50 protein-coding genes are annotated in these 57,671 nt (G+C 65.2%); 24 read left to right on the top strand and 26 right to left on the bottom strand.

Annotated elements, in window-relative coordinates; genetic code table 11:
* The first annotated feature begins 122 nt into the window (after window positions 1–122).
* The 4 genes from R6U01_RS12660 to R6U01_RS12645 all read left to right on the top strand — a co-directional run bounded on the left by R6U01_RS12660 (window position 123) and on the right by R6U01_RS12645 (window position 4,451).
* Window positions 123–329 (top strand): cold-shock protein, encoded by a 207-nt coding sequence (locus R6U01_RS12660; protein ID WP_410286821.1) that lies wholly within the window; start codon window positions 123–125, stop codon window positions 327–329.
* Window positions 330–629: 300 nt separating this feature from the next.
* Entirely contained in the window at window positions 630–836 is a 207-nt protein-coding gene (locus R6U01_RS12655) for a ribbon-helix-helix domain-containing protein (protein WP_410286813.1), read from the top strand.
* A 199-nt stretch (window positions 837–1,035) separates the two neighbouring features.
* Window positions 1,036–2,541 (top strand): amidase, encoded by a 1,506-nt coding sequence (locus R6U01_RS12650; protein WP_410286812.1) that lies wholly within the window; start codon window positions 1,036–1,038, stop codon window positions 2,539–2,541.
* Window positions 2,542–2,822: 281 nt separating this feature from the next.
* Window positions 2,823–4,451 (top strand): thiamine pyrophosphate-binding protein, encoded by a 1,629-nt coding sequence (locus tag R6U01_RS12645; protein WP_410286811.1) that lies wholly within the window; start codon window positions 2,823–2,825, stop codon window positions 4,449–4,451.
* 4 nt (window positions 4,452–4,455) lie between these two features.
* Here R6U01_RS12645 and R6U01_RS12640 read toward each other — a convergent pair whose 3' ends face one another.
* From R6U01_RS12640 to R6U01_RS12630, 3 genes are read right to left on the bottom strand one after another with little or no spacing between them, the layout of a single operon-like run.
* Entirely contained in the window at window positions 4,456–6,483 is a 2,028-nt protein-coding gene (locus tag R6U01_RS12640; protein WP_410286810.1) for a hydantoinase/oxoprolinase family protein, read from the bottom strand.
* Window positions 6,480–8,225 (bottom strand): hydantoinase B/oxoprolinase family protein, encoded by a 1,746-nt coding sequence (locus tag R6U01_RS12635; protein WP_410286809.1) that lies wholly within the window; start codon window positions 8,223–8,225, stop codon window positions 6,480–6,482. Before R6U01_RS12635 ends, R6U01_RS12640 begins: the two co-directional genes overlap by 4 nt.
* 37 nt (window positions 8,226–8,262) lie before the next feature.
* Complete coding sequence (locus tag R6U01_RS12630; protein ID WP_410286808.1) at window positions 8,263–9,132, bottom strand: NAD-dependent epimerase/dehydratase family protein; 870 nt, start codon at window positions 9,130–9,132, stop codon at window positions 8,263–8,265.
* 234 nt (window positions 9,133–9,366) lie between these two features.
* Between R6U01_RS12630 and R6U01_RS12625 the strand changes: the two genes are divergently transcribed.
* A complete protein-coding gene (locus R6U01_RS12625; protein ID WP_410286807.1) occupies window positions 9,367–10,206 on the top strand; it encodes a VOC family protein in 840 nt (279 codons plus the stop codon).
* 34 nt (window positions 10,207–10,240) lie between these two features.
* Here R6U01_RS12625 and R6U01_RS12620 read toward each other — a convergent pair whose 3' ends face one another.
* The 5 genes from R6U01_RS12620 to R6U01_RS12600 are packed head-to-tail and all read right to left on the bottom strand — an operon-like array spanning window position 10,241 to window position 14,988.
* Window positions 10,241–10,945 carry an ABC transporter ATP-binding protein gene (locus R6U01_RS12620; RefSeq protein WP_410286806.1) on the bottom strand — a complete coding sequence of 235 codons (705 nt, stop codon included), beginning with the start codon at window positions 10,943–10,945 and terminating at the stop codon, window positions 10,241–10,243.
* Window positions 10,942–11,703: an ABC transporter ATP-binding protein gene (locus tag R6U01_RS12615; protein WP_410286805.1), complete on the bottom strand. Its 762-nt coding sequence runs from the start codon at window positions 11,701–11,703 to the stop codon at window positions 10,942–10,944. Before R6U01_RS12615 ends, R6U01_RS12620 begins: the two co-directional genes overlap by 4 nt.
* Window positions 11,700–12,743, bottom strand: coding sequence for a branched-chain amino acid ABC transporter permease (locus R6U01_RS12610; protein ID WP_410286804.1), 1,044 nt, complete (start codon window positions 12,741–12,743; stop codon window positions 11,700–11,702). The genes R6U01_RS12615 and R6U01_RS12610 overlap by 4 nt, the downstream gene beginning before the upstream one ends.
* On the bottom strand, window positions 12,740–13,654 hold the full coding sequence (locus R6U01_RS12605) for a branched-chain amino acid ABC transporter permease (protein ID WP_410286803.1): 915 nt from the start codon (window positions 13,652–13,654) through the stop codon (window positions 12,740–12,742). Before R6U01_RS12605 ends, R6U01_RS12610 begins: the two co-directional genes overlap by 4 nt.
* Window positions 13,655–13,659: 5 nt before the next feature.
* Complete coding sequence (locus tag R6U01_RS12600) at window positions 13,660–14,988, bottom strand: ABC transporter substrate-binding protein (RefSeq protein WP_410286802.1); 1,329 nt, start codon at window positions 14,986–14,988, stop codon at window positions 13,660–13,662.
* A 344-nt stretch (window positions 14,989–15,332) separates the two neighbouring features.
* Here R6U01_RS12600 and R6U01_RS12595 point away from each other — a divergent pair, with 344 nt between their 5' ends.
* Entirely contained in the window at window positions 15,333–16,718 is a 1,386-nt protein-coding gene (locus R6U01_RS12595) for a hypothetical protein (protein WP_410286801.1), read from the top strand.
* A gap of 209 nt (window positions 16,719–16,927) precedes the next feature.
* Here the strand turns inward: R6U01_RS12595 and R6U01_RS12590 are convergent, their stop codons facing one another.
* The gene (locus R6U01_RS12590; RefSeq protein ID WP_410286800.1) at window positions 16,928–17,116 is read right to left on the bottom strand and encodes a hypothetical protein; all 189 of its coding nucleotides are present in this window, start codon (window positions 17,114–17,116) and stop codon (window positions 16,928–16,930) included.
* A gap of 969 nt (window positions 17,117–18,085) precedes the next feature.
* Here R6U01_RS12590 and R6U01_RS12585 point away from each other — a divergent pair.
* The 4 genes from R6U01_RS12585 (at window position 18,086) to R6U01_RS12570 (ending at window position 23,348) form a co-directional block, all read left to right on the top strand.
* Complete coding sequence (locus R6U01_RS12585; RefSeq protein WP_410286799.1) at window positions 18,086–18,208, top strand: hypothetical protein; 123 nt, start codon at window positions 18,086–18,088, stop codon at window positions 18,206–18,208.
* A gap of 605 nt (window positions 18,209–18,813) precedes the next feature.
* The gene (locus R6U01_RS12580; protein ID WP_410286798.1) at window positions 18,814–20,286 is read left to right on the top strand and encodes an amidohydrolase; all 1,473 of its coding nucleotides are present in this window, start codon (window positions 18,814–18,816) and stop codon (window positions 20,284–20,286) included.
* 88 nt (window positions 20,287–20,374) lie between these two features.
* Window positions 20,375–21,559 (top strand): MFS transporter, encoded by a 1,185-nt coding sequence (locus R6U01_RS12575; RefSeq protein ID WP_410286797.1) that lies wholly within the window; start codon window positions 20,375–20,377, stop codon window positions 21,557–21,559.
* A gap of 1,372 nt (window positions 21,560–22,931) precedes the next feature.
* The gene (locus tag R6U01_RS12570) at window positions 22,932–23,348 is read left to right on the top strand and encodes a DUF3830 family protein (RefSeq protein ID WP_410286796.1); all 417 of its coding nucleotides are present in this window, start codon (window positions 22,932–22,934) and stop codon (window positions 23,346–23,348) included.
* Between the two features lie 35 nt (window positions 23,349–23,383).
* Here R6U01_RS12570 and R6U01_RS12565 read toward each other — a convergent pair whose 3' ends face one another.
* Entirely contained in the window at window positions 23,384–24,052 is a 669-nt protein-coding gene (locus R6U01_RS12565; RefSeq protein WP_410286795.1) for a hypothetical protein, read from the bottom strand.
* 265 nt (window positions 24,053–24,317) lie between these two features.
* On the opposite strand from R6U01_RS12565, the gene R6U01_RS12560 reads away from it, so the two are divergent.
* From R6U01_RS12560 to R6U01_RS12530, 7 genes are read left to right on the top strand one after another with little or no spacing between them, the layout of a single operon-like run.
* Window positions 24,318–24,731, top strand: a complete 414-nt coding sequence (locus R6U01_RS12560; RefSeq protein WP_410286794.1) for an urease subunit beta — start codon at window positions 24,318–24,320, stop codon at window positions 24,729–24,731.
* Window positions 24,728–26,434 carry an urease subunit alpha gene (gene ureC, locus R6U01_RS12555; protein ID WP_410286793.1) on the top strand — a complete coding sequence of 569 codons (1,707 nt, stop codon included), beginning with the start codon at window positions 24,728–24,730 and terminating at the stop codon, window positions 26,432–26,434. The genes R6U01_RS12560 and ureC overlap by 4 nt, the downstream gene beginning before the upstream one ends.
* A 3-nt stretch (window positions 26,435–26,437) precedes the next feature.
* Window positions 26,438–26,788 carry an urease subunit gamma gene (locus tag R6U01_RS12550; RefSeq protein WP_410286792.1) on the top strand — a complete coding sequence of 117 codons (351 nt, stop codon included), beginning with the start codon at window positions 26,438–26,440 and terminating at the stop codon, window positions 26,786–26,788.
* Window positions 26,785–27,408 carry an urease accessory protein UreG gene (gene ureG / locus R6U01_RS12545; RefSeq protein WP_410286791.1) on the top strand — a complete coding sequence of 208 codons (624 nt, stop codon included), beginning with the start codon at window positions 26,785–26,787 and terminating at the stop codon, window positions 27,406–27,408. The genes R6U01_RS12550 and ureG overlap by 4 nt, the downstream gene beginning before the upstream one ends.
* Window positions 27,408–28,307, top strand: a complete 900-nt coding sequence (locus R6U01_RS12540; protein WP_410286790.1) for an urease accessory protein UreD — start codon at window positions 27,408–27,410, stop codon at window positions 28,305–28,307. The genes ureG and R6U01_RS12540 overlap by 1 nt, the downstream gene beginning before the upstream one ends.
* On the top strand, window positions 28,307–28,867 hold the full coding sequence (locus R6U01_RS12535; protein ID WP_410286789.1) for an urease accessory protein UreE: 561 nt from the start codon (window positions 28,307–28,309) through the stop codon (window positions 28,865–28,867). The genes R6U01_RS12540 and R6U01_RS12535 overlap by 1 nt, the downstream gene beginning before the upstream one ends.
* Window positions 28,860–29,549 (top strand): urease accessory protein UreF, encoded by a 690-nt coding sequence (locus tag R6U01_RS12530; RefSeq protein WP_410286788.1) that lies wholly within the window; start codon window positions 28,860–28,862, stop codon window positions 29,547–29,549. The genes R6U01_RS12535 and R6U01_RS12530 overlap by 8 nt, the downstream gene beginning before the upstream one ends.
* A 70-nt stretch (window positions 29,550–29,619) precedes the next feature.
* On the opposite strand, the gene R6U01_RS12525 is transcribed toward R6U01_RS12530, so the two are convergent.
* From R6U01_RS12525 to R6U01_RS12490, 8 genes are all read right to left on the bottom strand, one after another.
* The gene (locus R6U01_RS12525) at window positions 29,620–30,852 is read right to left on the bottom strand and encodes an MFS transporter (protein ID WP_410286787.1); all 1,233 of its coding nucleotides are present in this window, start codon (window positions 30,850–30,852) and stop codon (window positions 29,620–29,622) included.
* Between the two features lie 118 nt (window positions 30,853–30,970).
* Window positions 30,971–31,627, bottom strand: a complete 657-nt coding sequence (locus R6U01_RS12520; RefSeq protein ID WP_410286786.1) for a hypothetical protein — start codon at window positions 31,625–31,627, stop codon at window positions 30,971–30,973.
* A 58-nt stretch (window positions 31,628–31,685) separates the two neighbouring features.
* Complete coding sequence (locus R6U01_RS12515) at window positions 31,686–33,479, bottom strand: ABC transporter substrate-binding protein (RefSeq protein ID WP_410286785.1); 1,794 nt, start codon at window positions 33,477–33,479, stop codon at window positions 31,686–31,688.
* A gap of 140 nt (window positions 33,480–33,619) precedes the next feature.
* Window positions 33,620–34,603, bottom strand: coding sequence for an ABC transporter permease (locus R6U01_RS12510; RefSeq protein WP_410286784.1), 984 nt, complete (start codon window positions 34,601–34,603; stop codon window positions 33,620–33,622).
* 86 nt (window positions 34,604–34,689) lie between these two features.
* Window positions 34,690–35,988 carry an oligopeptide/dipeptide ABC transporter ATP-binding protein gene (locus R6U01_RS12505; protein ID WP_410286783.1) on the bottom strand — a complete coding sequence of 433 codons (1,299 nt, stop codon included), beginning with the start codon at window positions 35,986–35,988 and terminating at the stop codon, window positions 34,690–34,692.
* A 2-nt stretch (window positions 35,989–35,990) separates the two neighbouring features.
* On the bottom strand, window positions 35,991–37,049 hold the full coding sequence (locus R6U01_RS12500; RefSeq protein ID WP_410286782.1) for an ABC transporter ATP-binding protein: 1,059 nt from the start codon (window positions 37,047–37,049) through the stop codon (window positions 35,991–35,993).
* A gap of 1 nt (window position 37,050) precedes the next feature.
* A complete protein-coding gene (locus tag R6U01_RS12495; protein WP_410286781.1) occupies window positions 37,051–38,013 on the bottom strand; it encodes an ABC transporter permease in 963 nt (320 codons plus the stop codon).
* 193 nt (window positions 38,014–38,206) lie between these two features.
* A complete protein-coding gene (locus R6U01_RS12490; protein WP_410286780.1) occupies window positions 38,207–39,313 on the bottom strand; it encodes a hypothetical protein in 1,107 nt (368 codons plus the stop codon).
* A 201-nt stretch (window positions 39,314–39,514) separates the two neighbouring features.
* Here R6U01_RS12490 and R6U01_RS12485 point away from each other — a divergent pair, with 201 nt between their 5' ends.
* Window positions 39,515–40,813, top strand: coding sequence for an amidase (locus R6U01_RS12485; RefSeq protein WP_410286779.1), 1,299 nt, complete (start codon window positions 39,515–39,517; stop codon window positions 40,811–40,813).
* A gap of 121 nt (window positions 40,814–40,934) precedes the next feature.
* Here R6U01_RS12485 and R6U01_RS12480 read toward each other — a convergent pair whose 3' ends face one another.
* On the bottom strand, window positions 40,935–42,173 hold the full coding sequence (locus R6U01_RS12480; protein WP_410286778.1) for a Zn-dependent hydrolase: 1,239 nt from the start codon (window positions 42,171–42,173) through the stop codon (window positions 40,935–40,937).
* Between the two features lie 394 nt (window positions 42,174–42,567).
* On the opposite strand from R6U01_RS12480, the gene R6U01_RS12475 reads away from it, so the two are divergent.
* Complete coding sequence (locus R6U01_RS12475; RefSeq protein WP_410286777.1) at window positions 42,568–43,383, top strand: IclR family transcriptional regulator; 816 nt, start codon at window positions 42,568–42,570, stop codon at window positions 43,381–43,383.
* An 865-nt stretch (window positions 43,384–44,248) separates the two neighbouring features.
* On the opposite strand, the gene R6U01_RS12470 is transcribed toward R6U01_RS12475, so the two are convergent.
* Window positions 44,249–45,532 carry a cytosine deaminase gene (locus R6U01_RS12470; RefSeq protein WP_410286776.1) on the bottom strand — a complete coding sequence of 428 codons (1,284 nt, stop codon included), beginning with the start codon at window positions 45,530–45,532 and terminating at the stop codon, window positions 44,249–44,251.
* A 103-nt stretch (window positions 45,533–45,635) separates the two neighbouring features.
* Between R6U01_RS12470 and codB the strand changes: the two genes are divergently transcribed.
* Complete coding sequence (gene codB, locus R6U01_RS12465; protein WP_410286775.1) at window positions 45,636–47,030, top strand: cytosine permease; 1,395 nt, start codon at window positions 45,636–45,638, stop codon at window positions 47,028–47,030.
* 231 nt (window positions 47,031–47,261) lie between these two features.
* Here codB and R6U01_RS12460 read toward each other — a convergent pair whose 3' ends face one another.
* Window positions 47,262–47,978 carry a hypothetical protein gene (locus R6U01_RS12460; protein WP_410286774.1) on the bottom strand — a complete coding sequence of 239 codons (717 nt, stop codon included), beginning with the start codon at window positions 47,976–47,978 and terminating at the stop codon, window positions 47,262–47,264.
* A gap of 219 nt (window positions 47,979–48,197) precedes the next feature.
* Between R6U01_RS12460 and R6U01_RS12455 the strand changes: the two genes are divergently transcribed.
* A complete protein-coding gene (locus R6U01_RS12455) occupies window positions 48,198–48,560 on the top strand; it encodes a hypothetical protein (RefSeq protein ID WP_410286773.1) in 363 nt (120 codons plus the stop codon).
* Between the two features lie 137 nt (window positions 48,561–48,697).
* Here R6U01_RS12455 and R6U01_RS12450 read toward each other — a convergent pair whose 3' ends face one another.
* The 3 genes from R6U01_RS12450 to R6U01_RS12440 form a co-directional block, all read right to left on the bottom strand.
* On the bottom strand, window positions 48,698–49,660 hold the full coding sequence (locus R6U01_RS12450; RefSeq protein WP_410286772.1) for a CPBP family intramembrane glutamic endopeptidase: 963 nt from the start codon (window positions 49,658–49,660) through the stop codon (window positions 48,698–48,700).
* A 463-nt stretch (window positions 49,661–50,123) separates the two neighbouring features.
* Window positions 50,124–50,981 (bottom strand): ABC transporter permease subunit, encoded by an 858-nt coding sequence (locus tag R6U01_RS12445; RefSeq protein WP_410286771.1) that lies wholly within the window; start codon window positions 50,979–50,981, stop codon window positions 50,124–50,126.
* Window positions 50,978–51,973 (bottom strand): ABC transporter ATP-binding protein, encoded by a 996-nt coding sequence (locus R6U01_RS12440; protein ID WP_410286770.1) that lies wholly within the window; start codon window positions 51,971–51,973, stop codon window positions 50,978–50,980. Before R6U01_RS12440 ends, R6U01_RS12445 begins: the two co-directional genes overlap by 4 nt.
* Before the next feature lie 87 nt (window positions 51,974–52,060).
* Between R6U01_RS12440 and R6U01_RS12435 the strand changes: the two genes are divergently transcribed.
* The 3 genes from R6U01_RS12435 (at window position 52,061) to R6U01_RS12425 (ending at window position 55,236) form a co-directional block, all read left to right on the top strand.
* The gene (locus tag R6U01_RS12435; RefSeq protein WP_410286769.1) at window positions 52,061–52,765 is read left to right on the top strand and encodes a CPBP family intramembrane glutamic endopeptidase; all 705 of its coding nucleotides are present in this window, start codon (window positions 52,061–52,063) and stop codon (window positions 52,763–52,765) included.
* A gap of 456 nt (window positions 52,766–53,221) precedes the next feature.
* Window positions 53,222–54,400 carry a serine hydrolase domain-containing protein gene (locus R6U01_RS12430; RefSeq protein WP_410286820.1) on the top strand — a complete coding sequence of 393 codons (1,179 nt, stop codon included), beginning with the start codon at window positions 53,222–53,224 and terminating at the stop codon, window positions 54,398–54,400.
* Window positions 54,401–54,555: 155 nt separating this feature from the next.
* Window positions 54,556–55,236 (top strand): LiaF transmembrane domain-containing protein, encoded by a 681-nt coding sequence (locus tag R6U01_RS12425; RefSeq protein WP_410286768.1) that lies wholly within the window; start codon window positions 54,556–54,558, stop codon window positions 55,234–55,236.
* Between the two features lie 275 nt (window positions 55,237–55,511).
* Here the strand turns inward: R6U01_RS12425 and R6U01_RS12420 are convergent, their stop codons facing one another.
* Window positions 55,512–56,651, bottom strand: coding sequence for a cell shape determination protein CcmA (locus R6U01_RS12420; RefSeq protein ID WP_410286767.1), 1,140 nt, complete (start codon window positions 56,649–56,651; stop codon window positions 55,512–55,514).
* Window positions 56,652–56,852: 201 nt separating this feature from the next.
* A partial coding sequence (locus R6U01_RS12415; protein WP_410286766.1) for a class II histone deacetylase occupies window positions 56,853–57,671 on the bottom strand: 819 nt, incomplete at its 5' end.

Here is a 57,671-nt window from a genome sequence, read left to right as displayed (position 1 = left end):
CCGTTCTCCAGAGAAAGTCCCGGCTGGACAGCCAGTCACTGAAGAGTGCAAGGTAAATCAGGAGTCGTGATACCGTGACGTACAGCTGTGTTATCCCGTCAAGAACTGTACTTTTGATTGCAATAACACACGGAAAAGTTGATTTCTTCAACTATTCTGGCGGTTACGGTTTTATTTCGACTGACGACGGCGATCTCGACGACGCCGAGGACGTGTTCTTCCACATGGAGGATGTTGGCGGCCCGGACCTCGAAGAAGGTCAGGAGATCGAGTTCGACATCGAATCATCCCCCAAGGGACCCCGCGCGACGAACCTCGTCCGCAACTAACGACTACTTCTGCCCTCGTTCGTAGCGATGGCCGGAAATCCGTTCTTCTAAGCTCTCAGCCGCCCAGCCAGTGGTTCTGTCTGTGTTGGACGCGCACAGCCGTTCACTGAGTTCGACTGACCGGTGTCTCCAGTGACTCCTCTCTGTATTGACCACCCCCGGATCGAACAATGTTCGTTGCTGTGAGTGTCTCCGGACCCCCGCTACCAACACCAGGGCTCTCCCGTGTCGTAGAGCGACGTGCCAGCGAGCTCGGTGTTGTGCGACACCCTGAAGATATTCCTCTGCGAACACGAGCGTATGCCGAAGGTCAGCGTCGAGATCCCACAGGAACTGCTTGACGACCTCGACGAGCACGTCGGTGACGAGGGGAAGTTCGTCAATCGAAGCGACGCGATCCGCGCCTCGATCCGGAAAACGCTCGATCTGCTCGATGAGATCGACGCACGACACGGGCGTGTTGAGACGGACGAAGCGGATTCGCACTCGTCATACTCAACGGAATAGAGAGAGTCAACGAACCGTCGGCCCTTCTACGACGATGGACGCGGTCGAGACGGGCCATCGACTCCTGCATCACGACCTGACGTGCCCGCGGTCACCGGCCACGAACGGTACGCTCAAGCCTGGCTCGCGAGGGATCAACACCGACCCCTCTGAACGATAGATTGAGGTGGCCTTGTGCGAGTTGTTCGCACGAATCAGTATGTGTCCGTCGCCCTTCGAATCGTTCGACCCGATCGAGGCAACCGTCTCGGACATACACGCCGCGTACGAAGCGGGTCACGTGACCGCCGAAGCAGTCACAGACGCGTATCTCGCCCGGATCGCAGAACACGACGACGAGTTAAACGCGATCCTCGCGGTGAACGACAACGCCACCGATCGGGCTCGTGAACTCGACGCGGCGTTCGAACGCGACGGGTTCGTCGGCGCTCTTCACGGCATCCCGATCGTTCTCAAAGACAACCAAGACACGCACGACATGCCGACGACCGTCGGATCGACCGCGCTTGCGACGTCGAGACCGTCGCGAGACGCGGTCGTCGTGTCGCGGCTCCGCGAGGCGGGTGCCGTCATCCTCGCCAAAGCGAACCTCCAGGAGTTCGCCTTCGGCGTCGACACCGTCAGCTCTCTCGGCGGAGCGACGCGGAACGCGTACGACCTCGGTCGGCGGCCGTCCGGGTCGAGCGGCGGCACGGCGGTCGCCGTCGCGGCGAATCTCGGGGTCATCGGCACCGGAAGCGACACGTGCTCGTCGGTGCGATCGCCGCCGGCGTTCAACGATGTGGTCGGGGTCCGACCGACGATGGGACTCGTCAGTCGGACCGGGCTCGCGCCGCTGAGCGACACGCAGGACACGGCCGGCCCGATCACGCGGACGGTCGAGGACGCGGCGCGAACGCTCGACGCGATCGCCGGATACGACCCGAAAGACCCCATTACGGCGCTCGGCGACCGGCGGATCCCGGACGGTGGATACACGGCCCACCTCGACGCCGACGGGCTCGATGGGGCGCGCATCGGCGTCGCACGGCAGTTCTTCGGACTTCGCGACACCGACAACGCGTCGGAACGCGCCGCAGATCAGGTCACCGAGATCGTCGAGAACGCGATCACGGAGCTACAGGCGGCGGGCGCGACGATAGTCGATCCCGTTGACGTCGTGGACCAGACCTTTCTCGAGAGCGCTCGCGTCTTGATGTACGAATTCGCTCGGGACTTCGACGCGTATCTCTCCACCCTGGGTGACGCAGCGCCGTACGACTCGCTGGCAGAGATCGTCGCGACGGGCGATGTCCACCCAACAGTCCAGACGCGGCTTGAGGGGACCTCAATCCTCGATATCGACGGTGACGCGCTGAACGAGAACACGGGGTACCTGCGGAGCCTTCGCAGACGAGAGGAGATCAAACAACTCACGCTCGCGCGGATGGCGGGACACGACCTCGACGCACTGTTGTATCCGCCGTCCCGCGTTCCGCCGGTCGCGATCCCCGAAAACCAGCCGTTCGAGGAGATGAACTGCGAGCTGGCCGCTCACACGGGCCTCCCGTCTATCGTGGTTCCGGCGGGGTTCACCGCCGACGGTCTCCCGGTCGGCGTCGAACTCCTCGGCCGCGAGTTCGGTGAACCCAGGCTCTTCGAGTTGGCGTACGCCTTCGAACGATCGACGGATCATCGACGTCCCCCGGACGGGTTCGACGACTAGCCGGCGACGGTGTCGAGTCCGGGTGACGACGGTGTCGAATCCGGGTGACGACGGTGTCGAGTCCGGGTGACGACGGTGTCGAATCCGGATGCCGTCGGGCGCACGCGACGTGGGTCCTCGGGTACCCCGGTCGCCGCCGAGGGTCGTCGACGCGTTTCAGAGCGTGATCGAGGTGAACTCCTGCGTCGGTGAGTTTCACCGGGCTCGTCCAACGGACAAACAGTTATGTAGACCCCCTCCATCGGTGCGAACGACGATCCTTCGTCGTCCCCCCGAGCACGATGACTCAGCACTCCGGGAGCGCCTACATACTCGACGCGTTGGGTGCGGAAGGAGTTTCGACGCTCTTCGGTCTGGTCGGCGAGGGGAACGCCGACCTCATCGATGCCACCAACGACCACGATATCGACTTCCGGTACGCCCGCCACGAGCAGTCCGCCGTGTCGATGGCCGACGGGTACGCGCGCAGCACCGGTCGCGTCGCCGCGTGTACGCTCACTCACGGACCGGGCGTCACGAACGGCGCCACCGGGCTCGCGGCGGCCGATCGCGATAACGTCCCGCTCGTCGTCCTGATCGGTGACACGAGCTTCGACGGCCGGGAGACGTCGCTCCAGTACCTCGACCACGCGACGTTCACCGAGCCGATCTCGGCGTATCAGACGCGGATCGAAACGACGGAAACGATCCCCGAGACCCTCCGCCGCGCGTTCGCGAAGGCCCGCGTCCGACGCGGACCCGCAATCGTCGAAATACCCGGAGACATCCAGGAGGGAGCGGCACCCGACGAGGCGTACGAGCCTCGCCCGTCGACGGCCCAGCGGATCCACCCCGACCCCGACCGGCTCGACGCGGCCGTTCGCGTCCTCGAGGAGGCAGACAACCCCGTCATTCTCGCCGGCGGGGGTGCCCGTGCCGCCGACGCGGCCGACGCGCTCACCGACCTCGCCGGCGCGCTCGGCGCACCGATCGCGACGACGTACTTCGCGCGCGGGCTGTTCGACGCCGACCACCCGTACCACTCCGGCATCGCGGGAACGTTCATGACGCCCGCGAACGACGCGTTGGTTCGGAACGCCGACGCCGTCCTCACGGTCGGCGCCCAGCTCTCCGGGAAATCGACGCGCTACGGGGCGTTGTACGCCGACGCAGACGTGGTCCAGATCGACGTGGACGCGGAGGCGATCGGCAGACACCGGGACCCGGACGTCGGGATCCTCGGCGACGCGACCGCGACGGTCGCGGCGCTCGCCGACCGCGTGGCCGCGAACCCGGACAGGGCTGCGAGCGTCGCTGAGACCGTCGCGGCGGAGGGACGGGCCATCCAGTTCGACGAACAGTCGGACGGCCCGTACGTGGACCCGCGCGCGCTGACCCTCGCGGTCTCCGACCGCACCGCCGGCACCGCGATCGTCGCGGTGGACTCCGGGAATAACACGGGGTTCCCAGCGGTGTTCCACGAGCTGGACGCCGGCGGACAGATGCTCGTCAACGGGAACTTCGGCACGATGGGGTACGCGCTCCCGGCCGCGCTGGGCGCTCAGTACGCCGACCCCGAGCGCGACGTGATCTGTTACACGGGAGACGGCGCGTTTCTCCAGATCGTCCAAGAGGTCGAGACGGCGGTCCGGCTCGGTCTGTCCCCGGTCGTCGTCGTGCTCAACGACGCCAGCTACGGTATCATCAGACACCGGCAGCAGCGCGAGTACGGCCGGGACACGGCGGCCGAGTACGACAGTCCCGACTTCGCGACGGTGGCGCGCGGTCTCGGTGCGCGCGCGGCGACGGTCCGCTCCACGGACGACCTCGCCGTGCTCGACGACTTCCTCGCCGAGAAACCCGGCCGGCCGCTCGTGTTGGACGCGCGAACGAATCCGGACGTCTCCCGTCCCGGCTTCCCCCCGTACTAAGCGTTCAGAGATCGACGCGGAGGTTCCCCTCGCGTGAGGTCTCGGCCGTCGTGTCCGGCGGCAGGAGCGTGGTACATCCCGACTCCTCGATAATCGCCGGCCCCTCGATCACGTCGCCGACCCCGACGGTCTGCCGATCGACGATCGGCGTCTCGACGAACCCCACCCCGTCGAAGTACACCGGCCGCTCACGGGTGACCGCGGGCTCCTCGGCGGCCGACACCTCGTCCGTGACGGGCGGCGTTTCGACCGTGCCGGCCGCGCGGAGCGTCACCAGCTCCAGCGGCTCGCCGCGCATGGCGTACCCGTAGAGCTGCTCGTGTTGCTCGTGGAACCGGTCTACCCCCTCCTCGAAACGCGCCGACGAGTACTCGTCGCCGGGCATCGTCACCGTCAGTTCGTACGCCTGCCCCTCGTATCGGAGGTCGAGCTGGCGAGCGACGGACACCTCGTCGGCGTCGAAGCCCTGGTCCTCGAACCGGCCGACGAGCCGGTCGACGAGCGCGGCGAACTCGCTGCCGACTCGGTCGGCGTCGAGGCTCCCGCCGGTGTACGCCCGGGACTCGTCCATCCTGATGTCCGCGAGCAGGAGCCCGCGGGCCGAGAACACGCCCGGGCTCCGCGGGACGACGAGCGTGTCCATGTCCATGTCTCGGGCGATCTCGGCGGCCTGCAGCGGCCCCGCACCGCCGAACGCGACGAGCGCGAACTCGCCCGGGTCGCGTCCGCGCTCGACCGTAACGCGCCGGAGCGCTCGCGCCATCTTCGCGTTCGCGACCTGCACGACGGTCATCGCCGCCTCCTCGACGCTCTTCCCGAGCGGCTCCGCGATGGTCTCCGCGAACAGGTCCTTCGCCTCCGTGATCGCTGCTTGCATGTCCCCGGTCAGGAACGCGTCCGGGTCGATCCGCCCCAAGACGAGGTTCGCGTCGGTCACGGTCGGCTGCGTCCCGCCCCGACCGTAGCAGATGGGGCCGGGGTCGGCGCCCGCCGACTGCGGGCCGACGCGGAGGCCGCCGGCGGCGTCGATCCACGCGACGCTCCCCCCGCCGGCGCCGACGGTGTTGATGTCGACGAGCGGCGTGTTGATCGGGAGGTCGTTGATCTCGCCTTCGGTGGACCGGACGAGGTCGCCGCCCTCGACGATGCTGACGTCCGCGCTGGTGCCCCCCATGTCGAGTCCGATGGCGTGGCCCACCCCCTCCGTTCGGGTCACCTCGCGGCAGGCCACCGCGCCGGCCGCCGGCCCGGAGAGCACCGTCCGGAGCGCGAAGTCGATCGCCTGTTCGGTCCCGAAGATGCCGCCGCCGGAGTGCATCACGTTCAGCTGGACGTCGACGCCGCGGTCGGCGATGCCGCCGTCCAGCCGGCCGAGGTAGTCCTGGATGGTCATCTTCACCGCCTCGTTCAGCACGGTCGTGACGCTCCGGTCGTACTCCCTCGGCTCCGGGTAGACGGCCGAGGAGAGCGCGTAGTCGAGGTCGGTCTCGGCCTCGATGAGCTCCCCGACACGCCGCTCGTGATCGTCGTTGAGATAGGCGAACAACAGCGAGACGACGATCGATTCGACGCCGGCGTCGGCGAGGTCGCGGACCGCCTCCCGCACCGCCGCCTCGTCCAGCTCATCGACGACCTCTCCGGCCGCGTCGATCCGCCCCGGCACGCCGAGGCGGTGCCGGCGAGCGACGAGCGCCGGCGGCTTGTCCGTCTGCAGGTTGTACAGCTCGGGGCGCGTCTGGTCGCCGATCTCGAGGACGTCGCGGAGCCCCTCGTTCGTGATCAGTCCGAGGTCGGGGATCTCGTTCTCGAGGACGGCGTTCGTTCCGACGGTCGTGCCGTGACTGAGAAACGAGACCCGCGACGGGTCCGCGCCGGTCTCGGCGAAGATCTTGTCGATCCCGTTCAGCACGCCGTCGTCGAACGCCGGCGGCGTCGACGGCGTCTTCGTCGTGTACACGTCGTTCGTCTCGGCGTCGTACAGGACGACGTCGGTGAACGTCCCGCCCGTGTCGACGCCGATCCGGACGGTCACCGTCGCTCACCTCCCCCTTCGGCGGCGGCGTCACCGAGCTCGCGCCTGAGCGCTGTCGTCGCGGCCGCGTCGACGCCGTCGTCGTCGACGACGACGCCGTACTCCGCCTCGGCCTTCGCCGCCGAGACCTTCCCGTCGCGGACGTCCGCGAGGACGGTCTGCGGGTCGCGTTCGAGCGGGTCGCCGTAGCCGCCGCCGCCGGGGGTCTGGACGCTCACCACGTCGTTCGGATCGAGTTTCGTCGTGGACTTCGACGCGAGCGCCTCCTCCTCGGACGTGCCGGGGTTCCGGTAGAACCGCGCGGGCCGCGCGGCGTGACCGCCGAACAGGCCCCACGGCCGCGAGCGGGTCCGATCGGTGAGCAGCGAGAACGACGCCTCGTGGTCGTAGAACTCCAGGTCGCGGCGGACGCCGAGGCCGCCCCGCTGTCGGCCCGCCCCCTCCGAGTCACTGATGAGTTCGTACCGACGCACGTAGACGGGGAGCTCGTCTTCAAGCTCCTCGATCGGGCTGTTCGCGGTGTTCTGGAAGTGCGTCTGGACCGCGTCCATGCCGTCTTTCTCCGCCCGGCCGCCGTACCCGCCGGCGACCGTCTCGTAGTAGACGTAGTCGCCGTCGTCTCGCGGGTCTTCGCCGCCGTAGGCGACGTTACACACGATCCCCTTCGTCGCGGCGATCGTCTCTTCCGGCACGGCGTCGGCGAACGCCTTGGTCACGAGGTCGCCGGCACGCATCGGGATCTCCCACCCGCCGGCGACCGGCCTGTTGTACGTGGGATTCACCATCGTCCCCTCCGGCGTGACGGTCTCGATGGAGCGATAGAACCCGTCGTTCTTCGGGAGGTCCTCGCCGATGAACGCCATGATAACTGCCATCGTGCCGGCGAAGGCCATCGCGGGCGTGCAGTTCAGCGGGCCCTCGTTCTCCGCGGCGGTGCCGGTGAAATCGATCGTCAGCTCGTCCCCGTCGACGGTGAGCGTGAGCACGAGCTCGACCGGCTCGTCGACGACCCCGTCGCCGTCCATCTCGTCTCGGGCCCGGTACTCCCCGTCCGGCAGCGCCTCGATCGCGGCTCGGACCCGGCGCTCCGTGTAGTCGAGCAGCTCGTCGAGATACGACTCGACGGACTCCCGCCCGTGCGACTCGTACAGTTCGGCGAACCGCCGCTCGCCGATCCGATTGGCACCCATCTGGGCCTGGTAGTCGCCGCGCCGCATCTTCGGCTCGCGGACGTTTCGGAGGACGAACCCGAGGACGTTCTCGTCGTACTCCCAGTCCTCGACCGCGTGGACGCCCGGGATGATCAGCCCCTCCGCGTACAGCTCCGTGCTGTCGTTCGGGATCCCGCCGGGCGTCCCGCCGCCGATGTCGACGTGGTGCGCGGAGTTGGCCGCGTACCCGATGATCTCGCCGTCGTGGAACAGCGGTGAGATGAGCATCACGTCCGGCAGGTGGACGGCGCCCTTGTACGGGTCGTTGATCAGGATCCCGTCGCCTGGTTCCAAGTCGTCCTCCCAGTCGGGCACGTTCCGCGGGACGACGGACACGAGCGAGCCGATGTGCTGGGGGGCGATGTCGTGCTGAGCGATGTGCCGCAGGTCGGCGTCGAACAGCGCGCAGGTGTGATCGCGTCTGATCTTGATGTTCGTCGAGTAGGCGGTCCGCTGGAGGGTGACTCCCATCTCCTCGACGATGCTCTTGAGCGAATGTCGAAAAATTTCGAGTTCGCCAGTGTCTACCATACGGCGTTCTGCCCGTCGGGACGACAAAAGCGTATCCCTACTCGGGCGGAGCGGTCCACTCGGCGCCGTTGTCCCCGGGGTCGTAGCCGAGCACCTCCTCCGTGTGCGAGAGGTCGACCCAGGTGCCGTCGTTGCCGCTGACTCCCCAGAAGACGTCGTAGTCGACGGTCTCGTCCCGCAGACACGCGTCGATCAGCTGGCCGAGGTCGCGGTGTGACAGCCAGGTGCATTTCAGCCGGTCGACCATGTACGCGTACTCGTCGCTCCCGCGCTCCCACCACCCCTCGTCGACGCCCATCTCCGCGAGTCCGTACGGGTGGTCGTACTCGTCTCCGAGCACGGTCTTGATACGGAGCGAATAGAAGCGCCGCGGGTACTCCCGCGTGTTCGTGACGTACGTCGGATGGATCTCCCCGAGCGGATTCGGCCGGCTCTCGACGAACAGCCGTCCGGCGGCCTCGCCGAACACCTTCGAGAGCCCGTAGAACGAGTCGGGGCGGACCGGGTCCTCGTGGGTGACCGCGAGGTCGTAGTCCGGGTCGTAGATCTCCGGTGCGAGCTCGATCTCGTACATCCCCACCGTGTGAATCGAGGACGCGTACACGAACGTCTCGACGTCGGCCTCTGCCGCGGCCTGGAGGACGTTGTACGTCCCCCGGACGTTCGTGGAGAGGATCTCCTCCCACGAGCCGTTGAGATCGACGGCTGCCGCGAGGTGGATGACCGCGTCGTGACCCTCGAAGTGGCCGCGGAGGTCGTCGAGGTCCGTGATGTCGGCGACGACCGTCTCGCGGTCCGGATGGTCCTCGACGTCGAGACAGGTGAACTCGTACTCGTCGCGGTCGCCCAGTCGGTCGATGATCGCGCTCCCGACGGTGCCGTTCGCCCCCGTGATAAGAACACGCATACAGTATCGGATCCGAAACCGATTATAAATATATTTGCATGCCGAGGCCGCCGGGGGACCGACCGCGGCGACATCGTGCGAGCCCGTTGCGAACAGCCGGCCCGCCGCTCGACATCGTGTGAGCCCGTTGCGAACCGCCGGCCCGCCGCCCGACGACGGGAGACTCACCGGTTCTACCCGTACGCGCTCCGCGGGCGAAACACACATTGACTCCGGCGACGAGGACGGGTAGCGATGGACCTTCGGATCGATCACGCGACGGTCGCCGGGCGCGATCTCGACCGGCTGGCAGAGGCCTTCGCCGGGGCCGGACTCGACGCGGAGTACGGCGGTCGTCACTCGAACGGGATCACGCACATGTCAGTCGTCGGGTTCCGCGACGGGAGCTACCTCGAACTCATCTCGACGCTCGACCCGGACGCGGAGTCGCCCTGGTGGAACGACCCGATCCACGGCGACGGCGGTCCGTGCGCCTGGGCGATCGAGGTCGACGACATCGGACGTGTGAGCTCGGCCCTTCGCGACCGCGGAATCGCCGTCGACGGTCCCGACCGGTACGAGCGGACCCGCGAGGACGGAACGACCGTCGAGTGGGACCTCACCGTGCTGGGGGAGGGCGAACTGGGATCGACGCTCCCGTTTCTGATCAGCGACCGGACCCCGCGCGAGCGTCGCGTCCGACCGACCGGGGGACTGGCGGAGTCGCCGATCCGCGGGGTCGACACGGTGATACTCGGCGTTCCCGATATCGACGCCGCGGTCGAGGAGTTCGAGACCGCCTTCGGGCTCTGTACTCCCCGCCGCGGCGTCGCCGAGCGGCTCTCGGCGACGGTCGCGTCGTTCCCCGATCAGCCGGTCGCACTCGCGGAACCGCGGGAGGGGAGCTGGGTCGCCGACCGGATCCGCGAGTTCGGGCCCCGCCCGGTCGCGTACCTCCTCGGATACGAGGGCGACGGCCCGCCCACGTTCGAGGACGGAGCTCCCGGGTCGGTCGCGGACCGCGCGGTCGAGTGGCTGCCGGTGACGGAGCCGATCGGCCGCCGGTATCTCGGCGTCGTCGCGGCGACCGACTGACGCCGGAGTCGGAGGAGTGACGAGCGGCGGGCGGTCACCCGCCGAGGAACTGTTTTCGGACCGTCTCGTCGTTGAGCAGCGCGTCGCCGTCGTCCTCGTACCGATTCTCGCCGTTGGCGAGGACGTATCCGCGGTCGCAGCGCCGCAGCGCCTCCGTCGCGTTCTGCTCGACCATCAGCACGGTCGTGCCCGCCTCGTTGATCGCGTCGATGCGGTCGAACATGTCGCCGACGAGGTCCGGCGCGAGCCCGGCGCTCGGCTCGTCCAGCAGCAACACGTCGGGGTCGAGCATCAGCGCACACCCCATCGCGAGCATCTGCTGTTGACCGCCGGAGAGGGACCCCGCGTCCTCGTCGGACCGGTCCGCGAGGACCGGGAATCGGTCGTACACCGCCCGTTTCCGCTCCTCCGGAACCGTCTCCAGCACGTACGCTCCGATCCGGAGGTTCTCCTCGACGGTCAGCGTCGGGAAGACGTTGTTCGTCTGCGGGACGTAGCCGATCCCCTCGTGAACGACGTCCTCGGGCGCCATATCCGTGATGTCCGTCCCCCGGTACGTGATCGACCCGTCGAGACACGTCGCGATACCGACGATCGCTTTCATCACCGTCGACTTGCCGGCGCCGTTCGGCCCGACGACGGTGACGTACTCCCCGTCCGCGACGCGGAGGTCGACCGACGACAGCACCTTGAGATCCCCGTAGCCGGCGTCGAGACCCTCGACCTCGAGCAGGCTCACGCTCCACCCCCGAGGTACGCCTCGATGACGCGGTCGTCGGCCAGCACGTCCTCCGGCTCCCCGTCGACGAGCACGCGTCCCTGTCGGAGCACGACCAGCCGGTCGACGAGCTCGGTCAGCGTCTCGAGCTCGTGCTCGATGATAACGACGGTCATCCCGTTCGCGTTGAGCTCGCGGATGTGCTCGGCGATGTCGCCGGTCAGCGTCGGGTTGACGCCCGCGAACGGCTCGTCGAGCATGAGCACGTCCGGGTCCAACATCAGCGTCCGCGCGAGCTCCAGGAGCTTCCGCTGGCCGCCGGAGAGGGTGCCGCTGTACTCGTCGGCGAGGTGGTCAAGCTCGAACGTCTCGAGCAGCTCGTCCGCTCGGGTTCGGACGGCCCGCTCCGTCGTCTGCATCGACTCGGTCCGGAGCAGCGCGTCGACGGTCCGCTCGCCGGGCTGATCGGGTGCAGCGAGTCGGACGTTGTCACGGACGGTCATCGTCTCCAGCTCCCTGGTGGACTGAAACGTTCGGACCAGCCCGCGTCTGGCGAGCGCGTCGGGCGGGTCGCCGGTCACCTCCGTCCCGTCGTATGTCACGGTTCCCTCGTCCGGCGTGACCACGCCGGTGACACAGTTGAACAGGGTCGATTTGCCCGCGCCGTTGGGGCCGATCACGCCCACGAGCTCGCCCGCTTCGATCGACAGCGACAGTCCGTCTATCGCTCGCAATCCGCCGAACTCCTTGACGAGCCCGGCGGCGGCGAGAAGGCTCATCGGTCCACCCCCAACTCCTGGGCGTCGCCCCAGATTCCGGCCGGGCGGTAGCGGATCACCGCGACGAGGATGAGTCCGACCACGACGAGCCGGATGGAGGCGAACACGTCGCCGGAGACGGGCGTCACGCCGAGTGCGAACCGCGAGACGAGCCGTAATCCCATGATGATCGCCAACCCGGCGAGCACGGCCCGGTGGTTCGCGGCGCCGCCCAGCAACATTCCGATCCACACCGTCACCGTCACCTGGATCGTGAAGAACCCGGGCGCGACCGCGCCGTTGTACAGCGCGAACAGCCCGCCGGCCAATCCGGCGAGCGCCGACCCGTAGACGAACGCCTGTGTCTTGTACGTGACCGTGGGCTTTCCGACCGACCGCGTGACGAGTTCGTCGGCCCGGATCGCCCGCAGCACGCGACCGTACGGGGCGGTCGTGAGTCGGGTGACGGCGGCCAGCGTCACCAGGGTGATCCCGCCGCCCACGAACAGCGTCGCGACCAGCCGGGTGTCGCTGTCGGCGACGAGCGCGGCGATCGGCCGCGGCACGCCGAGGATCCCGACGTTCCCTCCGAAGACGTCCTCGAAGTGAACGAATATCGAGTGGAAGATCTCGGCGGCCGCGAGCGTCACGACGGCGAGGAAGTCCCCCCGGAGTCGGATCGACGTGATGCTGACGCCGAAGCCGACGATCGCGGCGGCACCGACGCCGACGGCGAGGGCGAGGGGCCACGGGTACCCTAACCCGATCCCCGCGAAGGTGTCCTCTGCCGACAGCATCGCCGTCCCGTACGCGCCGACGGCGAAGAAGGCGACGTGCCCGAAGTTGACGAGCCCGGTGTGACCGTACTGGAGATCGAGTCCGAGCACGAGCAGCCCGTAGATGACGAACAGGATGCCGACCTCGACGAAGACGTAGAACGCGCTGGGAAGCTCCGCCCGAAGCGGCGTCAACGCGAACAGCCCGCCGATCAGCAGACAGCACAGCCCCGCGATCAGCGCCAGGTCACCGTTTCCGGACGGAAGCCGATCGAGGACGCTCACGCCTCGCGCACCTCCGTTCCCGCGATCCCGCTCGGTTTGACGAGCAACACGACGATCAGGATCGCGAACGCGATCGCCGGGGAGAGGCCGCTCAGTCCCGACGGGAGGAACGCCGTCGACAGCGCCAGCACGATCCCGATGAGGTACGCGCCGAGGATCGCGCCGTAGGGACTCCCCGCGCCGCCGAGGATCGCCGCCGAGAGGATCTGCAGGATCTGACTGAAGCCGGTGGTCGCGTTGACGTTCGTCTGGATGGCCAAGAGCACGCCCGAGAGCCCGGCGAGGACGCCGGCGAGGATCCAGACGCTGTCGCGGATCAGCTGCGTGTCGATCCCGCGAACCCGGGCGAGGCTCTCGTCGTCGCCCATCGCTCGCATCGCGATCCCCACGTCCGTCCGCGTCAGGAGGCCGTGGATCGCGACGAAGACGGCCACCGCGGCTCCGACGACTATCAGGTGCTCGGAGGTGACGAAGAATCCCCCGAGGAGATCCACGGGGCCGACCGAGAGGTCGGGGATCGCGTCGAACCGAAACGTCACCGTCTCCGTGTCGTAGTACCTGGCACTCCGTCCGGCGACGAGCCGGATCGCGTTTCGGAGGGCGATACCCAGACCGATCGACGTCAGCAGCATCGGCACCGGCCCGGTGTGATTGATCGGAGTGAAGAATCCCCGCGCGAGGACGATACTGACGATTCCGCCGCCCGCCATCGCGATAAGCGCGGCGACCGGCAAGGGGATCGGAACCGCGGTCGCCGCGACGAATCCGATGAACGCGCCGAGCGTCAGGTACTCGCCGTACGCGAAGTTGATCATGTTCACGATCCCGTAAATGAGCGTGAAGCCGATCGCGGCGATCGCGATATACGAACCCGTCACCAGCCCGAAAATAATGTTTTGAAGCAGTCCCATCGAGATCAGTACTGTCCTTCCTCGACGAACTCACGGACGTCTTCGGCGGCCACCTCGTCCGTCTGGACGAATTCGCCGTCCTGTGCCGTGTTGATGATCACCGATCCGAACACGTTGCCGTGTTGGGTGAAGTTGACGGGCGTCGCGGCGCCCTGATAGTTGATCTCGTCGCCGTTCGCAAGCGCCTCCTTGCCCTCGGCGAACGTGCTGACTTCCGTTCCGCCGTCCCTGGTGACCGGACCGAGATTACGTTCGATCGCTTCCGGAGTGGCCTCACCCGCTCGTTCGATCGCGAGCGCGGTCACCTGCACGGCGTCCCAGGCGGGGGGCGACCAGGCGTTGAGCTCCGCGTCCCCCTCCTCGGCGTACGCCTCCTCGTAGATGTCGTAGTTCGGACCCGACTGGCCGGGAGTGGCTCCCCAAGCGCCTTCGAGGTCGCTGCCGACCTGATCGATCACCTCCTGCGACGTCAGCGTGTCCGAGAGGATCGGCTGCCGACCGTATCCCCCGTCGGACCAGTCGTTCAGCGCGGTGATCGCCGACTCCTGCGGGAGGCTCATGAGGAACGCGTCGAAATCAGCCTCGAAGAGGCGGCTGAACGCCGACTGATAGCTCGATTCGCCGAGTTCGACCTCCACCTGCTCCGCGACGGTCCCCCCGTTGCCCTCGTACGCGGTGACGAACCCGTCGACGTAGCTCCGCTCACCCTCGGTGTTCCCGTTGATCACGCCCAGCGTCTCGAGTCCCTCCTCGATCGCGAAGGCGGCGCTCCCGCTCGTGTGGACCGTGTCGCCGACGACCGTTCGCCACACCCACTCGTCGTCGCCGACATCGTCCGGAGTTCCCTTGTCGCCGCCACGGGTGTCGAGGAACGTCGATCCGGGCCACGGGGTGATGACCGGCGTCGAGAGGTCCTGAAGGAAGTCCCAGAGCGGGTTGATTTCGCTCGAGAACAGACCGATTATCGCAGCGACCTCGTCGTTCTCGACCAACTGCGTCGTGACGCTGCGCGCTTCCTGCGGATCGACGGCGGTGTCGCGGCGAACGACTTCGAGTTCCGCATCGAGCGGCCCGCCGGCGTCGTTGATGCGGCGGACGGCGGCATCGGTCGACTGCGAGATGCCGGGCTGGAGGAAGTCCCACTGGCCGCTGAGCCCCGCCGGCTGGCCGAGCGTGATCGTCTCGGGCCCGTCGTCGCCGTCCGACCCGTCGTCGTCGCCGTCCGACCCGTCGTCGTCGCCGTCACTGCCGTCATCCCCGTCGCCGTCCCCTCCGAATCCGACACAGCCGGAGAGCCCGGCGATGCCGCCCGCTCCGGCGATCTTCAGGAACACCCGACGACTTTCATGAGTAGTGTTATCAGACGACATTCATGCGAGAGTGGTGATTGAAATCGTATAAAACTTATGGCGATTTATAATTCATTCTTGAGAAATAGTCCGGGGTACCGTCATCTCGACGACACCCGGATCACGTCCGGATCCGGTGCGTTCCGCGTGCCCGAACTGCCGATATTTATATTATTTCTTATGTTTGAAATCACTGACCGAAGTCAGCAGCTGGTGCCGTGTGGTCGTCACCGTCGGAGGACCCCGGTTCAGGGCGACGCCCGCCCCACGGCGGCGCAAGGGCAAAGACACCACGTCACATACTTCCGCTATCACGTGGAGATTCACCGGTGACAGCGCGTAACCCGCTCCCCCCCGCCGCGTTCGCGAGTGCGCTCACGTCGCTCGACGGAGAGGCGTTCGCGTCGCTCGTCGGCGAGACGTACGCGGCAACCGCCGACGCGGTGGAAGTCGACGCACCGCGGATCACCGTGGTGAACGGCGACCGCCGGACAGAGCTGCTCGCCGTTTCGGCTGCGAGCGAGCGCGCAGACGACGACCCCCTCGACGACGACCCCCTCGACGACGACCCCCTCGACGGCGACCCTCCCGACGCGATCGTCGTCGCGCGCGACTCGCTCCTCGAGGACGGTCCGCTGGAAGCAGACACGACGGTCGTTACACCCGCCGATCTTCGTCAGCGGCTCCTGTACGCGATGTCGCCCGCGGAGGCGAACGCGATCACCGACCGGATCCTCGACGTCCCGATGTGGTCGCCGCCGCACGACGACGCGCCCGCGCCTGGCGCGGCCGAGACCCCCGACGTTTCGGACGCTGACGGCGTGACGGCAGGCACCGACACGACACCCCGAGACAGCTCGAGTGCGACGACTGCGTCGACCCCGGTGAGTGCGTTCCGGTCGCTCGGTACCGCTACCACCGAGAACACGGATCGAGGGACCGACGACACGGTCCCGTCGACAGACCGCTCACGTCCCGACGAGTCGCGGCCCTCCGAGACGCCGGAGGAACGGGATCGACCGTGGACTCTCGTCGCAGTGGTCGTCGCCATCGCGCTCATCGCAGCGGCGGCCGTCGGGGCCGCTTCCATCGCAGACGACATCACGGCGGGCGGTGCAGACGGCGCGGCCGGCGTCGACCCCGGTGACGCGACCACCTCCTCACCGACGGGATCGGACACCGACCCGGACGCGGCGGGCGACGACCGGGACGACGCGGCGGCGTCGGACGAGAACGACACGACCGCCGCGAACGAACCCAGCGACGGCGACCCGACCGACGGAACGGCGGACGAAGCGGCCAGGAACACGGCCGTCGATCCCACCTGTGACCGGTCCGCCCTCCAAGTCGTTCAGGTGCAGATGAACGCGCTCCGCTACAACGACGACGCGACGAACGACGGCATCCGAACGGCGCGGGCGTTCGCCTCACCGGCGAACAGGCGAGCGGTCGGCTCGCTCGACCAGTTCGTCTCGCTGTTCGAGACGCCGGCGTACGCGCCGATGCTCACGTACGACACCGCGCGGTACTCGGTGCCGGAGATCGACGACGGAACCGCCGAAATCGAGGTCGTCACCCGAGAGAACGGCAGCGTGACCGGACGGTACGAGTTCCGACTCACCCGAGTCCCCGGCGGAAGCTCGGACGCGGACGACGACCTCGGGGAGGTGGACGACTGCTGGATGACCGACGCCGTGGCCGCGTCGACGGACTGACCCGGCGAATCCGCCGACGGACCGCGGAGAACGGCTGACGCTAGCAGCCGTGCTGAACACGGGGCGCGCCCCTCGTACAGGGGTATTCGTCGGTTAGGTCAGCCGGTGACACGGCGACCGCACGCCGATTCAACGCGGGGAAAGAACCGTCGCTTACGAGCGGCTCACGAGTGAGACCGAGTTCGGCACGAACGCGTCTCGGGAAAACCTCATGTGGATTTTCTCCGGGCGGGCCGATATTCGTTGACGGTGCTTCCTATCAGGGTGAGGAGTACGAAGAGCCCGATCAGGACGAGCAGGCCTCCGAAGACCGGTTCAGAGAAGCGGTAGAGGATCCAGCCCAGACAGATATTCGCACCGGCCAACGCGAACGGGTAGACGGTCTCTAGCAGGTACATCGTCCTCGGTCGTGTCCACGCGGGAATCCGGTAAAGAGACGACTAACACACGAAGAGCCGCCTGTGTTTGCGAGTCGGTAGCAAGCATCTCGGTCGGTCTGCGCGTTCCGACCGGCGGTCGTCGGTGAACTCCGCAGGCGGTGAGGGGGTGTCGCAGGCGCGCTGGATACCGGAGGCGCGTCTCTCGCGGGGCGCGTGCGAGAGGGTACTCGTTCCGCGGGAGCCCGGAGCGCGTGTCTCCGGTGTCGCTTCGGGCCGTGCGTCGACGAGTAAAGCACCGTCGTCTCGGCCCGTCTCGGAACCGGAGTCGTGCTCGCGTCCATCGCTCGCGGCGAGTCACGGAAGGCGGGTTCGCTAGCGGTCGATCGCGAGTGTGTCATGCTCATTTGACGTCTCGTCCCGCTTCCGGAGGTGACTCACCACGGCGCTGGTCGACACGTGATCCGTCTCGCGTTCTCGCAGGAAGTGAATGACACACCGACGCTCGTCCCGGTCTAACACCGCGACCCGTTGGTCCAGTTCTCCAGTGGTACTCTCTCGCATGGTCTTCGTTGATACGTGCTCCTCGAATCCGTCGAGATAAAGTATTGTTCCGGTTGATATCGGTAGGAAACGGCTAAAAGGCGTTCTGTCGGCGCGCGAGACACTCGAACGCGGGGACGCACAACTGCGGCTGATAGAAAGGAGCCACTTTTCCCGACGCTCGCCGGTCGAGTCACCTGCGTCGAGTTTGCTCCCCAATAGAATTCTCTGTGTGCAGCACGCTCGTTCCGATAGCAACTCGGCGGCTTAGGGAGGGTACGCCGCATACGGCGCGCGTCTCTCGCACGGTATCCGCGACGCTCCGTCTACCGGGCGCCTGATCCTCAAAAAATAGTGATGATTGTATCAATATATAACGTACTTTTTTATTGTATGTGGCACAACTTCGAATCATTTTTCCACACACGGGCACAAAATCGTGTTGTAATGGCAATCAGCAAGTCGACGCTCGAAAGTGGTCCCCAGCGGCTGAAGGACACCCCGCGACCCGAGGATCTCGAGGCAGCGACGAGCCCGGCGGCCCGCCTGCTGGCGTGGCTCCGCTCCTGAGTTTTCGCGCTCCCGTTTCGGGTGGCTCGTGGCCGTCGTCGTCCTCTCCGTCTGGAGGTCCACGCGGATGCCCGCGGCGCTCGGTGAGTCCTACGAGAGCGAGGACTGAGGGCGGGAGACCCACCCGGCGTTCGAAATGTCCCGCGTCGCACCAGGCACCGGGATTCGACCCTATCGGACCCCGCAGTCGATGAGCGGTTTCAGCCCTCGGCCGGGTAGCCGGCAGATTAATCTTGTCCACGTCGTATGTCATCATATGCCATGTAGAATCCGCTGTGACGGGTGTGCCCTCGATCGCTGGCTAGAGGATTGCGTGACCGCCCACAAACTAGCGAAAGAGCACGAGACCCGGTATACCGACCACTGGGTCTCTCTCTACGACCCACCGGATACCGGTTCGGTCCCCGATCGGAACCAGCCGTCGCGCTCGGGTTGATCCTCGCCGCCCCGAAGAGCGGGGTCTCAGCCCGAGCGGGTTTGCGTCCCGGAGGACGCTACCGGAGCGCCACTCGACCGACTCATTCACGGCGATTCGCCGCCGACCGTGTTCGCCGGTCCGCGCGGGAGCGGGTCAGATTTTTCAACTCCGTGTGCGAGGGAGAGACATGGTCCTTGACACGGTCGTGGAATCGATCGAGAGCCGCCGGAGTCACCTCACCGACCTCGCACTGGACATCTGGGAGCACCCGCAGACCGCGTTCGAAGAGACGCACGCCGCCGGTCGACTCGTCACCGCGCTCGACGAGCGGGGCTTCGAGGTCGACGTCGGCGTCGCCGGCATCGAGACCGCGTTCGTCGCCAGATACGGTGACGGCGACCCGGTCGTCGGAACGATGGGGGAGTTCGACGCGCTCCCGGGACTCTCCCAGCGCGTGAGCGCGACCCGAGAGCCGGTCGAACCGGGCGGAAACGGCCACGGCTGCGGACACAACCTCTTCGGCGTCGGATCGCTCGGTGCCGCCGTCGCGGTCGCCGACCTGATCGACGAGGGGGTCGACGGAACCGTGGTGTACGTCGGAACCCCCGCGGAGGAGAACGGAGCCGGCAAGACGTACCTGACCCGTGCGGGCGTGTTCGACGACGTCGACGCGGTGGTGTCGTGGCATCCCGGGTGGTTCAACGCGCCGACGAAGGGGTCGTGTCTCGCGGTCGACGCCTTCGAGGTGACCATGCGGGGGACCTCCTCGCACGCCGCCGCCGCCCCGGAGGCCGGTCGAAGCGCGCTCGACGGGATCCAACTGCTCAACACCGGCGTCGAGTACATGCGCGAGCACGTCCCCGACCCCGTTCGGCTCCACTACGTGGTGACCAACGGCGGCGACGCTCCGAACGTCGTTCCGCCGGACGCGACCGCGGAGTACCTGATCCGCGCGCCGAGCCGCGACCTCGTCGAGTCGGTGACCGACCGGTTCCGTCGCGCCGTCGACGGCGCCGGACTGATGGCCGACGTCGGCGTCGAAATAACGCAGACCAGCGGAGCGTACGGCGTGCGACCGAACGAGACGCTCGGCGACGCCGTCTACGAGACGATGACCGAGATCGGGTCGTTCTCGGTCGCGGACGAGGCGCTCGCGGCGGAGCTGCGCGACTCGCTCGGGGACGTCTCCGACGCGCTCGAGGACCTGCCACCGGAGGTCCGGGACCGCGCGGCGGACCGGCCGTACTTCACCGATCCGATCGAGGCGCCGGACGCCGGGGAGGTCGGCGCCTACTCGACGGACTCCGGCGACGTGAGCCAGGTCGTGCCGCTCGGTCGGCTGCGCACCGCGACGTGGCCGGTCGGCACGCCGCCGCACTCGTGGCAGGCGGCCGCCGCCAGCGGCTCGACCGGCGTGGACGGCATGCTGTACGCCGCGAAGACGATCGGCGGGACGCTGGGTCGACTGCTCACGGACCCCGAACTGCTCGCCGACGCCGTCGACGAGTTCGAGCGGCGGGGCGGAGCCGAGGCGTACGCCCCGCCGATGCCGGACGACGCGGACCCGTACGAACTGCTCGGCATCGAGCGACCGACGTTCGATCCGTTGGACGGCTCCGGGGCCGATGCGTCGGGCATGGAGGCTGCCGACGACGACTGAGTCTCGGTCCGCAACGGTCCCCGTCGCGTTCGACCGGTCGGCCGGTGAAACACAATAGCTTACACCTCCCCCTACTGAACGCCGGGTAATGACTCGCCGCCTGTACGGGGGCCTTCTCGGGATGGTCTTCGTCGTCAACTTCGGGCGCGTGGTGTTCGCCCCGCTCGTGGAGCCGCTCCAGGCGGCGTTCGACGTCGGTCCGGCGGCCGTCGGCGCGGTCGTGTCGCTCGTCTGGTTCGGCACGGCGCTGCCCCGGCTGCCGCTGAGCTACGTGCTCACGCGGGTCTCTCGGCGACGCGTCGTCGTTGTTTCCGGCGTCATGCTCACCGTGGCGGCCGCCCTCACGGCCTCGTCGCCGGACCTCCGGACGCTCCGGGTCGGCGTGCTGGCCGTCGGCGTGGCCTCCGGCACGTACTTCGTCTCCGCGGTGCCGCTCATCGGGGAACTGTACCCCGACCGGGTCGGCAAGCGCATCGGCATCCACGGGACGGCGGCGCAGCTCGCGGCGGTGGCCGCTCCGACGGTCGTCGTGTCGGTCGTCGCGGTCGCGACGTGGCGGGCGGTGTTCTGGCTCCTCGCGGCCGCGGCCCTCGTCACCACCTTCGCGTTCGCGGTCGGCCTCCGGCGAGCCGACCGGGTTCCGGAGGCGCCGCCGGCACGGAACTTCCGCGGCGTGCTCGGTAACTGGCGGGTGGTCCTCGCCGGGATGCTGTTCGTCAGCGTCGCCGGGTTCGTCTGGCAGGGGCTGTTCAACTTCTACGTCTCCGTGATGCTCGCGCGGGGGCTCGACGCGGGAACCGCAAACGCGCTGTTGACCGTCGCGTTCGCGGCCGGAATCCCGGCGTTCTGGGTCAGCGGCGCCCTCGTCGACCGCCTTCCGACGGTCCCCTACATCCTCGGGTTGGTCGGAGCGTTCACGGCCGGCGTGTTCGGACTGACCGTTTTCAGTGGGGCGCTCGCGCTCGGCGCGGTCTCGGTCGTCCTCGGATACGCCATCCACGGCTTGTTCCCCGCGCTCGACACCTACGTCCTGTCAGCGCTCCCGGCCGACACCCGCGCCGGGACCTTCGCGGCGTTCAGCGGGCTCTCCATCGCCGTCGAGGCGTCGGGGAGCGGCGTCGTCGGGGCGCTCGTCGAGGCCGGCTACCCGTTCACCGCGGTGTTCCGCGGCTTCGCCGCCGGCCTCGTCGTCGTCCTCGCGCTGGCGGTGGGACTCTACCGGACCGATCGACTCCCCGCGGCCGACCGTCTCGCAGGTGCGACCGAGTCGTGAGCCTATTCCGCATTTCGTGCACGGGAGAGACGTAGCAGGTGTGGTCTGCCTACCGGGTGACTCTGCGGGCAGGCACAACCCCGAGAGAGTGACGGCATCCGGGTCGGGTCTCTTCCGCGGCAGCAAGCACCGTTGGTTCGGCGAGCGCGACTGTCACTGTCGTTTCCAGTGGCAGAGAGGTGATGAGTCGATTATCGAGACGACCGCTTTTTGGGGTGTACAGAGGCTCCGCCGAGTGTTGGTGTGGCGGAAACCACACAATGGGCCCGTGCGGAGATCGGGCCACCCACCGTACGAATGCTAAGTCTCCTTGGGTTCAGATTTCGGGCATCTAGGGTGCGTATTTGGGGCAGGACCCCTCCGAGATGGACCGTTTCGATAACTCGTGGGCGATCTGTCGGACGGGTGTCCGCCAACGGCTCGAGCCGTTTGTACACGCCCGTACTCACCAACAAGTGCATCAGTCACTCGGTGAACGAACGCCAGTCGAAGAGGTGCTGAACTAGATCGCGTCGCGCGGTCGAAATATATGAAAACTGTGTATTCTATTATGTTATATAATATTTTATATTTATCCGCGCATCCGCTTTCATGCGTCACAGGCTGGAGTCGCAGTCAGTGGTGATGGCGAGTTGGCAGCGGCCACGACACACGATCGACCGGAGAGACAGGGTCGTCAATCCACGGTTTCTCACGTCGAGTTGGGTGAAGTAATTAAACACCTGAAAACGGTACTAATCGCATTTGCGCCAGTATGCGGGCACTTGGACCAGATGGCCGTAGCGTGCAGTTAACACCGTTCCTTACGGACCGCGATCACGGTCATCTCGACCGTAACCTGATTCGGATTGGCTCATTTACGGGTCGTCGACCGAGCTGTTACACCACCGGCAGACGGTGTGTCGATGGCGTTGCCTCCCGTTCTGTTCCCAAACACATAATAAATATATTCTATTCAAAAATACGATATTAATAACAGAAGCCGGACGCCGAGCGGCCTCGGTGGCTCGAGGTTACCGCTCGCTCCGGAAGCGCCGATTCCATACGATCGGTATCGGCCCGAGACGATCGATAGCAAGCGCGACCCGGTCGATCGGTTGACTGCCCCATCCCACACGACCACGGCCACACCAAACATTTAGGATTCACAGCGTTGAATCGTCCGTTGGAAAGCGACCGGTCTCGCACCCTTTCCCCTTCCCCGTGCGCGATCGAGGATCAGCGCCGGGTACTGTCGGGCGAACCGCGCTGCGGCGACCGACGGCACGCAGATCCTCGTTGAATCGACCAGACGCGACGGTTCGAAAGAGTTCGGGGCGACCCCGGCGGCTCCGGGCGTTGTCGAACCACCGGAACGGAGGCATCCAGCCAAATGATAGAAGTAACAATCGAGGAGACGACCTTCACGGCGAATCTGCATGCCGATCGAGCACCGAAGTCCGTTGCAGCAGTTCTAGACTTCCTCCCGCTCGAATCCGAGCTTATGCACGTCCGCTGGAGCGGTATCGCAACGTGGATCAACATCGACGAGATCGACCTCCCGGACGTCCCGCGGGAGAACCACACCGTGTACCCGTCACGGGGAGACCTGCTCCTGTATCCGGGCTATCGAAACGAACAGGAGATCCTCCTTCCCTGCGGGCCGACCTGTTTCAAGAGTCCGGCCGGCGAGCTTGCTGGCAATCACTTCGCAACGATCCACGCGTCCGCCGAAGAGCTGAAACTGGTCGAGGAGGCGACTCTCCGCGAGGGCGTCAAAGACGTGGTGATCAGAGAGATCGAGGAATGAAGAGCCCGCGAAGCGGAACAGGGTTCCGCTCGCCGTCACCCGGGTAACGGGACGACACCCGCTAGCAACGAGGTGGACATCCCGATAACGAGCACGCCGGTCACCGCTTGGGCGATCCCGTACACGCGGACGTTGAAACCGTTCACCGCCCCGAAGACCGCGCCCGATCCCGCACCGAGCGCGCTCATCGTCACGGTGATCCCGACCGCGTAGGCGAGGACGGCTACCGCCACCAACTCGGGTCCGCCAGACAGCAGCGTCGACGAGAAGACGATCATCGACAACGGGGGCGAGAGGGTAAACAACGCTCCGATAACGCCCGTTTTGAGATACGACTGCACGCCGTGGTCACGGTCGCCGCCGTGATCGTGTTCGTGACCGTGTGTGCAGCGGACTCGCCGAAGCCCGCCGAAGGCGAGCGTGAACCCGAGCGCTGCGAGCAGGAGACCGACCCCGACGGTTCCGATCGCGTCGAAGACGGCGGGGAACTCGGTGCGTCCGAAGAGAAGGTAGCCGATACCGAGCCAAACGACGACGAAGAGGACGTGTCCGAGACTGAAACACGCTCCGACGAGCGCCGACAGCCGCGTGTCACCGTACTGGCTCGTCAGCGAGGCGATGCCGGCGACGTGGTCGGGTTCGATCGCGTGCGTCACTCCCAGGATGCCCGCCGTCGCCACCGCGCCGATGAGCGTCGCGCTCATCGCGGTCCCGAGGCGACACCCGGCGCGGACCGCAGCGATACCGGACTCATCGGCTCACCCCGCTAAGAGAAAGTCGCTCCAGACGGACGCTTCGTACCATCACGGTAGTGGTTTACGATATCGTATATAATTCCTGCGGGAGTACGTAAATATTGTTTTAGCAGAACACTTTTATTATGTATGTGAATCGATTCACCCATATGCTTGAAGTGTCAGGTAATACGCTCCCGATCGAGTCCCGTTTCTCAACCGCGGGGACTGGCTCGTGACTAGGGACCTCGTTCCGGGCGAAGTCGACACCGGCGAAGGGACGGTCGTGCTAAACGAGGGTCGTGAAACGGCCGAAGTGATGGTCGGGAACACCGGCGATCGACCCGTACAGGTCGGCTCTCACTTCCACTTCTTCGAAGCCAACGCCGCCCTCGAGTTCGATCGTGAGGCGGCATACGGGAAGCGGTTGAACATCCCCGCGGGCACCGCGGTCCGTTTCGAACCCGGCAATCGACGGACCGTCGAACTCGTCGCGATCGGCGGGAATCGGCGTGCACACGGAATGAACGGGCTCGTAAACGGGAGCGTTGACGACGACCCAGGCGAGGCGTTGGCGCGCGCTCGGGAAGCGGGATTCAGCGACACCGGCGCCGGAGACGACGCCGACGGCACGGGGACGGACGAATGACGAGGGAGATCGATCGCGAGAACTACGCGGACCTGTACGGACCGACAGAGGGAGATACGGTCCGACTCGGCGACACCGAGTTGGTTGCGAAAGTCGAGGCGGACCTCCGGACGCGGGGCGACGAGGCGGTGTTCGGCGGCGGTAAAACGCTCCGCGACGGGCTCGGCATGTCGCCCGACACGACACAACGAGAGGGGGCGCTGGACTGGGTCATCACGAACGCGACCGTACTCGACCCCGTTCTCGGTGTCATCGCGGGGGATATCGGTATTCGGAACGGTGAGATAGCGGGGGTCGGGAAGGCCGGGAACCCTGACACGATGGACGGCGTAGACATGGTCGTCGGGCCCTCGACAGACGCCTATCCCGCGGAGGGAAAGATCGCGACCGCCGGCGGGCTGGACATCCACATCCACTGGAACTCGGCTCAACTCCACGAGCACGCGCTCGCGTCGGGAATCACGACGATGCTCGGTGGCGGGTACGGCGGCGGGGCGGCGACGACGACGACGGGGCCGGAGAACATCAAGCGGTTCCTCCAGGCCGCCGACGCGTGGCCGGTCAACGTCGGGTTCTACGGGAAGGGGAACGCGTCCGACCCGGAGCCGCTACGCGAACAGATCGACGCCGGCGCGTGCGGGCTCAAACTCCACGAGGATTGGGGATCGACGCCCGAGACCATCGACACAGCGCTCTCCGTCGCCGAGGAGGAGGACGTGCAGGTGTGTATGCACACGGACACGCTCAACGAGGCCGGCTTCCTCGAGAACACCTTCGAAGCGGTGGACGGCCGGACGATGCACCTGTTTCACATCGAGGGCGCGGGGGGCGGCCACGCCCCGGACATCATGGAGATGGTCGGCGAAGCGAACATGCTCCCGTCGTCGACGAACCCGTCGATGCCGTACACGGACAACACGTTCGACGAGCACCTCGACATGGTGATGGTGTGTCACCACCTGAATCCGGACGTTCCCGAGGACGTCGCGTTCGCGGAATCGCGCGTCCGTTCGGAGACCATCGCCGCCGAGGACGTGCTCCACGACATGGGAGCGATCTCGATGATGACCTCCGACGCCCAGGCGATGGGTCGCGTCGCCGAGGTCGTCACGCGAACGTGGCAGACCGCCTCGAAGATGAAAGCACAGCGCGGCCGACTCCCCGAGGACGAGGGAACCGGTGCCGATAACTACCGGATCGAGCGGTACCTCGCCAAGTACACGATCAACCCGGCCGTCTCCGCCGGCATCGACGAGTACGTCGGGACCCTCGAGCCGGGGAAGATGGCGGACGTCTGTCTGTGGGACCCGGCGTTCTTCGGGATCAAGCCCGCGATGACGTTCAAGAGCGGCTTTCCGGTCCACTCGGAGATGGGAGAGGCCAACGGCTCGCTGATGACGTGTGAGCCGATCGTTCAGCGAGAGCGCGCCGGCGCCAAAGGAGCGGCGAAACACGCCCTTTCGTTGTCGTTCGTGTCGCCGGCCGCCGCTGAGGCCGGCGTCGACGAGGAGTACGGTCTGCAGACGCCGGTCGTCCCGGTCGAGGGGACCCGAACGCCGACGAAAGGCGACATGCTACACAACGAGTTCTGTCCGGACGACATCGAGGTCGACGCGGAGACCTTCGAGGTGACCGTCGACGGCGAACACGTGACCTGCGAACCGTCGTCGGAACTCCCGCTCGCACAGCGATACCTGATCTAACCAATGAAACTCACACCCAAAGAAGAGGAGCGACTCACGGTCTTCACCGCCGCGGCGGTCGCACGGCGGCGCAAGGAACGCGGCGTCGTGTTGAACCACCCGGAGGCAGTCGCGTACATTAGCGACTGGTGTATCGAGCGCGCTCGCGAGGGCGAGTCCGTCGCGACGATTCGGTCGGAAGCCGCGCAGCTGCTCGGCCGCGATGACGTGATGGACGGGGTCCCCGAAATGATAGACATGATCCAGGTCGAACCGGTGTTTCCCGACGGGACAAAGCTCGTTACCATTCACCACCCGATCCGGTCGGACAGCGTCCAGAGCGCGGACGGAGAGGAGGACCGGTCCGGCAAATGAGTCCGACACATCGAGATGTTGCGACCGTCGGGATCGGTGGGCCGGTCGGGTCGGGGAAGACGTCGCTGCTGACGAAGCTCGTCCCGCAGTTGTGCGAGGCCGGGTTGGACGTCGGGGTCATCGCGAACGACATCCTCACACAGGAGGACGCGAATCGACTGCGCGACCGGTTCGAGGGCGTCGTTCCGGAGAGTCTCGTCGCCGGCGTAGAGACCGGCGCATGCCCCCATACGGGCATTCGTGAGGACCCGTCGATGAACCTCCAGCAGATCGATTCGTTCCTCGTCGAACACCCGGAGCTGGACCTCGTGCTGATTGAGAGCGGTGGGGACAACCTGGCCGCGACGTTCGATCCAGAGCTCGCGGACTACTCGCTGTACGTGATCAGCGTCGCAGAGGGCGACGATATCCCTCGGAAGCGCGGCCCCGGGGTCGTCGACTGCGACCTACTCGTCATCAACAAGACCGACCTCGCACCGTACGTGGACGCCGACCTCCAGGTGATGAGACGCGACGCCCGGTCGGTCCGGGACGGTCCGTTCGTCTTCACCGACTGTAAGACTGAGGACGGAATCGCCAGGGTGCTCGACCACGTCCGCGACGGAGTGCTGTTCGCCTGATGGCGGCCGACGCCCCACATCCCTCGTTCGAGGGATACGCCGCAGAGCCGCTCTCACAGGCGGCGGTCGGATCGCCGGGAAAAGACGGTGTGTTGAGGCTGGTGTTCGAGAGGACGGACGGCGGGACCGCGCTCGTCGAGGACTACGCGACGGTCCCGTTCCACGTGTCGGGAACGCTCGAACACGACCCGAACCCGGACGTGGCGACCGTCTTCGTCCAGTCACCGACCGGCGGCGTCGCCCAAGGCGACCGGCACGACATCGACGTCCGGGTCGGGGCGGGCGCCCTCGCTCACGTCACCACGCAGAGTTCGACGAAGGTCCAGTCGATGCGACGTAACTACGCGGCGGCCGACACCGCCCTGTCGGTGGGCTCTGCGGGCCACTTGGACTACGTTCCGGAGCCGACTATCCTCCACGCCGACGCCCGTTACCACGCCGACCTCGTGCTCACCCTCGACGACGGCGCGACCGCTGTTCTGGCGGAGATCGTCGTTCCGGGCCGGCTCGCGCGCGGCGAGCGATTCGAGTTCGAGCGGTACCTGTCGCGGGTTCGCGTCGAGGGACCCGACGGCCTCCTCTTCGAGGACACGACCGATCTCGCACCGACGGACGGATCGCTGAACGTCCCGGGCGTCCTCGGCGATCACGACGTTTACGGAGTGCTGTTCGCCGTTGCGCCCGACCGCGACGCGGGGGCGCTGAGTGACGTGCTCCACGCGGCCGTGGCTGACTGCGAAGCGCGGGCCGCCGCGACCGAACTCCCGAACGGAGCCGGTGTCACCGTGCGCGCGCTCGGTGACCGCGCCGAGACGACGCGGGCCGCCCTGCACGCCGCGTGGCGCCGTACCCGTCGGGAAGTGCTGGAGAGTCCCGCGCCATCGGGGAGGAAGTACTGATGCTCGTCGCCGAACGGTACGTGGGGAATCGCGACGAGCTCTCCGTTGCCGAGCGCCTCGGAAATAGCGTCGTTCACCGCGTCACGCTCTCGGACACCGATCGACGTCGGTCAAGGGTGCGTACGGAGACGGCTGACGGGCAGGACCTCGGTATCGTCGTTTCCAGAGAGCTCGGAGACGGCGACGTCATCGAGACGGAGTCGGGGGAGTTGGTGGTCGTCGAATTGGCCGCGGTCGATGCGCTCGTCGTCGAGTTCGACGACGTCTCCCCGACCGCGGCCGTGCGTTTCGGGCACGCGGTCGGCAACCGACACTGGAAACTCGCCGTTCGAGACGGTGACGCCGTGTTTCAGGTCCCCGACACGCGCAAGCGGGCGCTCGAAGCCGTCACGAACGAGCTCCCCGAGGGCGCGACGACGCGGTTCGAGCGGGTCTCACCGACGATTTTCGACAACAGTACCCCCGACGACAGCCACGCCCACTCGCACGGCGGTACGGGAGGCACCGGCCACACACACGGTCGCGATGTCGGCACGGTCGAGGAGGGAGCCGATGAGTGAGCAGGTGAGTCTCGAAACGTTCCGGCTCGCCGACTCGTTTCTCCCAGTCGGTACGAACTCCCTCTCGTACGGGCTCGAGCAGTTCGTCGCGGACGACCGCGTCGAGAGCGTCGCCGACCTTCGAGCGCTCCTGGAGACGTACCTCCGGAACCAGGTCGGACCGGCCGACCTCGTTGCGTTACGGGCCGCGCACGCGGCCGCCTTCGAGGACGACGTTTCGGGCATCCGGGACGCGGACCGGCGCCTCGAGTCTATCACGCTGTCGGCCGAGTTCCGGACGAGCGCGGAGCGGTCGGGCGCCCGTCTGCTCTCTGTGCAGCGCGAGCTCCGGGCGTCGCCGTTGCTGGATCGGTACGCCGATCGCGTCGACGATGGCGACGCGGCGGGTAACTACGCCGTCGTCCTCGGGGCTATCGCTGGAGACGCCGATATCGACGTGGATGACACCTGTGCGGTGTGCTGTCACGGCTTCGTGACCGGACTCCTCGGCGCCGCCCAGCGGCTCTTGTCGGTCGGACACACGGACGCGCAACGAGTACTCGACGACCTCCGACCGACGATGCGGGAGGCCGTCGACGACAGCGCGGCGCGCACGCTCGACGAGATGACGCCGTTTACACCGCTGATAGACGTGCTCTCGGCCGAACACGAACGAGCCGATCGTCGGCTGTTCATGAGCTGAAGCCCCGGGTTCTCGGGCCACGGGAGAGTGATCCCTCGGCACCGACCGGAGCGAACGCGGCCGTCGGCAATCACGGCTCAGTCAGCCAGAGGCCGGCGACGCCGAGCGTCGAGAGCGCGATCACGACTGCGAGGATCCCGAACGCGACGCGGAAGTCCGCGACGTCGGTGATAACGCCGACCACTCCCGGCGCGAGCGCGCTGACGCCCATCAGTAGGGATCGAACGGCACCCAGTCCGCCCCCGGAGACGCGTCGGGGGAGGAGTTCCATCAGGTACGCCCCGCGTACCGGATTGAATCCGTGTGCGCCGACGCCAACGACGGCGATCAGCACGCCGAGCGTGACCGTCCTCGCCTCGGGCGCGAGGACGATCCCCGATATCGCGATGGTCGCGATCCCGCTAGTTGCGACCATCAGCGGGAGCCGACCGAGGCGGTCGGAGAACTCGCCCGTCACGAGCTGGACGAAGGTCACCCAGAAGAACACCGAGTACAGCAGGCTCGCGGTGGTCGTCGTCAGGCCCGAGACCTGCGAGAGATACAGCGGGAGAAACGCGACGAGCCCGTTGTGCACGAACGACACACCGATGACGACGAACACGAACGCGCTGAAGCGCCACTCACGGAACAGCGCGAGATAGGTGACTAATCCAGGTTCCGGCTCAGAGCCTTCGCCGTCGGAACGCCCGTTGGCGTCCGACGGCTGTCCGCGGAATCGGCGCCCGAAGGCGACCGTGAGTCCGAGCGCGGCGACACCGGTAAGCAGAAAGATGCCCCGCCAGTCGGCGCTCGGGAGCCCGTCGAGCAGCCGCGCCAGCGCGCGCGGAGCCGACAGGAAGGCCACGACCGCCGCCGGCGCGAGTACCCCACCGAACGCGCCGAGGGTGTCGTGGATACCGAGCACGCGGCCCTTTCGCGCCGGGTAGGTGTGCGTGATGAGTCTGACCGCCACCGTCTTGTGGACGCCCGTACCGGCACCGATCACGAGCATCGCCCCCACGAGAACCGGAAACGGTGAGTCGACGACCAGCGTGAGCGCGCCGCACCCCGCGACGGCGGCGCCGCCGCTGACGACGCGCACCGATCCGAGCCGGTCGGCCACGACGCCGCTCGGAAACTGCATGAGCGCGTACACGATCATGAACCCGGTGAATGCGCTTCCGATCGCCGCGTTGCTGACCCCGTACGTCAGCTGGAGTCGCTCGAACAGCGGCGGGAACACGTACCGAACAAACTTCCCGAGGAACCAGATGAGCGAGACGAGGACGAGCACGTCGTATTCGGCGAAACGGCGCGACATCATGAACCGGTCTCGAACGGATCGGTCGGAATGTCACGGGAACTCGCCGGGGGCCGATCGGTGGGCCCCGATCCGACTCGTGGGTCCGCCGGTCCGGCCGTTCGCGCCGGATCGGTTCGACTCAGCGAGACGATGATCGCTCTTGCAACGTCCTGATCTCGCGGCCGACCGTCTCCTCGTCGGCGACGCCCACGAACCGCGAATCGACGCGTCCGTCGAGGGTGAACAACGTCGTCGGTCCCGCGACAACGTCGTACGCCTCCTGCAGGCGAGCCGCACAGTCCGGGCCGTACACCGCTAATGCGAGGACCTTGCCCGGCGGGTCCTCGCCGAACACGTCACTCAGCGTCGAACGAACGGCGTCACACGGCGGACAGTCATCACGCCACACGTAGACGACGCAGCGGTCACAGAGGCGGACCAGACGAACGGCGTCCCCGCCGTGCACGGGAAGGAACCCCTCGGGGACGCCCGACACGGGCGGGCTTCCCGGCGCGGACGAATCGATCAGCACCGACGTGACGATCGCCTGTGTCGACGAGAGGCCCGGTTCGCGCTCGCGCAACGCCTCGTACGTCGCCAGGAGCTCGGGATCGACGTCGGCCGTTCGCAGGGCCGCCGGCAGTTCATCGAGCGCGTCATCGCGGCCGTCAGCGATCCGAGCCCGTCGCTCGGAGACGGTCGCCCGGAACTCGTCGCTCAGCGTGAGCCCGTCCGGCGTGGTCTCGAACGTACCGGACGTTATCAGGTCGTCGACGGTCTCTGATGTGGTTGTCATCGATCTTTCGGAGCGGGTGTCGAACGGGAGTTCATTTGGATGGTGTCAGTCGAATCGGTCAGGGATCGAGCCCGAGTTCCTCGATGCAGGGGAACTGCTCAGCCGAGGGAACCTCGCCCTCCGGCCAGAGCGGTTCGAGGTCGGCGTCCTGCGGGTAGTGGAGATTCCCGTCGGAGTCCCAGCCCCATCCCTCCTCTTCCAGCATCGCGCGTGCGGCCTCCATATCGCCACTCGAGTCGGGATGCTCGTAGAGCATGTCTTCCGGCGGGAACATCGGATGATTCTCGGAGATGTACGTCGGGAACATGTCCGGTTCGACCCGACCGTCGAACGCGGTGCTCACCAGCTGATCCCGGTTGACCGAGGCGCCCACGGCCTTGCGGAACTCCGTGAACTTACACGGCGCCGTGTGGCAGACGTACTGGAGGTTGTACGAGGTGTGCGTCCCCTCGAACCGGGCCTCCGTGTTCTCTATCTCCTCGTTCACACGCTTTGCGTTCGGTGGAGAGATCTCGACGCCGATGTGCGCCTCTCCGGCTTGCAACGCGTTGATCATCGATTCCTCGTTTCGGTAGGCCTCGAATATCACCGGCTGCGCCGCCTCGTACTGCGGGTGACCGTCGTGGGGCTCGGTGACGACGCGCTGTCCCTGTTCGATCGACGTGACTTCGAGCGGCCCCGACGAGACGATGGGGGTCTCGAAGCTCGCGTCCCCGGGAGACTCGACCGCGCCGACTTCCTCGAACGACTCCTTGTGGAGGATCCCCCACCGCATGAGCGTCGTCTCGGCGAACGGAATGTACGGCTCGGTGAACGTGAACCGCACCGTTTGCTCGTCGACGGCCTCAATCGCATCGTACGGGACGGGGGCCGCCCCGGGGTATGCCCCCGCGTCGCCGCCGCGGAGTATCTGCTCGAAGGTGAATTTCACGTCCTCTGCGGTTACCGGATCGCCGTTGGTGAAGGCCGCGTCGTCGAACAGCTCAACGACGATCTCTCGACTGTCTACGACGTCGACGGAGCCGAGAAGCTCGACGACCTCGTAGTCCTCGTTGTACTTGTGGATCGGCGAGTGTATCATGTGTTGCCACATGGCTTCCGGCATCGAGGCGGTGTGCGTCATCCAGTTGGTCGTTTCCGTCGCGATCGGGTCTATCCCGACGATGAGCTCTCCGTCCTCCATCAGTTCAGATTTGAAGATCCACTCCGCGTTCGAGCGGGCGAGACCGCCGGTCCCGACGCCATCGATCTCCACCATGTCCGTCCGCCAGGCCCCGATGTTCGCGACCGGACAGAGGTTGTCGATCGCACAGTCCTCTGACATGTAGGCGATCGTTTCGTGGAGCCCATCCTGACGCTCTTCCGGGGTCTCCGCCTCGGTCTGTTCGATGAGCCGGGTGGTGTACTCGCAGTCGACATAGTTCGACGTGTTGCTCTTTCCGTTGGCTCCCGCCCAGTCGAGCCGCATGTTGTTCAACAGCTCCTGCGGATCGAGCCGGTCGGCGGCGGGGACCCACCACGTGAACGAGATGTTGTTATCTCGGTTCTCGTCGTTCGCCATTTGCCCCGTCTGCGTTCCGAGGTCCTTGGGAACGACGTCAACCTCAGCGCCGAGCCCTTCGATCCCCTGCCGAATGAGCGGGGCCATCTGTTCCTGCGTGGTGGTGAAGCCACCGTAATCGGACCAGTACTCCATCTGAATCGTGGAGACGCGTTCGCCGAGGTCGGCGGAGGACTCGTCACCGGAACAGCCCGCGAGACCGACCGCGGCCGCACCGCTGAGTGCCTGTAAGACGGTTCTCCGGTCGATCGATTCTCCACTGTCGTCAGCCTGCTTGCTATGAGCAGCCATACCAAGTGAGATAGAGCGTTTTAATATAAATCTTTGGGTTAAAACCGCTAGACTGCGGGCATACACTGTAATTTATGATATTTAAATAAATGTCGGCGTCGCCGCTGGTCGGCCCTCGGAACCCCCCCCGCCGAGCCGCGTTACCCCTCGAGGCGGATCCGCGGATCGATCACCCCGTACACGAGGTCGACGACGAAGTTCGAGATGATGACGAACGCCGCCACCACGAAGAACACGAACTGTACCGTCGGATAGTCCCGTGCGAGCACCGCCTCGACGAGCGTGAATCCGATCCCGGGCCAATTGAATACCGTTTCGATGAGCACGAGTCCGCCGAGCGCACGTGCGAGCGAAACGGGGTAGATCGTGATGACCGGAATGCTGGCGTGCTTCGCGATGTGGCGGAGGCGGGTCATCGTCGGGAGCCCGGTCAGCCGGTAGTACTCAGTGAAGTCTTCCCCCATCACCTCGACGACGCTGTTCCGCATGATCAGCGCCGGGATGAACAGGTAGCGAGCGACGATCGCCGTGAACGGGAGAATGTAATGGATCGCGAAGTCACGCGTCAGGTACGGCTCCCACCACTGGACCTCCTCGTGTGAGCCCGATGAGAGCATCCCTGACGTCGGGAAGATGTCCAACCAGACTGCGAACACGACGATCAGGATGATCGCGGTAAAGAACGCCGGAGACGACCCCGCTCCGATGACCGGGATCGTGCCGAACCGCTCGAATTTACTTCCGCGGTTGCTCCCAGCGATTGTTCCGATCACCGCTCCGAGAGCGTACGTGAACGTCATCGCCGGAGCGACCAGGATGAACGTGTTGAAGATGCGCATCTTCGTGAACTCCCAGACGTCGACCCGGTACACCGGGGACTCCCCGAGGTTCCCCTGCGCGAGGTTCGCGATGTAATGGTAGTACTGGACGTATATCGGCTCGTCGAGTCGCCACTGCTCGCGGATCTCTTGGAGCGCCTGCTCGTTCGCCCCGGCGGTCGCCATCTGTGAGGTGAAGTCTCCCGGCATCGAACGGAAGAGAACGAACAGCGCGGTCATGACGAGCGCCAGCATGAACACGGTTTGGATCGACCGTACGGCGAAGTACCGCCTCAGCGACGACATCTATCGTCCCCCTCCGTGGTCGCGGCCGTCGATTACGCGTGCTGTCCGTGTCCCGGGTTCGACCGGCGTTTCGGTGATGTTCTCGCTCATGATTGTTCGACTGGTGGCACAGTCTCTTCCGCAGCGGTGCCGTCCGCATTTGCGTGGTGGTGACACGCGACGTGCCACCCCGGTTCGGGCTCGACTTCAGGCGGCGTCGTTTCACAGACGCTCCCGAACCGCTCTTGCAGGCTGTCGATCGCGATATCCTTGTTTCCCTCGGCCAGCGATGTGAGCGCCGCCCGTAGCGTCGATTCGTTCTTACCGGAGAGCGGTTCGTCGAAGTACTCGCTCTGGATCGCGTCGACCAAGGCCGTGCGCTCATCCTCGTCGACGATGTTTTTGATCCGATCGAGTCCCACCTCCTCGCGCTCGAGGAACTGACGGAACGAGGTGATCTCCCGATAGGCCTGCTGGTCGATCTCGATGTCGTCCGGGGGAATGACCTCGGGACATCGGTCGCGGAAGCGACATCCCTCGCCGATATCGATCGGGTCTCGCGGCGCGCCCGACATCTCGGTTCGTTCCCTGTCGTAGGTCGGATCGGGAACGGGGATCGCGGAGACGAGGGCCTTCGTGTACGGGTGTTTCGGATCCCGAAGGAGCGCTTTCGTCCCCGCCGACTCGACGAAGCGGCCGAGGTACATCACCTTGACCGATTCGGCGATGTACGACACCGTCGACAGGTCGTGTGAGATGTAGATCATCGACACCCCGAAGTCGTTGATAAGGTCCTTCATCATCGTCAACACCGCGGCCTGCGTGGAGACGTCGAGCATCGAGACCGGCTCGTCAGCCAGTATGACGTCCGGGTCGAGAATTAGCGCGCGCCCGATGGAGACCCGCTGCTTCTCGCCGCCGCTGAGGTTCGCCGGTTTCCGGTCGAGATACTTCTCCGCCGGTTGGAGTTCGACCTGTTTCAGCACGTCTCTCACGCGCTCTTCTTTGTCTCCGATACCGTGGATGCTCAGCGGTTCCGTCAGCGACTCCCGGACGGTCATCTTCGGATTCAGCGAGTTGAACGGGTCCTGAAAGATCACCTGGACGTTGCGGCGGTACTCCTTCCAGTCGGCTTTATGGAACTCGGAAACCGGGGTCCCCTTGTAGACGATGTCGCCGGCGGAGCTGTCATGCAGACCGATGAGCGTGCGCAACAGCGTCGATTTCCCGCAACCGCTCTCGCCGATAACGGCGACGGACTCGTTCTCTTCGAGGGTCATCGAGACGCCGTCGACCGCTTGGATCTGCGACGGGTCACGCCGCATTATCACGTCGACGATGTCTCTGTTCCCCTCGAAGTACTTTTTGAGGTTGTTGATCTCCAGTACGGGCTGGTCCGCGCTCATGATCAGTCCACCTCCCCCATCTGCGTGACGCTCTGTCCGCCGGTCTCGCCCTGGGTAGGAGCCGCCTCGGACTGGTACAGCTCGTACGCCTCGTCCTTCCGGACGCAGGCGGTCACGTGGCTCGCGTCGTCGTCGTTGACCGGTTCGCTCGGGGGAGCGCCGGCCCGACACTCGGGAGCGGCCCACGGACACCGGTCGGCGAAGCTACAGAAATCGACATCGCCCATCAGTTCGGGCGGATGGCCCTCGATAACCTCCAGTTCGCGTTTCGGCTCTCGGATGTCGGGAAACGCCTCTTTGAACATGAACGCGTAGGGATGCCGGGGGTTGGCGTGTACCGCATCCGTGGTGCCGCGCTCTGCGATCTGACTGGCGTGCATGATGGCGACGCTGTCACAGGACTCGAAGATCACGCTGATGTCGTGGGTGATCAACAGGACGCTCACGTCGAGCTCCGCTTTCATCCGATCGAGGTACTTGAAGATCTGGTCTTGCATGATCACGTCGAGCGCGGTCGTCGGCTCGTCGGCGATCACAAGTTCCGGCTCGAGGAACAGCGCGAGCGCGATGATCGCACGCTGTTGCATCCCGCCGGAGAACTGGTGTGGGTAGTTGTCAATCCGGCTCTCCTGAAGTCCGACGATGTCGAACGTTTCCTTGAGTTTCTCACGGATCTCCTCGTCCGGCAGGTCCGTATGGACGTTTCCGATCTCCAGTGCTTGGTCGCTGACCCGCTGGAGCGGGTCGAGGCTGCTCATCGCACCCTGCGGGATCCACGAGATCTCCTTCCAGCGGATCCGTTCGCTGAGTTCGCTCTCCGACAGGTCCTGTATCTCCTCGCCGCGGTACTTGATCGAGCCGGCCGATATCTGCCCGTTATCGTCCAAGCCGCCGATGACCGACTTCGCGAGCGTGCTCTTCCCGGAGCCGGACTCCCCGGCGAGCCCGAAGAACTCGCCTTCGGAGATGGTGAAAGACGCGTTCGACACGGCCGTGAGCATGCCGCCGTCGGTCTCGTACTGTACCGTGAGATCGTCAATTTCGAGTAGTGGATCACTCATGTTAGGCAGCGATCGCGTTGTTATCTGCCGTTTCGTCGCCGCCCTCGTAGCCGCGTCCGAACATAAACGTCGCAAGGACCGTGATCGCGATCAGCAGTCCGGGCGGTGCCGACCACCACCATGCAGTTGCCATGTATCCGGAGTTGAACGCGTTCCGAATCATCACCCCCCACGAGGGAACGAACGGATCGGCGACGCCGAGAAACGTGAGGCTCGCTTGAAGCATGATCGCGTATCCGACCCCGAGCGACAGGAAGAACACCGCCATCGGTGCCACGTTGGGAAGGATGTGTTTGAATATGATTCTGGGTGTGCTCGCTCCGCTCGCTTTGGCGACCTGCACGAACGGGTACTGTTTCACTTTCAGCGTCTGTGCCCGGATCACCCTGGCCGCCCCCCGCCAGAGTATCAACCCGATCACCATGATCGAGGGAATGAACCCGACCCCGAGGAAGGTGATGAGCACGATGCCGAACGGGATCAGCGGAACGCCGTACACGAAGTCGGTGAACCGCATCAGCACGGTTTCGGTTCTGCCACCGACGTAGCCGGCGGTCACGCCGATCACCGTCCCGATCGAGAGGATCATACCGCCGCCGATGATCCCCGTAATCACAGTAGGACGCGCGCCCACGAGCAGCCTGCTGAGTACATCGTACCCGTTAAACGTCGTTCCCAACGGGTGTGCGAGTGAGGGTGGTGCCGCTCGTAACATCTCGCCGGTCTGTTCGTTGAAGTGGATCTCTTCGACGCCGTACGGGGCGATCACCGGCCCGAACACCCCCATCAGGAGGATGGTCGAGAGAATCCCGAAGTAGAACGCCGTCATCCGATCGCTCAACATGTTTCGGAGGCCGCCCCAGAAATTTCTGAGAATATAACTGTCGCCGAGCGACGATATGCGCTTTTGATCAGATATTGTGCTCACGAACACGTTATCTGCCACTTTTTTGCCAATGTCCATCAACAGAAACAGGAAAGTCATTGAATAAAAGTGCTATGTATAATGTGCCTAAAACAACCCGGGGGACCTATCGAGTGATCAGCACACTTGTAAGCGCAACTCCGAGAGTATCGCCGAGCGCGTGCCACACGGTCGCGCCGGGCTGCCGAGCGAGCGACGGAGGTCCGTGCCGATTTCGCGACGCCTTTCGGCTTCAGTAGGGCCTCGAAAAGTACGGCGCAGTGTGAAGCGTCAGCGTGCGACCGATCCCGTCGGCCACGGCGGCTCGGTACACCTCGGCGCCCCACGCGACGTCTTCCATCGGCAATCCGAGCGAGGAGCAGATCGACCGCCCCTCGGTCGGAGCCGTGTCCGCTCCCCCGACGATTTCGTGGAGCGTTCGGACGTCGGCGAGGTCGAAACCGCCCTCGTCGTCCTCGACCGCAGCGGCGAACGCGCGAGTGAACGTCCAGCCCACCTGCCGTTCGAACTCCAGAGGGTGGCGTGCGACGTCGCAGACGATCCGGTCGTCGTCGAACGCGTCTAGATCGACGTCCAGGTCCCCCAACTGAATCACTGTCGAGTCCGCCGCCAACCACGAGGCATCGAGCCTCGGCGCCGGGGGCCGTGACGCCGCGGCCACGACGACGTCGGCGCCGGTGACGGCGGTCTTCGGAGAGTCGGTCGGAGTGACCCTCGCGGTGACGCGCTCGTCCATCGCGTCGCGAAACGCCTCCGCTTTCCACGCTTCGGGGTGGTGAATCCGTATCTCCTCTAGCGACTCCAGCGCGCCGTCTAGCGAGAGTGCCGCCGCCTGTCCGTTCGCTCCCGGGCCGAGTATCGCCGCCGTCCTCGCACGGTCTCCTTGGAGGTGCTTCGCTCCAAGCGCCGCCATCGCGCCCGTTCGCATGGTGCTCACGACTCCCGCGTCCATCAGCACCAACGGTCGCCCCGTCTCGGGGTCGCTCAGAACGAGTATCGGGCCCGACTGCGGCGGCGCGTCCTCGTCGGGGCGAGCCGTGACAGAGCCGTACCATTTGACGCCGACGGAGTCGATCTCGCCGCCGACGTACGCCGGCATCGCACCGAAACGGCTCCCGGCCCGTACTCGCCCGGCATCGGGTTCGGCGAGCCCGTCCGGAAACGTCGTCATGTGACCGTGCAGATAATGACCGCGTTCACCCATGACGACGCGGTCCCGATGGTACAGTTCGAAGACGCGTTCCATCCGGTCGACGCACCGGGTCGCGTCGGTCGCACCCGCGTCGATCGTCTCGCCCTGTGAGAGGAACCGCAGGTCCTCGGGACGGCGTGTGTCCATGACTCGATATACAAGCGGACCTCGATATAGCTGTACCGGGCCGACCGGACGGGCTGTCGGCGCCTCACGCGAGACCAGGCGGTCGAGTGGGTCGGTTCCGCACTGGCGTCGGTCGATGTCGGCGGTGCCTCGACGCGGCCTCGATCGGCAATACTTCGTCATACCGATCGATATAGATGCGCTGACGGAACACCTAGGTTCGTGTTGTACCACGAGCCCCTGGCGGACACTGCGGACCAGCTGCGAAGCGGACGAATCGACCTCGACGGGTATCTTGACGAACTCGCGGACCGGGTGAGCGCGGTCGAGCCCGAAATTGAGTCCCTCGTCCCCGAGGACGGTCGATGGGATCGTCTGAGGGAGGACGCGGCTGCACTCGCCGAGCGGTACCCGGATCCGGCTGACAGACCGCCCCTGTACGGGGTTCCCGTCGGAGTAAAGGACATCTTCCACGTCGACGAGCTGCCGACGCGAGCCGGATCGGCGCTGCCGCCGGAAACGCTTACCGGCGAACAGGCCGCTTCGGTCTCCGCGCTTCGGGACGCAGGCGCGCTCGTGTTCGGGAAGACGGTGACGACCGAGTTCGCACACATGTCACCCGGTCCGACGCGGAACCCGCACGACACGGGGCGGACCCCGGGTGGATCGAGCAGCGGGTCGGCGGCGGCGGTCGCGGCGGGGCTCTGCCCGGTCGCGTTCGGAACGCAGACGATCGGATCGGTGATCCGGCCAGCGGCGTTCTGTGGGGTCGTCGGATACAAACCGACCTTCGGGCGCATTTCGACTGACGGTGTCATTCCGCTGTCGACGTCCGTCGACCACGTGGGGACGTTTACTCAGGACACGGAGGGAACCGCGCTCGTGGCGTCCCTGCTGTGTGACGGGTGGCGACCGTTACCGCCGCCGTCGACGACGCCGACCATCGGCGTTCCGGACGGTCCCTACCTCGAACAGGCGTCGGACACCGGTCTGAAAGCGTTTGAGGAGCATCTCGACCGGTTGGTCGCGGCGGGATACGACGTGGTTCGGGTCGATGCAATGGCGGATATCGACGCGGTCAATGAGCGACACCAACGGCTCGTCGCCGCCGATGCCGCCGTCGCACACGAGGACTGGTATCGGGTGCACGGCGACGAGTACGCCGACGAGACGAGCGAGCTGATATCGGAGGGAATGGAAGCGACGATGGAGACTGTCGCGGTCGGACGGCGGAGCCGCGATGAGCTTCGCGCCGACCTGACGGCGCTGATGGATCGACACGGGCTCGACCTGTGGATTGCGCCTCCCGCTCCGGGACCGGCTCCGGAGGGGATCGATAGCACCGGCGATCCAGTCATGAACCTCCCTTGGACGCACGCCGGGCTACCGACGGTGACAGTCCCGGCGAGCGAGACCGACGAGGGGCTCCCCCTCGGCGTTCAGTTCTCGGGTCGCTTCGACGCTGACGAGGACGTTATCCGGTGGAGCCACGGCATCGCTGAGACGCTCGCGAGCGAGTGAGTCCGCACCGTGGACGCGGGTCAACACGTCTCTGCGTTCGCGTTCCGCGGCGGAGGGTGACCCTGTCTGTCGAACCCGTTACGCTGCGCCCAGTTCGACGACGGGATTCAATCGAGACCGGTTACGCATCAGTGGTGGCCGTCGCGAGCACGGCGTTCGCGACGGTGTTCGCGGCCCGATAACAGTCGTCCCAACTCGTGTACTCCTGAGGAGTGTGACTCTTTCCGTCCTCGCTGACCGCGAACACCATTCCCGTGTCACAGACGTCGGTCAGGTGAGACGCGTCGTGGTTGCCGCCGCTGAGCAGGCGCAGGGTCTCGTAGCCGAACTCATCGGCGACGTGCTGGACCGTCTCGACGCATCGGTCGTCGAACTCGACGCTCGCGGTCCGAGCGGTCTCTTCGACTTCGTGTTCGACTCCCTCTCTCACCGCCGCCGCGCGCGCTTCCTCGGACAACCGGTCGATGGCTCGATCGAGGACGTCATCCGAGGGATCGCGGACGTCCCACGTGACGGTGGCAGTCTCCGGAATGATGTTGATCGAGTCCGGCTCGACGGCGACCGACCCGACCGTTCCAACCGTTCGCTCCCCGAGTGCCCCCGGGAGCCGTCTGATATTGACGAGGAGTTCTGCGGCCGGCACGCTGGCGTCGTACCGCAGGTGCATCGGCGTGCTTCCCGCGTGGTTGGCTTCGCCGCTGAACGTCACCTCCCCCCACGAGAGTCCGACGACCCCCGTGACGACGCCGACATCGCTCCCGCTTTCCTCGAGATACGGCCCCTGCTCGATGTGGAGTTCGTAGTACGCCTCGTACTCCTCGGCAGGTTCCGCCGGGGCATCGCCCCGATATCCGATCCGTTCCAACTCGTCGAGCAGGCGGACCCCGTCGCGATCTGTCCGCTCGTACTCGGCCTGTAAATCGAACTCGCCGGACCAGACCCCGCTTCCCTGAAGCCCCGGCTGGAAGCGGGACCCCTCCTCGTTGGTCCAGTTGACGATCTCTATCGGATGCGCCGTTTCGCGCTGCTCGTCGCGGAGCGTTCGAAGCAGCTCGAGCGCCGCGACGACGCCCAACTGACCGTCGTAAATTCCGCCGTTCGGCTGTGAATCCAAGTGGGATCCGACGAGCACGGGGTCCGCGTCCGGATCCGTCCCCGGGCGACGACCGAACACGTTACCGAACTCGTCGATCCGGACCGTCAGGTCCAGTTCCCGCAGTTGGTCGACGAACCAGTCTCGAGCGGCTTTGTCGGCATCCGTGAGCGCTAGCCGGTGGAGTCCGCCGTCCTCGGTGCTGCCGATCGTCGCCTGCGTTTCCATCGCGTCCACGAGGCGACCTCTGTCGAGTACAACAGTCACGGCTTCCGCAATACAGACTGTAGATATAATACTGTCGACCAGCCAGATCATCGACGCCGAAGGGCCGCTCCTCCGAGCGACGGGCCGTTCGAGTAGCGGTCCGCCAGACACACCTCCCTGGATCGGCCGTTCCGTGTGGTCCGTTCCGGCCACAGCGAGTGGTTCGCTCCGGGAGAACGCCGTCGAGAGCCGTTTTCGGCCCGTCAGAAGTCGTTCTGTTAATCCGAACGGCAATTCGCTTAGTCGATAGGAACGCACACTATTTTTGCGTTCTCCTCTATCTTATTGACTGAACGTAGTGTTTCACACAGATACGATAGATGATAATAGGTGTTGATGGCGATATTATTCATCATATGCGAACCACTAAGTAACCGGTCGAACGAATAGCGATATGACTCAACGAACCGCGCGAAACGGCTCGGGGACGCGACAGACGGTGTCGAGGTCGTTCGAGGTGATCGAACTCCTCGAGCGAGAGGAGTGCCTCGGCATCACGGAGATCGCCGAGGAGATCGGACTCGCCAAGAGTACGGTCCACGCCTATCTCAAAACGCTCGAACAGTGCGGGTACGTCGTTCAGGAGGAAACGAAGTACAGACTCGCATACAGAGTGTCGCTGCTGGGGGAATCGGTCCGGAAGCAGAGCCGGCTCTTCGTGATCGGGCGTGATGAGATCGACAACCTTGCGGACGAAACCGGGCTATACGCCCACCTTTCCGTGGAAGAAGAGGGCAAGGGGATCAATCTGTATCAGTCGAAGGGAGACGCGGTCGAAAGGTACGACTACCAGAGCAAGAAGGTACAGAAACCGGATCACCTCCACGTGACGGCCACGGGCAAAGCCATACTCGCATCGCTTTCGTCGGAGACCGCCGAATCGATCCTCGACGCTCACGGACTCCCGAGACGAACGCCCCAGACGATAACCGACAAAGAGACCATGCTCGACGAGCTGGCGACGATCAGAGATCGAGGGTACGCGTACAACGACGAAGAGGAAATCAAGGGCTTTCGGGCAGTCGGTGTTTCCGTCTGTAGTCCGAGCGGCGAGGTACTCGGCGCGATCAGTGTCTCTGGCCCGAAAAGTATGCTCGAGAGCAATCGGTTTCGGGACGCAATTCCAGAAGTGGTGACCCGGACCTCGAATCTCATCGAAGTCACGCTCAACATGTCGACCGATTACGCACCCGATGACACAGAGAGGTAATCTCAGGACGTATTTCCGGGGGGTGACGACCGGCTGTTCTGAATACCCGAACAGCTGTCTTGGAAATAGTATTACAGCCGTACGACTGTAACACTAGTGCCGAACGTCTCCAGTCCGCGTTTCGGTCCAGTGTGCTCACGCTCGGAGAAAGAGATGCTGCCGGTCGTCGCTGTACTCGCTGCGGTCCGTGGGACTTTGTCCACCTGTGCGGCGGCGATTCCGCCGGTCGCCGTCGCATGCTGACAGCGGTCCGGGGTGGAGGGGCCCGGTGCTCCCGAGCGCACATCCGAAAAATTCCAATTAATTATATTATATATTAATCTGATAATTTGTCTTGTATGAGCGACCGATTCATCTCGATGATCCTCGGAGCGATGTGATCTCCCGGGAGGTACCCGGGATCATACTGTCCGTTACATCAGCAATGCTCGAAATAATACTATTTCGACGCTGATAGCGCTAAAGTGTCCGTATTCAAAGAGACAACAAAGCGATGGACTTGCTCTACGGTGATTTCACGCCGTTTTCACCTGTCTCTCGTATCGTACGAGAAGAGCCATTAGAACCGCGGATAACGCACTATGAACGAATACACGGATGACCGAGACAAGTCCTCCCCAGAGTCGACCTCAAGACGGTCCAAGCCCTCCGAGAATAATGCCGATCGGCGACAACTTATATATAATAAAACATATGATTTACTGTAATACCCTAAAATTTTATATATTTCCGGACCGCCCAGGCCGAGTCATGTTTCCGTGACTAAGTACTGAATCGGGGCTGTGTCGATCGGGGGATACAGCGTGTTCCTCGCGGCAGCAAATAGCGGCGCGGTCGCGGCGCCTGCGTGCCGGTCCGGAGTTGCTCAGCGGTGGAAATCGACCGTGTGCGGTCCGCTGTCACGCTCGACCCGTGTCACGCTCGGTTCCGTCCGCGCGACGGGCGCACCGTTCCGGAGCACGAGCGTTCTGGGCGCTCGGGTTCGAAGCGCGTTGAACGCGTCGGGGCTGTCGTACACCACGAGCGATCCCTCGTTCCCTTCCTCGAGCCCATAGTCCGTCACGCCGAACACCGACGCGTTGGCGTCGGTCAGCATCTCCCAGAGGGCTGCGACGTCGTCGTGGCCGGCCATGTGCGCGTAGTGGACGAGGATGAACGCGGCGTCGAGCGGGTCGGCGACGCCGTAGTGGTACCACGGATCGAGCACGGAGTCGTGCCCGATACCCACGGTGACGCCCGCCTCCCGGAGTTCGTCGATGCGGGTGTGTCCGCGCCGCCGCGGGTAATCGTCGTAGCTCCCCTGCAGGACGGAGTTGTCCGGCGGGTTCGTCACGACGCTGACGCCGCTGTCGGCGATCAGCGAGACGACCTTCGCCGCGTAGGCGTTGTTGTACGAGTGCAGCGCCGTCGCGTGGCTCGCCGTCGTGCGGTCACCGATCCCGCGTTTGAGCGCTTCGCTGGCGAGCACCTCGGTGAACCGGGAGTTCGGGTCGTCGGTCTCGTCGATGTGCAGATCCAGCGGTCGGTCGTGGCGCTCGGCGAGGTCACAGGCGATCTGCACGCTCTCGACGCCGTCCTCTCGCGTGTGTTCGTTGTGCGGGATCGCGCCGATCACGTCGGCGCCCATCTCGACGGCATCGGTCAGGAGGTCTTCGTGGGTCTCGTCGGTCAGGATCCCGTCCTGCGGGAACGCGACGACCTGCAGGTCAACGATGTCGGCGACCGCGGACTCGAGCTCGAGGAGCGCCTCGACCGTCGTCAGCGACGGGTCCGTCGTATCGGCGTGGGTCCGAATCCGCGTCACGCCGTGGGCCGCGTACCACTCGACGGTCCGCGTCGCGCGCTCGACGATGTCGTCGACGGAGATGTCCGCTTTGTACTCCGCCCAGATCTCGATCCCCTCGGCGAGCGTCCCGCTGGTGTTCCACCGCGGGTCGCCGGCCGTCCCGGTCGCGTCGAGGTGGAGGTGCGGTTCGACGAGCGGTGGCGTCACCAGCCGTCCGGCGGCGTCATAACGGCGGTCCGCCGGCACACCGTCTCGATCGGCCTCCCCGGCAGGCACGATCCGGCCGATCTCGCCGTCCGTGATGACGATGTCTCTGGCTGCCCCGTCCAGCGTCCGACACTCAGTCACGAGATACTCCGTCATACGGGGTGGTCTCCAGAAGTGTAGATATAGCTGTTGTTTGCTCCCGTGAATCAAATGTCGCCGTACTCCCGAGGTTTATACCTGCGAAATCGCAGGGGGAAGTATGGCAGCCGAGGATAAACGATCAGTAATTCGTCAGTTCGTATTCGGTGACGAGGAGTTGCCGGATCCCGACTACCCGATCGACCACGTGCCGCCGGACGAACGCAAGGGCCTCGTCAGCATCTCCGCGGTTCTCCTCGGGTTCGTGTTCTTCGCCGGCACGCTGTGGGCGGGCGCCGGCGTCGGCGCGGCGATGGGGTTCGGGCCGATGTTGACGGCGATGGCCGTCGGCTACCTGATTCTGGGGGTGTACGTCGCGACGCTCTGTGGCATCGCCGCGAAAGCGGGCTTGACGACGGTCTTACTGGCGCGCTACAGCTTCGGACGCTGGGGGGCCAAGTTCGCTGACCTGCTGCTCGGTGGGACACAGGTCGGCTGGTTCGGCGTCACGATTCCGCTCATTGCGATCCCGACCGCGAAGTTCTTCGAGCTTAATACGCCGACCTTCAGCGCGATGCTGATCGTGGTCTGGGGCGTCTTGCACCTCGCGACGGCGTACTTCGGCTACGAGGGGATGGAGAAGCTCTCGCTCGTCGCCGTCCCGTTCCTGGTCGTCGTCGGGCTGCTTTCGATCGGCATCGCGACCCAAGACGCGGGCGGGCTCGACGGCCTGCTCGGCCAGACCGGCACCGGCGAGATGGGCTTCGCCGCGGCCGTGACGATCGTCGTCGGCACGTTCATCAGCGGGGGGACGCAGGCGCCGAACTGGGCGCGGTTCGCCGTGAACTCGAAGATCGGGTTCTGGGCGGGACTGATCGCGTTCCTCGTCGGGAACGGCTTCCTGTTCATCTCCGGCGCCGTCGGCGGCGTGGTATACGACGTGACGCCCGCCGGCGACCTCTACGAGGTCCTCGCCGCACAGGGGCTCGCCGCGGTCGGGCTCATCGCGCTGATACTGAACATCTGGACGACGAACGACAACGCCGCGTACGCGTTCGGCGTCGCCGGCAGCGAGGCCTTCGAATTCGACCGGAAGCGACCGTTCGTCTTGGCCGGCGGCGCGATCGGTATCGGGCTCGCGTTAGTGGGTGCCGACGGTCTGCTGCTCCCGTGGCTCTCCACGCTCGGCCAGTACGTCCCGCCACTCGGCGGGGTCATCATCGCCGACTTCCTGCTGTGCTGGAAGATGGACATCCCGAAGATGAAGGACGTCCGGTTCACCGGCGTTCGCTGGATCGCGGTCGGCGCGTACGCGGTCGGCGCGCTGGTCGCGGTGCTCACTGCCGGGCAAGTCGTTCCCGGCGTCGCCGCGCCACAGGTGCTCCCCGGCCCGGCGGGAGCGGCGTTGAACGGCCTTCTCGCATCGTTCGTCGCGCACACGCTCGCGTACTACCTCCTCGAACGGCGCGGATTCGTCCCGGGACACGAGGTTGCGGCAAACGCGGACCGGCTCTGAGGGGAGACCGCTTCCGGGAGCGACGTGACGCGCTGAGACACGCCGGGTGGTGGCGTTGCCGGGAGAGTGGAATCGGATCGTCTTCTCACGAGGAACTCGCACCGTCGTTTTCAGCGACGAGTGTCGAATAGACGGCACCGACGGAGGGGTGCAGTCCGGTGAAACACTGGCGTGGTATACCGAACAGCTCCGAGCGCGTCGTCGTCTCGTCGGCCGGTCTGCGACCGTCCGTCACCCTACTTCGATCGTCTCGACGTATCGGAGGAAGGCTTCTAGCACTTGATTCTTCGTGTAGTGGATCACTTCTGAGTCGGCGTCGTACTGGATGATGCCGGCGTCTTGGAGCCTCGGGAGGCGGACGTGGACGAGTTCCATCCGGACTTTCTCGCGTGACGGCGCATCGCGGACCGGTAGCGACCGATCGATACTGTGGACTTCCTCAACGAGCTGATCGAGTGGAATCTCTTCGGCCGACTGGCTCTTCAAGTTGTACAACAGCGTGCGCCGGCGCGGGGACGTCACTAGTTCCAGCAGTGTCTCGAAGGAGTACCGCATCGGCACTGCTTCGGAGCGGTTCGGATCGGTCTTTGCCGTTCCGCCCGGCGGCGGCGTCGTCGAACCGAACGTCGGTGCCGTCGTCGTTCTCTCGTGCTCGATCGGGATCCAGCCGTCGTCCGAGGAATACTCGATCACCGACTCGTACAACGGTCGAAGCGTCGCTACCGTCAGTGTGGGGAGGTCGGTGTCCGTCTCGCGTCGCCAGATCGACAGTCGATCCGTCGGGGACGCCGTGAGAGTGACAGACAAGACGTTGGTCTCAGCGGGCGGATCCCGGGTCAACAGATCGACGCAGGCACCGTTATCGGTCGGACCGAGCAACGGAGCGAGAAGGAGAATAGACGACGAGTTGGCGACGTAGTTGTTGAGTGTCTGTGGCGAATCCGTCATTGGCTCGTAATTGATAACCGATTAACAAGAAATCGGTGTTCCACCTCAGATACTGATACTGATCGGTACCCGGCCTCCGGTCATATCCGTTTCGGGGCGAGATCGAGTGGAGGATCCCGCCAGAGCCCGGATATGAACCGCAGTCGTGCCGGTGGTCTGGGGTCGTTCACTGGATATTCAAAGGCGAATCCTTTTCATCGGGTCGACAGAGTGTCTCCTATGACAGAGGGGTTACAGCCAACCGAGGAATACGACGGGGGGCTGCGGGTCAAACTGCTCGACGATGACGCCGGGATCCGAGAGATTCCATGCTCCTCGTATACAGACGCGATAGCGGTGGTGAAAGACCGTCGGTACGACGTCACTGCGGCGAAGATCATCGATCGAGACGGCGAGGTCGTCTTTACGTCTGCCGAGATGGATATCGACGTCTGGGAATCGATCTGGCGACGGGAAAAGCGCCGTGAAGCGCTGAACGTGGAAGAACGAGCGTGTCCGTACGACAGTCTCTCGTGTTTCCCTGATGATCTCTGCGTGCGGTGTGAGATAGATACCCTGCAAAACACAGTCTCTCGCGATTAACCAACGGGCCAGACACTCAGGTGGTTCGTCGTGAGTGAAGATCCGACGAACGGGTCCGAAACACCTCTGGACGGCGGCTTCATGTCCGTGGTGAATCTCGATTCGGCTGTCCCGTTCGGTCTCTCGGCTAGGCGTGGTTACGCCCACGGCGACAGCGGCTCCCCCGTCGTGATCCGCTCGTCGGCGAGAAACCGGTCGTGGAGGACGCAAGTGACGACGGCCACGACCGCCGCGCCGATTCCGGCGACCCCGACGGCGGCGGTAAGCAGGTTCCCGGCACCGGTCAGGTAGACCAGCGAGAGCGAGCCGACCGCGTTGAACGATCCGTGGAAGAACGTGGCGGCGAGGACGGACCGCGCCCGGACGGTCAGGTACGTGAACACCGGCGACGCGGCGACGGTCCAAACAGTCATCGTCGCGACGCCCGCTATCGGTGCCTCCGGGAAGTTGTGACCCTGAAGTATGATCGGCGCGTGCCAGACCCCCCAGACCGCGCCCGTGACGCCAGAGAGCCGCCAGAACCCCAGCGTCGAAAGCTCCGTCAACAGCAGCCCGCGCCAGCCGAGTTCTTCCCCGAGAGCCGCGACGGCGTTGATCGTCACCCCGGCGACGAGCCCCTGCCCCACGAACAGGACGATCGGCGGAACCGGGAGCCCCTCAAGAAGGGCGAGTGATCGCTCGATCTGCTCCTCGGAGAATCCCTGCTCGGCGAGGAACGCGCCGTAGTCCGTCGTGATGGAGATGCCCGGGAGTGCCACCCCGATTCCGAGGGTCGCGGCCAGGAGCGCGACCGGGGCCAGCCACGCCACCACGCTCCAGCGGAGCCGCCCCCGGACGAGACCAATGCCGGCACGGACCGGCTCCCCGGTCCGCAGCTGGACCACGACCGCGGCGACCCCGGGAGCCCACATGAAGAAGATCACCACGAGCACGGTGCTCGCAATCGTGTTGTACTCGACGCCGACGAGATACAACGCGGCCGCCGCAGTCCACGAGATGCCGAACGCGAGCGCGACGAACGCAGCGATCTTTCCCTTGTCGACCGCCGAACCGCCTCGACGGTGCTTCGTCTCCTCCCGAATGGAATCCGGTTCAGACATGTTACTGAGTTATAAACCGACCTCGGCTCTCGGCTCGAAGAACCGGCTCACGACGGGAGACACGGACCCGATCCCGACGTGGGTCCCCCGACGCACGACACGGAGTCCGCTCACCGGAGGCCGGGATCCACAAACGGGACCACGATGACTACCTCCGCTCGAACCTCGGACTTCACTCATGTTCGCCACGTTACGCGTCGAGGTAGTAATAAATAACAGTCAGCGTGGCGTCTGTCCCCCACCATAACACCGTTTCGGTGAACAAAACTACTGTGCTTCTCAAGCGCAGCGGCACCGGAGGTTCACGGGGTCTCTGTTCAGCATATCGCTTGCAGCGATCAACCGTTTCGGACGAGAGGACGACTGAAAAAGAGGATTTCAACAGCGTCTGTCCGAAGCTGCTGCACGTGCGCTGCCTATTCCTCGCATCCATCGAAGCCTCTCACCGGTTCCACGAGGACGATCAGCTCAGATCGGCTCGGCGGAACCAGAGATACCCGACGAGAAGCGGGGCGACAGCCCAGGCGAACAGGATAAGCACGAAGACCGTTGGATCAAGATAGCCGGGTGTCGGGCCAGCGAGCCGCCCTTCCACTGCAGTTCCACCGAGCAACAGCCGTTGGACGAGCGCGTTGTACGCTCCGGTCGGACTGAACCCCTGCACGAGGAGGAACCACGCGGGTACAACTGTGCCAGGCGTCTCACCAGTGACCAGCACGTGACCGATGAAGGGAACCAGATCCCAGAGGAGCGTCGACCCGAGGTACGCCGTGATCGCCACGGTCATCGCCCGACCTCGTGTCGCCGTAACGGCCGAGATCCCGATGGCGACGCCGACGAATGAAACGCCGAGAAGGACGGTCAAAAGTGTGGTTCCGAGGAACGCTCCCACTGGGAGCCCACCGTAGAGAACCGCCGTGACGACGCCCGAAACCACGAACCCCAGCGCGAGTCCGATGGCGACGACACCACTCCGACCGAGAAACTTCCCGAGGAGCACTTCGCCCCGCGACGGCGGGAGTCCAAGGATCACCTTCAGGCTCCCCGATTCCCGCTCGCCGGCGATCGCGAGATAGGCGGCGATCAGCGCCATGATCGGGACGAGGAGTCCCGCGAACTGCGACGCGCCGCCGATAGCCATCTCGGCGCCGCCGATAGCCGTCTCGGCACCGCCTTCGACGTCGGGAATGAGCAGCGAGATGCCCGCCGACAGCGACGTCATCACGGCGATGATTCCGACGATTCCCCAGATCATTCGCGACCGGAGGGCGTCGGCGAATTCTTTTCGAGCGATCGTCAGCCAGATCGCGGTTGGCGTCATCGCTTCCCCTCCGAGTCGGTGACTCGCGTGGGTGCGTCACCGGTGTAAGCGCTGAACAGATCCTCCAACGATGACTCCTCGATCGTCACGTCAAGAATTGCGGCGCCGTCCTCGCGTACACGGTCAATCACGTCGACTTTGGCGGTGACGTCGTCGACACTGACTCGAATCGTCCGGTCATCGACTACGACATCGGAGACACCGACGATCTCCGCGAGGGTCAGCGATTCCGGGACGGTATTGACGGTAAGCGTTACCGTTGATTCCGTTCCGAGCGCGTCACGAAGCCCGTCGATCGAATCGATAGCGACGAGTCTGCCGCGGTCGAGTATCGCGACGCGGTCACAGACGGCTTCGACCTGACTGAGAATGTGGCTGGAGAAGAAGACGGTCTTCCCCCGGTTAGCGTGGTCTCTGGCGATCTCGCGGACGAGGCGAACGCCGTTAGGGTCGAGTCCCGATGACGGCTCGTCGAGTATCAACAGGTCGGGATCGCCGACGAGAGCAATCGCGAGGGCTAATCGCTGCATCATCCCCTTCGAATAGCCACCGACGACACGGTCAGCGGCTGTAGCGTCGAGACCGACTCGATCGAGGAGGTCGTCGACAGCGTCGTCGGACCGTTTCAACGAAATCGCATACTCTAGGTGTTTGCGACCGGTGAGGCGGTCGTAGAGTCCGTATCCGTCCGGGAGAATACCGACTCGTTCGTGGATTTTCCTCGTCTCCGTTTGGGCATCGAGACCGAGGACGGTTGCACTCCCAGCCGACGGGCGGACGTAGTCCATGATCACGTCGATCGTTGTGGACTTTCCGGCGCCGTTCGGCCCGAGAAAGCCGAATATCTCGCCCTCGTAGACGGTCAGATCGAGATCCTCAACAGCGAGAACGTCCGTTCCGTAGCGTTTCGTCAATCCGACCGTCTGAATGGCGATCGCCTCGTCATCGGCTGATTCCATCGACTCAGACAACGCATGAGAATGAGTTTCCATACCGTCCGTACAGGCACATCTGTCAAAATCTTATGGTATTGTCGCTTCCTGGGAATCAATTTATGAGTGAAACGACATCGGTAGTGTATGACATCTCTGAGGGAGTCGGAGACGTCGGCACGTCGGGCCTCCCGTCGTCTGGTTCCTATCGCGATTCTCTGGACGGCGCTCGCGCTCGTCGCGCTGGTGGTTACTCCGCTGATACTGCGGACGACGACGCCGATCTTCCACGTTTTCTGGTTGGTTGTTCCGTTACTCAGTCTCGTTCGACATCGCGACACCGACCGTATCGCATTCCGGACTCCCGACCGTGAGCAGGGGCTTCGAACAGCGGTCGCCGCAGGTATCGCGTATGGGATTCTGCTCGTCCTCGTTGAACCGTGGAGCGGTGTCTATGATCGCTTGCTCGTCCTCGCACTCGAAGGTCCGGATCCAACGTTCGCGTGGGTAGTCCGGATCGATGGGTTGGGTGGATGGGTTGGGCTAGCGCTGTTCGGCGGCTTCGTGACGCTGTATAGCGAGGAACTGTTCTTCCGAGGCTGGTTGCTACAGTCGTTAAACCGCCGGACCCGACCGAGAGTGGCAGTCGTCGGCCAGGCGGTCGTATTCACCGCTTTTCAATCAATCCCGGTCTTCTTTTTCGAACCGCTCCAGGCTGCGCTGTATCTCCTCGTATACGCCTTCGGGCTCGGCGTGATCGTCGGCGCGGCCGCCCAACGAACACAAAGCATCTGGCCGGGGTTGGTCGTCGTGACTGCCGCGAACCTCGTTCTCACCGCAATACTCGTCTGAAACCGCCGTACGGAACCAGTCGAACCGTCGCATTCGAGTCTTGTCCAGAGCGTGAGAGCAACCCGTGGACGAACCTCGTCTTCGCGTCGGCGCCGGGAAGACGCTCCGGACCTCGGTTGTTAACTCTGAGAACGTCGTGACAGTACACGCCTACTTGGTTGATCGTATCGCTGCAAGCGCACCGATCCGGGGGGCAGCTCTCGGTGCGGGGTTTCCGCGAACGGACCGGGTTGCCCAATCGTGGAGAGAGTCACGGCGAGGAAGTAGGGAGAGGGAGGCCCAACTATCGGCGGGCGGGTCGCGTTGCCCTCGACTCGCGGCGGCCGAGGCGAACGTTCAATGAACATACCGGGCAAAGGCAATACGAGAGCGATGCGGACACCACAGAACGACGGCGAAACCCCGACCGACACCGACGGCTGACCCGCTGGAACGCGCCGGCGTGTCCTCCGATTTCTGGGGGGACTCGGCGCGGCGGGCGTCATCGCTGGGGGCGGGTGGCTGCGACGCACCCAGTACCTCCATGCCGACCGTGACCGCACTGACCTCGGCGGTCGGCCGCGGAGGGACCCTCGCGTCACCGGGCCGAATGCTCGGCGAGTTCCGTCGAGTCGATATCAGTGCGTCCTCGACGGGTCCAGTGACCGTCGTGACCAGACCGGGCTCCAGGCGTCCATTCGCTTCGGCGACGGTACCTGCTGGCGCGGCGTCGCCGGACACGCCGACCACGACCGCCAACGACAACTCGGCGCGGCCCACCACCTCTACATCGGGAGCGTCACGAAACTGTTCACAGCCACACTCGTCCTCCGTCACATCCAACGCGGCGTGGTCTCACTCTCAGATTCGATCGATAACTGGGTCGATCTGGACGACGACAGTGGAATCACCGTTCGAATGCTCCTTAACCACACCAGCGACGTCCCGAGCTACACCGAAGATCCTTGGTTCATCGCCCGGTACTTCGGTCGTCCGACGAAACGGTGGACCCCGACCGAACTCGTCGATGTCGTTCGGGGGGACAGCCTCCGCTTCCGACCCGGTGCGCGTCACGAATACTCGAACTCGAACTACCTCCTCCTCGGCGTCGTCCTCGAACGCGCGACGGGAACCCCGTACCGAGATCTCCGCGGCCAACTCGTCCGCGACGAGCTCGGACGCGATCGGACGTACTATTTAGGATACCCCGCGACTGCACCGATCGCGAACGCCTACGACGAATCAATCTTCAAAATCGGTCGGAGCGACCTCACGGGATTCCGTACGTCGCTCGAAACGGGCGCATACGCCGCTGGCGGCATCCTCTCGACAGCCCCGGACGTCACCGAAGTCGTGAACGATCTCTTCAACGGCCGCGTCCTCGACGAATTGACCCTCGCCGAGATGCGGACGTTCATTGACGCCCCCGACAAGGACGTCACGACCCAGGGGGAGTACGGCCTCGGCCTCAGACATCTCCGCATCGACGGCGAGGACCTCTACGGGCACACCGGCACCATCCCGGGGTACTCCGCGGTCGCCCTGCACCACGAAGAGCCCGAATACACGATCGCCGTCCTCAGCAACGTCTCTACGGTCGACCAAACAGGAATCTACGGCGCTCTCCAACGTCTCACTCTCGAGGAATACTACTAACGCACTCACCGTCGAATTTCGCTCGGGTCCCGGAGGAGTGTGAACGCGCCGATGTGAGACGTCGTCGGGGTCGTCCAGGCGCCTCGATCGGCTCTCGGACCGCGTCCTGACAACCATAGATAACATTCATGGCAGTCCTCTGAGTGCGTGCAGGTATGCCAGTATCGAAGCGAGTGTCGACGCAGGAACTGCTCGGTGCGGTCGTCGTGATCGTCGGGATCATACTCTTGCTCGACACTACCGGCGTCGCCGAAACGGGACCGCTTCTTATCTACGTGCCGTCGCTTTTCGTCCTTTTCGGTCTGTACGCGCTGGTCCAAAGCGGATTCCGAAACCTGTTCGGCCCGCTCTTGCTGATCGTGCTGGCCGGTGCCTGGCAAATAGCGGCGCTCGACCTCGTTCCGGAGGCCGACCTGGTCTCCTTCTGGCCCGCTCTCATCATCCTCTTTGGCGTCTCACTGCTACTGGGGCGGCTGCGAACGAAAGCGGTGGAGGTCGGCGATCAAAGCGTGGACGGCATCGCCGTCTTCGGCGGTCGGAACGAGCGCGTGACTTCCTCGCGGTTCACCGGTGCGGACCTGACCGCGATCTTCGGCGGGTACGAACTCGATTTGCGTGATGCCGAGGTGGCCGACCGTCCGGCGCGGATCAGCGCCGTCGCGATGTTCGGCGGCGTCGACGTCATCGTTCCCCGGAGGTGGAACGTGCGCCTCGACGTGTTACCGATCTTCGGCGACGTAGAGGACGAACGCCCGCGACGCAAAGAGGAACACGAGGAGATCGACCTAATCGTGACCGGCTTCGTCGCCTTCGGCGGGATCAGCGTGAACGACTGACGGCGGTCTCAAAATCGTTTTTAACTCCGTTCGAAGCGGACTCCAACCTCCCCGTCGCTCTTCGAGATCGCCGGATCGGGGGAACTCCCCATGGTTCCCTTCGGACCGCGGTACCGGGCGACTGGATAGCCCGCTGTGGTCGTGGCGGCTCCCGAACCGCCGGAAGGAACCGGCGGATCTGTCGTCTCCGAGGACGGTCGGACGCCGGGAGGCCCGCTGACCGTCTCCCGGCGACGTCTCGAAGCTCGGAAGCGACACCCGGCCGTTGACCGCACTCACCGACCCTTCGTCAGCCGTTCCGTGGAAGAGCCGGTGGGTGACTCGCTGAACGACTCGTCGAACGTCGTCTGTCGATCGCTGGGACCCGACCGTCGCCGGGTCCGGAACGAGTCGAGGAGTTCCGAGGCGAGTGCGCCCAGTCCCAACAGCAGCGCACCGAAGACGAGGAATCCGCCCAAGACCGGGACCGCGCCCAGAATGGCGAACCCGACGAGGCCGGCCGCGAGCGCCAGCCACCGGTCGTCTCGTCCGGCCAGTCGGAGAACCCATGCACCCACGGCATACTGGCCGTAGACGATCCCGACCCAGACCGCGAGTCCGAACGCGACGGCGCCGAGGAGGGCGAGCGGAATGCCGATGACCGTGATAGCGATCAGGGCCAAGAGAACCGGACCGCCGACGAGCGTCAGCAGTCCGACCCCGCCGGTTTTCGCGGGCTCGTCGGAGACACGCCCCGCGACTCTCGCCGAGAAGGCCGGGAAGAGAGTGAGCAGAACGGCCCCGAGCACGAGATTCGCGAGGAGGCTGTAGACCCACGTCAGCCAGTTGGGGAACGCGAAGGTGCCGACGTTGCCCCGGAGGGTCGAATCCTCCACGACGCCGCCCGCGACCGTCGCGGCGGGATCTTGCGTGAACCGGGCGGCCTCGTAGCGGAACTCGCCACCGATATCCGCGTTCGGTCCAAGCACGATCGTCTCAGCGCCCACACGGACGTCGCCGTCGATCCGACCGTCGATGCGGACGTATTCAGCGCCCACACGGACGTCGCCGCCGATCGTGGCGGTCTCGGTCACTTGGACGTTTCCGCTGCCGGCACTGACGTCGCCGCCGACCACGCCGTCAACGCGGACGTCTCCGGCGGCGCCGGAGATCGACCCATCGACGCGCCCACTCTCGGCAACGAAAATCGTCCCGGCGGCGCCGGAGACGTCACCCGTGACGGTTCCTCGGACCACGATGCTCCCCGCGAGTGCGTCGACGCTGGAGACGGTCTGGCCCTCTTCGACGACAACGGTACCCGACGCCCCCTGAACGGGCTGCGCCGCCGCGACGCCCGTCGCCGTCGAAAGGACGAGCACCGCAACGAGGGCGACCACGACGCCTCGGCGTCCCGCCGTCCCGAGTGATGGGATCATGCCTCACATGTCGACCTAAATGGTTAAAAAATTGATGTGCATCCCCGCCGAGGTGAGACGCACCGGTCCTCGCTCCAACCGCCGTGACCCGGGGGAACACACCGTTCCACGGCGAGAGGGGTCGCCGCTCATCAGTCCCGGAACACCGGCGCTCCAGGTTCAGGTCGCTCTGACGGCCCTTCGAAAGACCGCGGCACCTCGCTAGTCGAACACGGGTGAGTCGCGGTGGTGGTCGACGGCCCGGTCGAGCCACTCGTCGACCAGGTCGGTCGGCTCGTCGAGGAATTCGAAGGGGTCGCCGGTTCCGTACCCGTCGAGATCCACCGTTCGACCCAGCGCGCCTTCGAAGACGCCGAGGGTAGCGAACGAGAGGTGTGCGGGCTGGTAGCCGCCCTCTTGGATCAGCGCGAGCGCCCCGTCGGCAGTCTCGTCGGCGAGGGTTCGGACCCGATCGCCCATCCGCCGGAACCCCTCGCGGGTCACGATGTTTCGCCCGTTCATGTCCGCCGGACCGGCGTCTTGGCCGGCGCTGACGAGGACGAGGTCGGGGTCGAACCCCGCGACGGCCGGTTCGACGACTCGGTCGAAGAACGCCTCGTAGCCCCGGTCTCCGGTGCCCGGCGGAAGCGGGACGTTGAGCGTGTATCCCTCGCCGTCGCCCTCGCCGAACTCCTCGATCGAGCCCTCTTGGGGGTGGCGTTCGGGATTCCAGGAGCCGTGATCGTTGTGCGCGCTCACGAAGAGCACGTCGTCCCGGTCGTAGAACGCCTCCTGCGTGCCGTTACCGTGGTGGACGTCCCAGTCGATTATTGCGACCCGGTCGGCCGCGCCGTCGGTGGCGAGCGCTGCCTCCGCGGCGAGCGCGACGTTGTTGAGGTAACAGAACCCGTCGGCGCAGTCGGGCTGGGCGTGGTGGCCGCTGGGGCGACACAGCGCGTACGGGAGCGCCTCCCGACCGTCGTCCTTCGCCCCGTCGAGCGCCTGCCCGGCGGCGGCGATGGCCGCCCCGGCCGCGACGCG

This window comes from Halorubrum sp., from assembly GCF_046498025.1.
GTDB lineage: Archaea > Halobacteriota > Halobacteria > Halobacteriales > Haloferacaceae > Halorubrum.
This window is presented reverse-complemented; position numbering and strand designations above follow the sequence as displayed.

Coding starts and splice junctions, on each gene's coding strand:
- R6U01_RS12655 (WP_410286813.1), top strand. CDS start 630: ATGCCGAAGGTCAGCGTCGAGATCCCACAGGAACTGCTTGACGACCTC.
- R6U01_RS12650 (WP_410286812.1), top strand. CDS start 1,036: ATGTGTCCGTCGCCCTTCGAATCGTTCGACCCGATCGAGGCAACCGTC.
- R6U01_RS12645 (WP_410286811.1), top strand. CDS start 2,823: ATGACTCAGCACTCCGGGAGCGCCTACATACTCGACGCGTTGGGTGCG.
- R6U01_RS12635 (WP_410286809.1), bottom strand. CDS start 8,225: ATGGTAGACACTGGCGAACTCGAAATTTTTCGACATTCGCTCAAGAGC.
- R6U01_RS12630 (WP_410286808.1), bottom strand. CDS start 9,132: ATGCGTGTTCTTATCACGGGGGCGAACGGCACCGTCGGGAGCGCGATC.
- R6U01_RS12625 (WP_410286807.1), top strand. CDS start 9,367: ATGGACCTTCGGATCGATCACGCGACGGTCGCCGGGCGCGATCTCGAC.
- R6U01_RS12615 (WP_410286805.1), bottom strand. CDS start 11,703: ATGAGCCTTCTCGCCGCCGCCGGGCTCGTCAAGGAGTTCGGCGGATTG.
- R6U01_RS12605 (WP_410286803.1), bottom strand. CDS start 13,654: ATGGGACTGCTTCAAAACATTATTTTCGGGCTGGTGACGGGTTCGTAT.
- R6U01_RS12590 (WP_410286800.1), bottom strand. CDS start 17,116: ATGTACCTGCTAGAGACCGTCTACCCGTTCGCGTTGGCCGGTGCGAAT.
- R6U01_RS12585 (WP_410286799.1), top strand. CDS start 18,086: ATGGCAATCAGCAAGTCGACGCTCGAAAGTGGTCCCCAGCGGCTGAAG.
- R6U01_RS12580 (WP_410286798.1), top strand. CDS start 18,814: ATGGTCCTTGACACGGTCGTGGAATCGATCGAGAGCCGCCGGAGTCAC.
- R6U01_RS12575 (WP_410286797.1), top strand. CDS start 20,375: ATGACTCGCCGCCTGTACGGGGGCCTTCTCGGGATGGTCTTCGTCGTC.
- R6U01_RS12570 (WP_410286796.1), top strand. CDS start 22,932: ATGATAGAAGTAACAATCGAGGAGACGACCTTCACGGCGAATCTGCAT.
- R6U01_RS12565 (WP_410286795.1), bottom strand. CDS start 24,052: ATGAGCGCGACGCTCATCGGCGCGGTGGCGACGGCGGGCATCCTGGGA.
- ureC (WP_410286793.1), top strand. CDS start 24,728: ATGACGAGGGAGATCGATCGCGAGAACTACGCGGACCTGTACGGACCG.
- R6U01_RS12550 (WP_410286792.1), top strand. CDS start 26,438: ATGAAACTCACACCCAAAGAAGAGGAGCGACTCACGGTCTTCACCGCC.
- ureG (WP_410286791.1), top strand. CDS start 26,785: ATGAGTCCGACACATCGAGATGTTGCGACCGTCGGGATCGGTGGGCCG.
- R6U01_RS12540 (WP_410286790.1), top strand. CDS start 27,408: ATGGCGGCCGACGCCCCACATCCCTCGTTCGAGGGATACGCCGCAGAG.
- R6U01_RS12535 (WP_410286789.1), top strand. CDS start 28,307: ATGCTCGTCGCCGAACGGTACGTGGGGAATCGCGACGAGCTCTCCGTT.
- R6U01_RS12530 (WP_410286788.1), top strand. CDS start 28,860: ATGAGTGAGCAGGTGAGTCTCGAAACGTTCCGGCTCGCCGACTCGTTT.
- R6U01_RS12525 (WP_410286787.1), bottom strand. CDS start 30,852: ATGATGTCGCGCCGTTTCGCCGAATACGACGTGCTCGTCCTCGTCTCG.
- R6U01_RS12520 (WP_410286786.1), bottom strand. CDS start 31,627: ATGACAACCACATCAGAGACCGTCGACGACCTGATAACGTCCGGTACG.
- R6U01_RS12515 (WP_410286785.1), bottom strand. CDS start 33,479: ATGGCTGCTCATAGCAAGCAGGCTGACGACAGTGGAGAATCGATCGAC.
- R6U01_RS12510 (WP_410286784.1), bottom strand. CDS start 34,603: ATGTCGTCGCTGAGGCGGTACTTCGCCGTACGGTCGATCCAAACCGTG.
- R6U01_RS12505 (WP_410286783.1), bottom strand. CDS start 35,988: ATGAGCGCGGACCAGCCCGTACTGGAGATCAACAACCTCAAAAAGTAC.
- R6U01_RS12500 (WP_410286782.1), bottom strand. CDS start 37,049: ATGAGTGATCCACTACTCGAAATTGACGATCTCACGGTACAGTACGAG.
- R6U01_RS12495 (WP_410286781.1), bottom strand. CDS start 38,013: ATGGACATTGGCAAAAAAGTGGCAGATAACGTGTTCGTGAGCACAATA.
- R6U01_RS12490 (WP_410286780.1), bottom strand. CDS start 39,313: ATGGACACACGCCGTCCCGAGGACCTGCGGTTCCTCTCACAGGGCGAG.
- R6U01_RS12475 (WP_410286777.1), top strand. CDS start 42,568: ATGACTCAACGAACCGCGCGAAACGGCTCGGGGACGCGACAGACGGTG.
- R6U01_RS12470 (WP_410286776.1), bottom strand. CDS start 45,532: ATGACGGAGTATCTCGTGACTGAGTGTCGGACGCTGGACGGGGCAGCC.
- codB (WP_410286775.1), top strand. CDS start 45,636: ATGGCAGCCGAGGATAAACGATCAGTAATTCGTCAGTTCGTATTCGGT.
- R6U01_RS12460 (WP_410286774.1), bottom strand. CDS start 47,978: ATGACGGATTCGCCACAGACACTCAACAACTACGTCGCCAACTCGTCG.
- R6U01_RS12455 (WP_410286773.1), top strand. CDS start 48,198: ATGACAGAGGGGTTACAGCCAACCGAGGAATACGACGGGGGGCTGCGG.
- R6U01_RS12450 (WP_410286772.1), bottom strand. CDS start 49,660: ATGTCTGAACCGGATTCCATTCGGGAGGAGACGAAGCACCGTCGAGGC.
- R6U01_RS12445 (WP_410286771.1), bottom strand. CDS start 50,981: ATGACGCCAACCGCGATCTGGCTGACGATCGCTCGAAAAGAATTCGCC.
- R6U01_RS12440 (WP_410286770.1), bottom strand. CDS start 51,973: ATGGAAACTCATTCTCATGCGTTGTCTGAGTCGATGGAATCAGCCGAT.
- R6U01_RS12435 (WP_410286769.1), top strand. CDS start 52,061: ATGACATCTCTGAGGGAGTCGGAGACGTCGGCACGTCGGGCCTCCCGT.
- R6U01_RS12425 (WP_410286768.1), top strand. CDS start 54,556: ATGCCAGTATCGAAGCGAGTGTCGACGCAGGAACTGCTCGGTGCGGTC.
- R6U01_RS12420 (WP_410286767.1), bottom strand. CDS start 56,651: ATGATCCCATCACTCGGGACGGCGGGACGCCGAGGCGTCGTGGTCGCC.